Below are 57671 nucleotides of genomic sequence, written 5' to 3'. Positions count from 1 at the left end.
GATGGTTTTTATTTTTGCTTCAGAAAAGTTTGGCTGCACTTTTGTTATTAAAGCTACAATTTCTTCACCTGGTAATGCTCCTGGGACGAAGACGACTTTCTTTTTAAAGTAGCCGACTCCCTCTCCGTTTATGCCAAGCCGTTTAATGGTTAATGGAAGGGTTTGATTTACTTCTAGTGTTGTATCTTGCATGTTTGTCATTTCTTTTCACTCCGTTTTTCGATGCTTCTCCACAAATAGAGGGAAGCGTAGCTTAGATATGGAGCCCATTTTGCACTGTAGGTTTCCATTTCTTCTTGGGTTGGCTTCTGCGGTAAGCCGTATAAAAGTTTTATGGCGTTTTGAATGCCAATATCGGCTTTTGGAAAAAGGTTCGGCCTTCCAAGTCCAAAAAGTAGGAAGTTTTCAGCCGTCCATCTACCGATTCCGCGTATTTTTATTAGTATATCCATAACCTCTTGATCGGATAGCTCTGCCAACAGATCAAGATTAAGATGGCCATGAGTGATTTGCTGGGATAGTCCGATGACGTATTCAGCTTTTCGGCCACTGAATTGAATGGCTCTTAACTGTTCCACCTGAAGTTGTGAGGTCGCTTCCGGTGTTGGATAAAACCACACACCATCTATCTGGTAGCCAAATGTTTTCACGAACCGTTCCGTGAGTATATGCGCAAAAGACAAGTTTAATTGCTGATGTATGATGCATTTGACGAGGCAACTGTAATAATCGAAGTCCAAGACTATGGCTGTACCGCGGTGCTCTTCAAAGATTCCCCTCAAATCAGATTCTCGAAAATGCTGGGAAACGCCTTCTAATGGCTGATGCCAATGAAAAACCTTTTTTAACCGTTCAATTGCTTTAGACTTGTATTCCTCTGATTGACCTTTAATGATAAAGGTCGGTTCTTCGATGTTTCCTATTGCCTGAACATGCAAAACGACTGGTTCTTTTTCTATATAAAGCGGAACTTTTACCGTTCTGTTAGTAAAATCAACTACTTGAAGTGGGTCTAACGATAATCGTTCGAGAACAAGGTCGAAATTATATGGTCCCTGGACCTGTAATTTTTCCGTCCACACAAGCGATCCATCCTTTAGCAGTTTTCCACGTATTATAGCATGTTTCCTGAAATATTACTTAAAAATGAGGAGAATGGAAAAAAGCGGGACCTGTAATTTCACTTCAGGTTCCGCTTTTTATTTTAATAAAGCATTCGATTTGGCAGGTGTTTTTCAATCATTAATTCATCCAGGCTGCTGAATGTGTATCCTTGTTTTTCAAGATCAGTCAAAATCGAGTCAAGCGCCTCTGCATTATCTTTTGAAACAGTATGCAGTAATAAAATCGCCCCTGGATGAATCTGTTTAAGCACTTCATCATGAGCGTAAGCTGCACCTTTTTGTTGGTCAACGACCCAGTCTTTATAAGCAAGCGACCAGAAAATGTGGTAATATCCTTCTTTTTGTGCGACTTTCATTGTTCTCTCATTGAATACACCACGCGGCGGCCTTAGGTAGTTCATCCCCTGTTGGCCCGTTAATTTTTCAGTTGCTTTTTTAACCCGTTGCAGTTCTGTGCGAATGACTTCATCCGTCACACTGGTCATATCAGGGTGATTCCAGGAATGGTTTCCGACGATATGACCTTCATTCGCCATACGGACAACAAGCTCCGGTGCGGTTTTTAAATAATGACCAGTGACGAAAAATGTTCCTGGGGCCTTATGTTTTTTTAACACATCTAAGATCTGTGCCGTATATCCATTTTCATAACCATTATCAAAGGTTAAATATATGTTTTTTTTCGTTGTGTCACCTTTATAAATTGCTTCATATTTAGGCAGCATTTCATTGAAGTTTTTTCCTGCATCGGCAGGAGTTCCGTTTTTCCCTTTATTGAAGCCCCAATTATAGGACTCCGCAAAAGCCGGACTTGCTAAAGAGCAGATCAAGCATATAAAAACGGATAGAATCGCCATTTTTTTCATTGGATTATCCCCCATGTTCTTTTTTTCTTAGTGTTTGGAACATGAAGATTTATATGCATGATATTGTCGTAGGTCGAATTTTTCGTGGTGACGGTCGAAATATTGTTCTGTAGGACGAATTATTGCCGGTTACGGTCGAATTTTTGTTCTGTAGGACGAATTTTCCCCGGTTACGGTCGAATTATCTTTCTGTAGGTCGAATTGTTGCCGGTTACGGTCGATTTTTCATCATGTAGGTCGAATTTTTTCCGATGACGGTCGAATTATACCCGATGACGGTCGAATTATTGTTCTGTAGGTCGAATTATCCCCGGTTACGGACGAATTTTATCCACAACGAACGAATTCCACGCAAAAAAGGCCTATCCTCCTAAAAGGATAGGCCCCCTATCTATTTACCCTTTAAATAACGCCTGTACCGCCTTCCAAATGATGACGATGGCAAAAACGATAACGGTTACAATTCCAATTACGTCTAAAGTTGGTTCAAGTCCGGAGAAAATCGTGCCTGCCACAGGAAGATGGATGAAAGCAAAACCTGTTAACATTGCGACAAAGAACAATAAGATGCTATTTTGCATTTTACTCCCCCCTTTCTCTTCTAATGTATGAGCAAAGGTGCAAAAAGATTGTACTTTTTTAAGGCAATAATAGCCTTTTTTTTCATATACATTAGCAAGGGGGCGTATACAATGCTGGAATGGGTGATTACGTTAGGTTTTATTGGTTGTCTGGGATTAGGTGCGGGACTGTTTGTTTATTTTGTGAAAAGTGGATTGAATTTAGGGGATTCAAAAAGGATTGATCCATTGCCGAAAATAGAAGAGTAAGGTAAAAAGACGCTCAACCGAATTGGTGAGCGTCTTTTGCATACATCTTATTTAAATACAGGTTCTTTGAATTGTGACAGTTTTTCTAATGAAGATTGCTGTACGTCTTTATGCAGGCTGTTTCCATGTGAATCCATGGTAACAACTGCGGTAAATCCTTCAACGTTCAAGTGCCACATTGCTTCAGGAATACCAAATTCAGTGAAGTTCACACCTTCGACTGATTTAATGCAGTCTGCATAATATTGAGCTGCGCCGCCGATCGCGTTTAAATAAACACCACCGTGTTCGCTTAGTGCTTCTAGTGTTTTTGGACCCATTCCGCCTTTACCGATAACAGCACGAATGCCAAATCTTTTCATGATATCCCCTTGGTATGGTTCTTCACGAATACTAGTTGTCGGACCTGCAGCTTTCACGTGCCATTTACCTTCTTCGTCCTTAAGCATAACCGGCCCACAATGATAGATAATCTGTCCATCAAGGTCAATTGGTGCAGGGTTTTCAGACAAGTGCTTGTGTATCGCGTCACGGCCAGTATACATTCTTCCGTTAATCCGGACTACGTCACCAACTTTCAGCTCACGGATTTGTTCTTCCGTAATTGGTGCCTGAAGGATGATTTCACGCGGTGCTTCAACTTCAGCTTCTATTGCTGCGGCTACTTCTTCTTTCGCTGCTTTTTCTGCTTCTAGAGCAAAGTCAATTTTCTCGCCATCTTGATATAGCCATTCATTGATTTCTCCTGTTTCTGGGCTCACTTTCACACCTAAGCGACGGAAAGCCCAACAGTTGTAAGCAACCGATACGAAAAAGCTTGCCGGAATACGGTGCATGACACCAATTTTACAGCCAAGCAGTGTTGTTTCGCCGCCAAAGCCCATCGTGCCGATTCCCAATTCATTAGCCGTCTCCATGATATACTCTTCTAGTTTACGAAGATCCTCATTCGGATTCACATCTTCGTTACTGCGGAAAAGTTGAGCCTTAGCCAAATCATATCCGGATGAACGGTCTCCCCCGATACCAACGCCGATGAACCCTGCGCTACAGCCTTGTCCTTGCGCTTGGTATACAGAATGAAGAACACATTTACGGATTCCGTCTAAATCACGGCCGGCTTTACCTAATCCTTCAATCTCCATCGGAAGACTGTATTGAATATTTTTATTTTCACAGCCGCCGCCTTTTAATATAAGACGCACATCAATGTAATCTTTTTCCCATTGATCGAATTTCATGACAGGAAGACCTTCCCCAAGGTTATCCCCGCTGTTTTCACCTGACAAAGAGTCAACTGCGTTTGGACGAAGCTTTCCGCCTTTTGTTGCTAAAATGATTGCATTTCGAATTGCTTCTTTTATTTCAAGTTGGTTCACACCAACTGGAGTTTTAATTTTAAATGTCGGCAGACCTGTATCCTGACAAATCGGTGATACATTGTCGTCAGCCATTGTAATATTATTCGTGATTGTTGTTAGGCTCAACGCTGAACGCGTACCTGCATTTTCACGTTGTTTCGCACTTTTGACCGCACGACGAACATCCTTTGGAAGATTCGTTGAAGTTTCAACGATAAGACTGTACATACTTTCTTGGAATTTTTGAATATCCAAATTTCTCTTCCCCCTCTTATTTCCCCTAGATTTAATCATTCACCGCTTCTCTATATAAGAGCAAATGATACAACACCCGTTTTATTATACATCTAACATAATCTTTCGAAAACAAGTAATTAGTTTTCTTAATGAAAATCGGTGTGAAGAGAAATAATCATGGCGTTAAGAATAGCATAAAGCAAAAAAAATTACCGATAATTACCTAATTTAAAATAACCATTTTTCTTCCTTACATATTAAAAGGGATGACGAGTAAATAGCGTCATCCCTTTATGAATATTAATTATAAAAAAATCATACTATCGTACAGATATTATCCTTCTTTGCGCGTTTTAAATTGTTCTACTTTAACTTCCAAATCATCAAGCATGCCGATTAAGCGATCAATATCTTCTAATTCTGTATTTTCTGGTTCAATATGGTCAAGAACCTCCATGAACATCGTGAGGCGTTCTTTTAAGTATGTTAATTGTTCGTTTTTACCTGTAATGGTTTTTCCCATGAGGCACTCTCCTTCCGTTCTTCTTCCATCGTAACGAAATCCTCTTGAAAGTGCAATGGCAAGCTAAAATGAAGCTCTCCGCCATTTGACAATTTTTGTGCCCATTGTTCATAATGGGTTAGTGCATTATTACGTAAGGAGTTTTAAACATGTCTATAATCAAGCAAGATCTTTTAACACCAATCACACCCAAGTATGATCCTTGGGAAGCATATATGGACGTTGAACAATACGGAAAGCTCAGTCTTACCAATGTCGAATTCACAACCACTACCCTTTGCAATATGCGTTGCGAACATTGTGCTGTCGGTTACACACTTCAGCCAAAAGACCCGGATGCTCTTCCTTTAGAATTAATAATTCAGCGCCTCGATGAGATACCATTGCTTCGCTCGCTAAGTATAACTGGCGGTGAACCAATGCTTTCTAAAAAACAAGTGAAAAATTATGTTTTACCTTTATTAAAATATGCTCGTAACCGTGGAGTTCGTACCCAAATCAATTCTAACTTGACCCTTGACTTGGAACGGTATGAGGAAATCATACCCTATTTGGATGTTCTTCATATTTCCCATAACTGGGGAACGATCGATGAATTCATCGATATCGGTTTTGCCATGATGGACCGTAAACCTTCGCGCGAGCAACGAAAAAAGTTATTTGATAAAATGATTGAAAATTCCCGTGCCCTGACAAAAGCAGGTGTACTAGTTTCTGCAGAAACGATGCTTAATAAACGCACCTTGCCGCATCTTGAGCATATCCACAGACAGATTGTCGATGAAATGGGATGTCAGCGCCATGAAATACATCCGATGTACCCAAGTGATTTCGCCTCAGCACTTGAAACGTTATCATTGGAGAACATGCGCGAGGCGATTCATCATCTACTTGATATTCGGGATGAAAATGTATGGATGCTTTTCGGAACGCTCCCATTCTATCCATGTAACAACAGCAAAGAAGATTTAGAGCTGCTTCAGCGGCTTTACAGTGCTAAAAAAGTGACAGTTCGGAATGACCCTGATGGACGCTCTCGTTTGAATGTCAATATTTTTACCGGAGAAGTCATTGTTACCGATTTTGGGGATGCACCTACTTTGGGAAATATCATTGATCAGCCGTTAACCGAATCCTATGAAACATGGATGAATTCGAAGCTGGCCAACGAATTAAACTGCCACTGTTCGTCGGTTAAATGTCTCGGTCCGAATGTTCTTGTCAAAAATGCATATTACCCTAAAGAAGACTTCAGCGTAAGAAAGTCTAATATATGAGAAAAAAACTCGCCAATCAGGCGAGTTTTTTTACTTCACCCTCATTACCGTGGCTGTTGCGAAACAGTAAAGCTGAAGGAAACATGGTCCTGAACTGGTATCCAAGCGCCGATGCCTTGCGAGGTAATATTTTTAATCGTAATCGAGCGTTTATTTCCTTTAAGGTTCAAATATACTTCCCCATAGGTGACCTTACCTTTTTCATTGACGGCAGAAGCATAGCTAGATAAATAACCAATCCGATTTGAAGCAACATTGTATACTTCATCTTTTTTCGTACCAGCTCCAACAATCGTTTCAAAAGCGAGTGGCAAATGGGTCTTTTCCGTAGCTTTTAATAGCATCATCTTTTTAACATCCTCGGCCTTAGGAATTTTCGCTGTTAGTCCACCACTCACTGCCTTTTGGTTTTCTTGGACATAACGGATTCTGTATGGAACATCACCGCCGCGATTATCATAGTAATTCATATTGATCTTTTGATATTCCCAATTGGGGGCCGTCTCGGAAGACTCGTAATTCAACGCCCAATGGCCAAGGTAAATGGTCGCCCTGTAACCAAAAGCAAGCGGTGCTTTTGCAATTGCTGATTCATTCAACATATGAATGAGTTCTGGATTTTCAATCTTAATATCCGATGAATCAATCAACTGTTTAGCAAACTCACTCGGCTGCAGCATTGGAAGATCCTGAGTCGAGTTCGGATACGTATTCTCCTTCGCAATATTTAATACGGAAGGTGGGATATTCACCTTGTTCGGAGTTGTTTTATCTCCGGCTGATATAGGGGCTGCAAAACTTACATTCGCCTGAATAAAGGCAGTTAGGGCAAACACTGTAATAAGAATAAGTCGTCTCATGCTGTAGCACTCCTTTAAAAGGTTCAATCATTTTGTTTATAGATTTTGTTTTTACTCAACATTCTATACATTTCAATAACATGTTGATTTTGTAACAAATTTGTAAAGTTCAGAATATTTACTTTTTTATATAAATCGGTTATACTTAACTTACATTATAAAAAGGAGGCGAAATCGTTCATACCTAATAAACGTTCAGGAGGTATGCTTATCGATCTAAGACACCCTTTTCAAGGATGACAGAAAAACGAATTCGCCACTTACTTAAATTTGATGTAAAAGGATGGTGTAACACTCTAGAATTATTTCTCAACTTTAACAGAAGCATGATGAAAAATTTTGGATTAATTTATGAATGGTAATTTACTAATATAGAAATGACTCTGCTAAAACAACCTGGGCAGAGTCATTTTTATTTATATCCGCATTTCTCATAAAGAAAGACCTCCCGATTAGGAAGGCCTGACACTCTTATAATAAGTAAAATCCAATCCCCATAATAAAGTAAGCAGCCAACAGGGTAAGCCCTTCAAACCAGTTCGTTTCCCCGTCATTCGAAATCATAATCATTAGAAAGACAGCCGTAACCATAGAAATCAACTCAGGCAATGTGAAAACAAGCGGCATATGTGTTGGATACATTAATGATATCAACACTAGGACAGGAGCAACGAACATCGCTACTTGCAGCGTAGAACCGACTGCAATCTCAACAGCGACATCCATTTTATTTTTATATGCCATAATAACGGCTGATGCATGTTCAGCCGCGTTACCTACGATGGCAACGATAATGACCCCGATAAATAACTCTGTCCACCCGAACGTCTCCCCGACTTCACTGAAAGTATGAACAAGTTTTTCCGATACGTAAGCAACAGCCAATGTAGCAACAGCTAGGATAGTAATGGCCTTTTTCTTGCTCCATTCCGGTATTTCCTCTTCATGTTCCTCATGGGCTTCTCTTTTTTCCGCATGCTGATAAACCCCGCGATGAGTAACTAATTTAAAGAATAATGCCGCTAAGTATAATAAGATTAAAATAACGGAAATTCCGACACTTAACGACATAGTACTTGATTCGCTCATGTTTTGAGTGAACACTTCCGGTATCACGAAAGCAACAATAACGGCGAAGATTAGCAGACCAGCGTTATGCCTTGCATCGAACACATTAAATTTCTGCCGTTTGTACCTCGTCCCCCCAATAAAAAAGGAAAGTCCTGCCACCAACAATAAGTTTCCTAATACCGATCCAGTTAAGGAGGCTAATACGACGCCCACTAGCCCTGCCTTTAATGAAAAAATGGAAATAATCAGTTCCACTGCATTACCAAAGGTTGCGTTCAACAGTCCACCAATCCTTGGGCCCATCACAATCGCTAGACTTTCCGTTGCCCGGCCCATAAAACCTGCGAGCGCTATAATTGTTAAACAATACACGATAAACATGATTACACTCGGCCAATGCATCAAAGAACCTATAACTGATAAAGGGACACCTAAGAGGACGAGCCCCAAAAATATTTTATCCACGATCTTTCTCCTCACAATCCTATATGCAATTTAATATGTAACAAAAATTATCATACATAATTTTCCCGAAATGAAAAAGGGGATTTTTAACGATATTCTCTTCTTGTCAACATTTACCCAAATTTCTATTGCTTAACCCTCTCCCCTGGATGTAACATCAACAAGGTATACATATCTTAGGAGACGAAAACTTATGAATCAAAAGCTGCTTATTAGTGTTCTAATTTGTATGGTCGGCATATCTGGATTTTCTCAAGGAATGCTTCTGCCAATTATCGCAATCATTTTCGAAAATGACGGAATTAGCTCTTCCTTAAATGGATTTCATGCTGCGTCACTTTATATTGGGATTCTTTTAATTTCTCCTTTTATGGAAGCACCTCTCCGCAAATATGGCTATAAGCCATTAATATTATTTGGCGGAATAACGGTAATTCTTTCACTTGCCTTATTTCCGGTCTGGAAATCATTCTGGTTTTGGTTTGCTCTGCGTTTTTTCATCGGAATCGGTGATCATACCCTTCACTTTGCTACCCAGACATGGATTACCGCTATTTCCCCTTCAGCAAAGCGCGGAAGGAATATCGCTATTTATGGACTATTTTTCAGTCTTGGTTTCATGGTTGGCCCGCTAATGACGAAGCTTCTAGAGATTAATCAGTCTTTGCCATTCATCATTACATCCATACTAAGCCTACTTACGTGGATGACTGTATTCCTGATTAAAAACGAGCTTCCTGAACAGGATGAGTCAGAAAGCACATCATTCTTCGGTACACTCAAACGGTTTACGAAAGTGAGTCGCATTGCTTGGGTCGCCTTTTTACTTCCATTCACCTTTGGCGTGCTTGAATCTTCATTGAATAGCAACTTTCCAGTATTCGCATTGCGCTCTGGAATTGATTTAACCGCAGTATCGCTTATCATTCCAGCATTTTCAGGTGGTACTTTGCTTTCACAGATTCCGCTTGGAATGCTCAGTGACCGATTTGGCCGACGAAAAATCTTGCTGATCATTCTTTTTTCAGGCTTTACCGTATTTACTCTAGCTGGGATTGTTTCATATTCCGTAATCGGTCTGTTCATTTGCTTCCTGCTTGGCGGGATGATGGTGGGTTCGACTTTCTCTTTAGGAATCAGTTATATGGCAGACCTTTTGCCTCGCAACCTATTACCTGCAGGAAATCTGTTATGCAGCATCTTCTACAGTCTCGGCAGCATTGGTGGTCCGTTTTTCGGTGGTTTAGTCATCGAATACTTACAAGGAGGTAATTTTTTCTATTTAATTAGTATAATGCTTCTTCTTGTCTTTATTTCACTGGTTCTATTTAAGGAAAAAATGCCTGCTCCAAGCTTGTAGTATAGTTTATTATCTGAACTACTCCATTTATTATTCAATTTGTATTGTTTTTATCATATAGTGGTCAAATGATATAATTTATGGTTCTTTATATTTTCTCCTACATTAGAATCATTATTCTTTATTTTTGAATAGGATATGTGTTAATATAATATTAATAAAAAGAACATCACGTTAATAAACCTTTGAAATCGTTGCTGTCATCGCAATTTTGATGACAGCTTTCATATTTTATTCAGAGAAATGACGTTGATTATCTTTCTCAATTAGATATTATACAAATGATAATCTATATCATTTACACAAAAATAGAAAAGAATATGGGAGGGAATCTTATGACCACTGATACTAAACAATTAACACAACCGACTGCATGCGAAACCTCTTGGTTGGAAAAAGTAAAACCCCATCTAGAACTTATTGCCGCATTGTTTAGCGGTGTATTGATATTATTGGGCTGGGCGCTTTCTAAGAATGGACTTGAAACTCCTTCTATCGTTATATATTTAGCTTCCTTCCTAATCGGCGGTTATGCCAAAGCAAAAGAAGGAATTGAAGATACGTTTGCCGATAAGGAATTGAATGTTGAGATGCTAATGATTTTCGCGGCCATCGGTTCTGCGATTATCGGATACTGGACGGAAGGCGCGATTTTAATTTTCATCTTTGCTTTGAGCGGGGCGCTTGAAACATACACAATGAATAAAAGTCATAAAGAAATTTCAGCACTTATGGATTTACAGCCGGAAGAAGCGCTGCGAATCACAAATGGATATGAAGAAACCGTATCCGTTTCCCTGCTACAAGTCGGGGACCTAATTTTGGTAAAACCAGGTGAAAGAATACCCTCTGATGGAAAAATCACGGACGGACGTACCAATATTGATGAAGCGGCGATCACTGGCGAATCTATTCCAGTTAGTAAGTCATTTGATGATGAAGTATTTGCGGGAACAGTGAATCTGCGTGGAACGATTACCGTAGAAATTACAAAACCAGCAAACGAAACATTATTTCAAAAAATTATTACTCTCGTTCAATCTGCACAAAGTGAAAAGTCTCCTTCTCAGCTGTTCATTGAACGTTTTGAAGGAACCTATGTAAAAATCGTATTAACCGTTGTCGCTTTGATGTTGTTCGTACCGCATTTTGTATTAGGGTGGAGTTGGACCGAAACATTTTACCGGGCAATGATTTTGCTTGTTGTTGCTTCACCTTGTGCCCTCGTAGCTTCTATTATGCCAGCTACGCTATCTGCCATCTCTAATGGTGCTCGTCATGGAATTCTATTTAAAGGCGGTATCCATCTTGAGAATCTTGGTAACTTGAGGGCAATTGCCTTAGATAAAACCGGAACATTAACAAAAGGAAAACCAGAGGTAACGGATGTCATTATCCGTGAAGATTTAAACGAAGAAGATTTCCTATTCCATATTGCATCTGTTGAAAATTATTCGAACCATCCTTTGGCAACATCAATTGTGCGCTACGCTAAAACTAAATTAGCAAAAGACATCATTAAACCGGATAATATGGAAGATATCTCAGGTAATGGGGTTCAAGCATATTTCAGCGGAGTACTTTGGCAAGTAGGAAAAGCTGATTTCGTCGGAAGAAGTGAAGCCGAACAATTTCAAAACGGTATTGCACTAACACTAGCTGAACAAGGCAAGACGATAGTTTATGCAAGAGACAATCAAGGTATTGCCGGCATTCTTACATTGAAAGACGTGGTGCGTGAAGAAACGATTACTGCTATCGAAGCATTGAAAAATGAAGGCATTCATACCGTTATGCTGACAGGCGATGGTGAAAAGACCGCTAAAGCGATTGCGTCTGAGAGCCATATCGATGCATATATTGCTGAATGCTTACCTGAAACTAAGGTTACTGAAGTGAAAAAGTTGAAAGAACAATACGGTACTGTAGCAATGGTTGGAGATGGAATTAATGATGCACCTGCACTTGCAACTGCTTCTGTCGGGATTGCAATGGGCGAGGGCACAGATGTTGCGTTGGAAACAGCGGATGTTGTCCTAATGAAGAATGACCTACCGCGTATTGCCGAAGCAGTAAGGTTATCTAAGAAAATGAACCGAATCATCAAACAAAACGTCGTTTTCTCGATTTCTGTCATTATGGTTCTGATTGCATCTAACTTCCTTCAATTCCTCGACCTTCCATATGGCGTAATTGGCCATGAAGGAAGCACCATTCTAGTTATTCTGAACAGTTTAAGATTATTGAAAAACTAAACAAAAAAGGGAGCCTATAAGGCCCCTTTTTTTGTGTGTTCATTCTACTTAGTGATAGCCGTTTTTCCCATTAGCAGAACCTGACGTTTTATGGTTCGAACCTTTTTTTCCTTTTTGCTTTTTGTTGCTTTTACCCATAAAAGAATTCCTCCCTATTACTAAGTCGTCATTTCTTGATTAGCATTAGCTGCAGGACTTATAGCTATTACGGGAACTTTAGGAAGCTCATTCACATTTTGGCTGTTCTTTATTACTTATGAGGGCATTAATTTCCCCGCCTAGAATTATGATTAGCCCTGATAAGTAAAACCAGATCATTAACACGATTATCCCACCAAGGCTCCCATATGTTGCAGAATAATTTGCGAAGTACTCTACATAAAAAGAAAATAAAAAGGAAACGAGACTCCAGCCAGCCGTGGCAAAAATAGCACCCGGAATCACTGTCAGGCATTTCAACTTTTTGTTGGGCGCTATCAAATAGAGGATCGTAAACACGATAAATAATACAATTGTGCTAATCACCCAGCGCATCTGATTCCAAATCGACAAAAACTCGTCAGATAGCCCAAATTCGGCAAATAAAAATATACCTATCTGCTTTCCGAATACAGGAAGCAACAAAGCGACAATAAAAACAAAAATCATCGCTAATGTGAGAATAATCGACATTCCCCGGGAAATAAAGTAAGTTCGACTTTCTTTTACACCATATGCGTGATTAAAGGCTTTAATAATTGCATTCATTCCATTAGATGCTGACCATATTGTTCCGATGACACCAAACGACAATAAGGTACTATTCCCTTCCATAACTTCTGCTAGATTTCCCTCAATGATTGCCATAGAACCATCTGGTGCATATGAACGGACTATACGTAAAATATCTTCCTGTGAAAATGGAAGGTAGGCCAGTAAAGTAAATAGGAAAATAAGTAACGGAAACAGGGAAAGTAAAAAGAAATAGGACAGCTGTGCGGCAAGTCCCGACACATCATCCACTTGTAACCGTCTTATGAAAGTTTTGAAGAATGACCCTTTCAACCATTCTTTTTTATCGGCCATACCTCCACCTCATTATCTAATTTAAGGAAATACGCTCTTCTAAATCATGGTTTGAAGACGATTCTTGCTGTCCTTCCGCAGAGAAGACCTCTTTCGTCTCCATCACAACATGCGCAACTTGCGATGGAATATCTTTCATCTCCTCTACTCTTTGGGAAATGAAGGATACATCATCGGAAATTTTTTCAACTGTGGCACGAACTTTTGAAGATGTTTCACGTACTTGAGTTAGGATTCCATTGGGGTTTTTCACTAGTTCTTTCAAATTATTCATGCAACTTTTGCTGTTTGCCAATACGGAACTTCGCGTGTTTTTATCAAAAAGACTAACAGCAGCCCCAGCTAGAGCCCCTATTAAAACCGCCTGCATAAATTTACTTTTCTTTGCACACTTATATTCTTCACGAATGTTGCTCATATATTCTCCTCCTCGTCATATATTAGTTGATGGGTAATGGTGGTTATCTCCATTATACAGTGTTTAAAAAAGTTTTTTCCTATCTTTTCCCAAACATGCTCACATTAAAACGCGAGACAATCAAGTAAATCGGAGATAATGCGTCGTTTTCCTACTGAATATTCATTGACTTATAGGGGTAATCATGCAAAGATGAAAATAATTTAGAAACGTGTGAAAGGATGAGGGAAATGGATTTAACACAAAATACAGCCGAAAGTGTCGAGTTTATGGTAGAAGCAATCAAGGATAAACTAAAAGTAATGAACTTCGGAGCAATCAAATCCACCCATTTCGATATCGAAATGTATGAAGAACTTCATGATATTTATAAAATGGTGATGAAAAAAACAAACTTCAGTGTCCGTGAAATGGAAGCAATCGCTGAAGAACTTGGAAGACTCCGCAATAAATAACATCCAAATCCTCCCATAATGGTGAGGGTTTTTTATTTATTAAAGAATTCTGCTAAATTTGTTATAGTGAATATTATTGGACAATCAGACAGGAGTTGTAGGTATGGTAGAAAGAAGAACGCCCATTAGTCTCGCAGATGCAGTAGAAAAAGTGATGAAACATAAATTAGAAGGACAGGTGGAATTAGTTGCTCTTGAGAAAAGTCATTATCGTTTTTTAGCTCAAGATATTATAGCTACAAATGATGTTCCACATTTCAACCGTTCACCGTACGATGGTTTTGCCCTCAGGTCTGAAGATACGGCTGAAGGTTCCCTTAATAATCCGCTCGAATTCGAAGTGATAGAAGAGTTGGCTGCAGGGATGGTTTCTACTCTTCCTGTGCAACAAAACCAGGTAGCAAGAATCATGACTGGAGCCCAAATGCCAGACGAATGTGATGCAGTTATTATGTTCGAGCTCACCAAGGAATTTGAAAAGGACGGGAAGAAATACATATCCTTTAAACGCTCACTTAACGCAGGCGAAAATGTGTCTTTCAAAGGAGAGGATGCAAAAAAAGGTGATATTCTTGTCAAAAAAGGCACAATGATTAATCCAGGCATCATAGGCTTGCTTGCTACATTCGGTTACGCTGAAGTTCCAGTTGCCAAAAAGCCTGTCGTCGGCTTATTTGCTACAGGGTCAGAACTTCTAGATGTCAGTGAACCATTGCAACCGGGAAAAATTCGCAACAGCAACTCTCATGCCATCTCCGCCCAAATTCAGAGAGCAGGAGGAGAAGTTCGTTTTTATGGAAAACTTAAGGATGAATTTGACTTAAGCTATGAGGCAATTTCCTCTGCCTTGGAGGAAGTTGACCTTCTCATTACAACGGGGGGCGTCTCCGTCGGTGATTTCGACCTTCTCCCTGATATTTACCGGAAAATAGGAGCCGATGTTTTATTCAATAAAGTAGCTATGCGCCCAGGCAGTGTAACAACAGTTGCTGTATTTAATAATAAATTTCTATTCGGCTTATCTGGTAATCCATCTGCCAGTTATGTCGGCTTTGAGTTATTTGCAAGACCGATTATTCGAACCATGCTGTTTTCTGAGCTTCCTCATTTACGAAAAGAAAACGCGCAATTGGCTGAGGATTTCTTAAAGCCCAATCCCTTCTCACGGCTTTTGCGAACGCGTTTATTTTTCGAATCTGGCCAGCTGAAGGTTATCCCTAGTGGTGTAGATAAATCCAATATAACAACAAGCCTTGCAGGAGCAAATTCACTAACCGTATTACCTGGAGGCACTCGTGGATTCAAAACTGGCGATATCGTGGACGCCCTTCTTCTTGATGACCAAGAAGGATGCGAATGGCCTTGGTGAAACCATTTATATTTCAAGTGGTCGGCTACCAAAATAGAGGAAAAACGACTTTCATTACGAATATAATTGAGAAGCTTCGCGCAGTAAACTTGGAAACAGCCGTATTAAAGCATCATGGGCATGGCGGAAAACCCGATCATACAAGTATAAAGGATTCCACCAAACACTTTCAGGCTGGGGCAGCTGCATCACTTGTTGAAGGAGACGGGACGATTGAATTACTTGGCAATTTTAGAAATGGAACCTCTATAGCAGAGCTGATTCAATTGCTGGGTCTTTTTCATCCCGACGTGATTTTAATCGAAGGATACAAACAGGAAGACTTTCCTAAGATAATTCTAATCAAAGAGGAAAATGACCTTCTATTACTAAAACAGCTTAATAATATCAAAGCAGTTATTGCTTGGCCTGACTGTCTGGAGCAAACAATGAGCCATGCTTCAGTACCCGTCTTCCCTCTAAATTCGGATCATTTCATTTCATGGTTTTTAGAACAGATATGAAGGAGGTTTTTTATGTTTATTCAATTTCCCTTAGAAAAGCGACGCGTGATGATTGAACGCATTCAAGAGTATGTCTACCAGGAAAATGGTGAAAGAATTGGCGAAATTGCTGCTGAAAACCACTTACAATTCATTCTCGACAACATTGCTCCCTTTATATATAACGAGGGCATTAAAGATGCTAAAACAGTGATTGAGGACCGAATTGGGAACATCGAAGAAGATTTATATTCATTGGAACGGCCAATTAAATGAGATGAAAAAAAACAGCATCAATTTTCGATGCTGTTTTTTTCGCTTTTTAGGAGATAAGAAAACCAAATCATTATTGTTCCGTTAAAATAAGTGGACCGTTCTTTGTGATGGCAATCGTATGCTCATATTGAGCCGAGTATTTCCCATCTGCAGTAGAGGCGGTCCAACCATTCGCATCCCTGCTGGCTTTATATGTACCTACGTTCACCATCGGTTCAATTGTGAATACCATGCCCTCTTTTAGGCGCGGCCCTTTATTTGGCAATCCATAATGCGGAACTTGAGGCTCTTCATGAATAACATTTCCAATCCCGTGGCCGATAAAATCACGGACGACAGAGAAGCCTTCCGCTTCTACATATGATTGAATAGCATGACCAATGTCGCCAATACGATTGCCTTCTACAGATACTTCAATCGCCTTATATAAAGATTCCTTTGTCACATGCAGTAAGTGTTCCGTTTCCTTTGAAACCTTACCGACCGGGTACGTCCAGGCAGAGTCTGAAAGCGCGCCGTTATAATTAACGACCATATCAATTGTTACGATATCGCCATTTTTCAAAGGTGTCTTTCGAGGAAAACCATGACAGATTTCTTCGTTGATGCTTGCGCATGTCGCATATTCATACCCTTTGTAACCCTTTTGTTCCGGCTTCGCCCCATGTTTCTTTAAAAACCCTTCAACAAATTCTTCAATTTCCCATGTTGTCACACCGGGTACAATTAATTTTGCGATTTCCCTATGACAAGCTGCCAAAATTTTACCTGAGTCATGCATCGCTTGAATCTCACGTGCAGATTTTAATACGATCAATCGTTACACTTCCTTTTTTTTCGTCTCTCCTTTTATTTTACTGCAAAGATGGAAGTATATGAATCCTTTAAACCTTATTAAAGAAAAAATCCCGACGGCGTCGGGATTTTTTTATTTCAATAATCTAAGTGACTCTCGATTAAAGGCTGGGATATCTTCTGGTGTCCTGCTGGTGACAAGCTGATCGCCGCAAACAACGACCTCTTTGTCTAAATATGTAGCACCTGCATACTCCATATCTACCTTAATAGATTTATACCCTGTTGCATGACGTCCTTCAAGTGTTTTGGCAGAAATCAGCAACTGTGGTCCATGACAGATTGCAAATACAGGTTTTTTTTCATCCATGAACGATTTTGCGAACGTTACGAATCGTGCATCTACACGTAGCTGGTCTGGGGAAAAACCTCCAGGAATGAACAAAGCATCAAAGTCCTCTGGTTTTACTGAATCGATGCTTTCATCTATTGTGACTTCGACTTCACCTTGTTTGCCTTTAACAGTTTTCCCTTGTTCCATTTCAATCGTAGTTACCGTATGGCCGGCTTCCTCAAATACTTTTGCCGGTTCACTGTACTCCGAGTCTTCAAACATATTCGTTACTACACATGCGATTTTTTTACTCATAAAAAATTCATCTCCTCCATTTTTAGATCGAATGAACTTACTCCATTTATGTTCCCTCGTGTAGAATAAATAAACACTTGAACTACCCACCACTTATCGACCTTACGGTCCGATTGAAGTGGGGGATTCCTAAGAACATTAGCCTATCGGCCAATTTTTAATTAGGCTACTCCCGTAGTTCCTACGGTTAGAAGCCTTATGGCTTCATTCATTAGATTGAGTCCTGCGTTAATATCTCGATCGTGGTGAGTAGAACAAAAAGGACAATCCCATTCACGAAGATTCAGATGTTTAACGTCTTTATTTTGGTAACCGCAGCTAGAACACAATTGGCTAGAAGCAAACGTTTTAGATACGGTCACGATTTGTTTACCATACCATTTTGCTTTGTATTCCAACATTTTTTTGAATTGGTACCAAGATACTTCACTAATAGCTTTAGCTAGTTTGTGATTTTTCATCATATTCGACACTTGCAAGTCTTCCATTCCAATAACATCGTGGTTTTTGATGATTTCGGTAGAAACTTTATGTAAGTAATCCATTCGGGCATTTGAAATTTTTTCGTGTAGGATAGCCACTTTTCGTTTTTGTTTTTGATAGTTTTTGGCTTCAGCCAATGGTTTATTTTGATTCAAGGCTATTTCTTGTCGCCTTGAAAGAATCCGTTGTGCTTTGGACAATTTCTTTTCGACCGTCCGGAAGAATTTTGGGTTTTGATAGACCGTACCATCTGAAAGAATAGCAAAGTTCTTCAAACCAACATCTACACCGCACGAACGATTCGTTTTAGGAAGTACTTGTACATTGGTTTCGGCTAAAACGGAAATGAAATATTTACCCGAAGGGTTCCGCCTGATTGTGGCATTGATGATTCGCCCTTCGACTTCGCGGCTTTTAGCAAAACGAACTAGACCGAGTTTTGGCAATTTGATTTTGTTTCCAACAATTCCAATATTCCCATTCGTATGTTTAGTCGTATAGGACTGGATAGGATTCTTTTTCGATTTGAAGCGTGGTGACTTGTTTTGCTTTTTATAATATCGACTATAGGAATCTGCTAAATTTCCCACCGATTTCTGTAAGGCAATACTGTCTACTTCTTTCAGGAAAGAGTACTCTTTCTTTAAAGCTGGAAGTTCTTTGATTGTTTCGTATTTATTCAGAAAAGAACCTTTCCGTTCATTAGAGGGTAATTGGCCGTTCTGCTTCATTTCTTCACAAATATACCAGTAGGCATCTTTCTCCTTTTGTTTGCCTAAAAAAAAGTTATAGACAAAACGGGAGCAGCCGATCGTTTTATTGATTAGAACTAGTTGTTCTTTAGTTGGATAGATTCGAAATTTATAAGCTTTGTTTACGACCATTGGTTTCACCCCCTTATAGTTATTATTAATCACCGAACATACGTTTGTCAAAAGATTACTTTGGCTTATGCCAACCGCCATTCATCTCCCCCTTACCGTTGGGCTCTCGCCCTTCACACGCTTGAAGAGGGAGTCTTCTGGCGGGAAATGATAAAAAATAATAATGTCCTCCATATATACCAATAACTCTCGTTAACGTACAACCAACCCACTGAACCCGACATTTCTTCAGAGAGATTACTTAATAGCTGTGTCATAAGGTTATTAAATTTATAGATGATTTTTGATCCAAGACTCTGAACTCTTATCATGGTCTATTCTGATTATGTTTGGGGAATTTACCTACCACATGTATGGCACTAATAAGTCTTTTGTTAATCCACTTTCGGTTTTCATCCGTATTCAAGTTTTCAAATATCCGCTTCCGCCCTTCTTCCGTTGTTACATAATAATTGGGCAGGGCATTCAAAGATAATGTGATAATGTCATTCTTACATTTGTTGCACGAGCAAAACGTTTGATATTCCATTCCAGCCATTAAAATCTGCACCCAAGTCACAACAATCTCTTCCATCACATTTGTATATTCTCTTTCCATATATACTCCTTTAAAAAAGAAAAACCCGTCCATACCAGACAGGTTTTCACTCAATTATTGCCGTCCGCGGAACAATCAGTATTTCAACACGCCGGTTTTCCGCTCTTCCATTTTTTGTTTTATTAGAAGCAACTGGCTTAAATTCCCCATGACCTTTTGCGCTGAACATTTCGGGATCCAAGTCTTTATTTCCGAGGAGAAGTTTCATGAAATTAACCGCACGCATAACGCTTAAATCCCAGTTCGAATCATACCGGTAAGTCTGAATCGGTATATTATCGGTATGTCCGCTTATTATAATGTTTCTGGGTAAGTCCATAACTAGAAGATTTGAAATTTCCTTAGCCATTTTTCGATCTTCACTTCTAACCTCTGCCACGCCTGATTCGAACAGCACATTATCCCTAATTGATATCAGCATGCCTTCATCCGTGAGGTTCGTACCCAATTTATCTGTTAAACCATTCTCTTTAATATATGCATTTACACGTTCCTGAACCTCTGTTAGCTGTTTCTTTTCGCTTTTCCCTAACCTCTTAAGTTCTTCTGCCTCTGTACTTTGTTCCGGTGATGTTGGTTTATTGCTGGGAGAATCGCTGGGGAAATCCATAAATCCCGTCCCGCTCGTAAACACTTGATTAAACACATTAGATAATTGTTGGAATCGAACTCCATCAACCGAACTCGAAGCGAAAAGGACGATAAAAAGTGCAAGAAGCAAAGTTAAGATATCGGCATAAGGTACTAACCATGACTCATCAATATGCTCTTCATGCCGCTGTTTTTTTTTCCGCCTAGCCATCTTCTCTCACATCGCCTTCTAACCACTTTTTACGATCTTCAGCAGGTAAATAGGATGTTAGTTTTTGTTCTATCGTTCTTGGCGCTTCCCCTTCGATGATCGATAAAATTCCTTCTATCATCATTTCTTTTATCCGGACTTCTTGTTGCGATTTCCGCTTAAGCTTATTCGCAAATGGATGCCATAACACATACCCTGTGTAAATGCCCATCAAGGTTGCAACGAACGCTGCAGAAATGGCATGTCCTAATGCCTCGGTATCAGCCATGTTACCTAATGCAGCGATCAGCCCGATTACCGCACCCAATACTCCAAGTGTCGGTGCATATGTGCCAGCCTGACTAAAAATTGCAGCCCCGCTTAGATGACGTTCTTCCATTGCGTCTATTTCTTCTGCTAAAATATCACGAATATAATCGGCACTCTGACCCTCGACCGCAAGATTCAACCCATTTTTCAAAAAGGTATTGTCGACTTGATCCGAAATAATTTCTAAAGCCAATAAGCCTTCTTTTCTGGCAATGACCGCCCATTCAGAAAAGGTTTTAATTAGTTCTTCAGGCTTTGTTAATTGTTGTTCTAAGAATAAAACTTTTAATATTTTTGGCAATCTTTTTAATTCTGAAAAAGGGAAAGCCGTTACAACAGAAGCTATTGTCCCTACAATAATGATCAAGATAGCTGCCGGGTTAATCAGCGCTGTAATGCTTACGCCTTTCAATACCATTCCCACTAAAATAGCCACAATCCCTAGAACTACTCCCAAAACCGATGTTATATCCATAATACTCACCCATTCATTAAAAGTCTTATCTGCTCTTTATATCGGATGAAGTTTGAAAAAAATGAGTATTATTTTACTATTCCATTAGATAGAATTTAAAATTTCATTCTATTATCACAAAATCTACCTGCTTTACTCCTTATAAAGGACTGATTCCATCAGCATATTTCAGTTCAGACAAAGTTTCCGTCAAAAGGGAATTTCAAGCCGTTCTGTTCGTATATGCTAATTTTTTCCATACGAACCTTATTTATAAAAGGAATTTGACGATATCTTCTCTATTGTTCCAATGTGCCCTCCGCTCTATCTCATTCACCCTTTTCTTATTAATCTATTAAAATGAAAAATATTTAGACAAAAAAAAGACGAAGCATATCAGCCTCGTTCTTTTTTCTGGTACCATATATTTCTACCATCCAGCCATTTGATGATGGGTGAGAGTAAAAATAAAATGAATAAAATTCTGAATAAGTGGAAACTAGTGACCACAGATAAATCCACATGAACAGACATAGCTGTTACTGCCATTTCTGCCACACCGCCTGGTGCCATACTTAAAAACAATTCGTTAGCCGGTATAGATAGGATGGGAGCAAACTGAATCGAAAGATAATAACAAAATCCAATTAACAGGACATTACTAACGAATACTGCTCCGAACATCTTTCTGAAAAGTCGAGGATTGTCGACCTTCAATGTATACCCTAAATGCGTGCCAATCAGCAATTGTGAAAAGTTCAACCAAAAATCAGGAATTTGCGGTGCCCCAGGTCCTGCCAAATTAAATAGGGCTGCCGCCATGAGAGGCCCAAGTAAAAATGGCAGCGGGAAGTTTACCCTTTTTGTGATGAAAATGAATAATATAAAGGTTACAATCATCAGAAGGGCTAATTTCCCATCATAATCAAACATGAAAAAGGGCCGATCCGAAACACTTACTACCGCAACCGAATCAACTGTCATAACGTGAGTCACAAGCCAGGGAACAATGGATATAACAAGGATGACTCGAAGCGTCTGCATGAAGCCAACAATTGTTTCATCACTATCCTTCATTTCCTCACTTAGGACCACCATCTGAGACAGACCGCCAGGAAAACTGCCAAGCATGGACGTACTCAAAGATAAATTCATTCGCTTTCCAACAAACCAACCAGTTAATACCGTAAATAAAATGATAGCAACCGTCGTAAAAAGCATGATGGGCAAATATTCAATCATTTCATTTAACGATTGTTTCGTGAATGAACTTCCTAGTTGTAAACCAAGAATAACCAATCCAGTGCTTCTAAAGGGTTTAGACCATAACATGTACTTTCCTAATTTGATTTTAGCAATCATCACCACAAATAATGGTCCGAGCATCCACGGTAAATATATTCCAAGACGATTGAACACGAACCCACCTATGAAAGCTAGAAAAGCGGTGAAAATAACTCTAAAAATCTTACTCTCAACTAAATATGTTTTCATATTATTACCCTTCTTTATTTACCATAATTTCATCTTTCATCTTAACATAAAATAACTTGTTTCAAGTCTACTACCCTTTCTTGTTTTCGCCTGGGGCATGAAGTATGATGGTGGGGAATATACCAGAAAGTGAGAATTTAATTATGCGTTTACGAGATTGGGATAATAATTTAAAAATTCGCCTTGCTGGAGAATCTGTTGTAAATATATCATTTTGGATGTTCTTCCCATTTCTCGCCATTTATTTTTCCGAGTCGTTTGGGAAAACAGCTGCTGGATTACTGCTGATTTTTTCGCAGTTTTTTGCCGTTTTGGCCAATTTATTTGGCGGTTATTGTGCAGATCGATTTGGAAGAAAACGCATGATGGTTATTTCAACATTCGGGCAGGGCTTCGCCTACATCTTCTTTGCTTGGTCCAGCTCTCCTTGGCTTGATTCTCCGATTATAGGATTTGTTAGTTTCACGGCGGTAAGTATATTCAGCGCCTTTTATAATCCAGCGAGCCAGGCGATGGTCGCCGACGTGATTCCGGAAAAAGATCGCAGCAAGGTTTTTGCTGTTTTTTATACCTCCATCAACATTGCAGTGGTCATAGGTCCAATTTTAGGAGGCATTTTTTATGCTAAACACCGATTCGAGCTGTTAGGGATTGCCGCCATCATTAATATCCTTCTTGGTTTCATTCTGCAAAGATGGGTAACCGAAACAGCTTTTCTAACAAAAACCCCCGAAAAAGAGCAAAATGGATTTTCTTTTTTACTGAACCAGATACGGGACTATCAGGTGATTATCCGCGATAAGGTCTTTCTGCTCTTTATCATCGCTGGTGTATTGATCTATCAGACATTCATGCAGCTTGATTTATTGTTTCCCGTGTATATTATAGAAATGGTCGACCCGCAATCGGTATTTTCGTTCAACTTAAAAGCAGAGCAGACTTTTGGACTCTTGCTTGCAGAAAATGGATTATTCGTTGCGCTCTTAACAATTTCTGTCACAAAGTGGACGTCCGTCTATAAAGAAAGAAACGTATTCATTGCCTCTTCAATTACCTACTGCTTCTCGATAATTTTATTTGGATCGACACAATGGATATGGGGGTTATTTATCGCCATTGCTTTGTTTTCATTAGCTGAGCTTTTGACAGCAGGCATTCAGCAGGGATTTGTATCCAAGCTTGCTCCGGCACATATGCGGGGGCAATATTTTGCTGCAGCAAGCTTGCGTTTTACAATTGGTAGAATGTTAGCACCATTGGCCATTCCCATGACAGGATGGATTGGTTACAATTGGACATTTGGCATTCTTAGTGCGCTGGCAATCGCAAGCGCCGTTTTATATTTCATCATGTTTTCCCTTTATGAAAAAGAACAGCGCAGCAATTCCACTATTTACTAGATTTCCCACCCCCACAAACTCACAGTTCAAGGTAGAATGAGTATATAGGGGTCAAACTCTTATGGAGGGGTGACTAAATGTTATCAAATACAGAAATAGGCATTGACTTAGGAACTGCAAATACGCTAGTTTACAGTAAAAATAAAGGAATCGTATTTAATGAGCCATCGGTTGTGGCCATTGATATAGAGACTAATAAAGTATTAGCAGTCGGTGTGGATGCAAAAAACATGATTGGAAAAACACCTGGAAATATTGTTGCGATCCGGCCACTAAAGGACGGGGTCATTGCGGATTTTGAGGTTACCGCACAAATGCTACGGGAAATCATGAAAAAAGCAAGCAAGGCTTTAGGCTTATCAATTCGAAAGCCAAGTGTAGTGGTCTGTACACCATCAGGCTCAACATCTGTGGAAAGAAGAGCCATTCAGGATGCAGTCAAAAGCTGTGGAGCCAAGCAGGTCCACCTTATTGAGGAACCAGTAGCAGCAGCAATCGGGGCAGGTCTGCCTGTAGAAGAGCCAGTTGCTAATGTCATCGTTGATATCGGCGGTGGTACAACTGAGGTGGCAATTATTTCTTACGGCGGCGTAGTTTCTTGTAATTCCATCAGAATTGGCGGAGATCAATTGGATGAAGATATCTCCCAATTCGTAAGAAAAAAACATAATGTGTTAATCGGGGAACGAACGGCTGAACAAATAAAAATGGAAATCGGCTACGCCCTCGTTAAACATTCCGTTGTGACCATGGAAGTCAGAGGTCGCGACCTTGTAACTGGTCTTCCAAAACCGATTACGATATCATCCACTGACGTCCAGGAAGCAATTCAGGAATCGCTTCTTCATATTTTAGAGGCAATCAGAGCCACTTTGGAAGACTGTCCTCCTGAATTAAGTGGTGATATTGTTGATCAAGGTGTCATCTTATCTGGTGGAGGTGCACTCCTTAATGGAATACAAGATTGGCTAACGAATGAAATTGTAGTACCAGTCCAACTTGCTGATAACCCGCTTGAATCAGTTGCCATAGGAACTGGCCTTTCACTTGAGGTCATTCATAAATTACAAAAAGCAGTCTATTAAAAAAAGAAATTTAGAGAGGGAATTCCAACTTAGGGATTCCCTCTTTTTTTATGTTTTATGCTGCCAAACTACATTTTTTTTAGAAATGCTTTACATCCCCTCATTTTAGTAAGATATAACACACTAAACTGATATATTTTTTCTTGTTTGGGTAGAGAATAAGTAAAAGAAGGTTTACTTTTGGACACCACTTCTTTATTTTCTCTTTTAATGATATATGAGTTGCTTTTTTTGGGGGAATCTTTCTTATAGGACTTATTACATGCAATGTAACATAATTTGTGATATAATATAATTATGTTACATTGGTAAGAGGAGAAGATCTATGGAATATGTGGAAGCCTTTAAGGATATCAATCAAATCAGCAAAATAAAAACGTACTTACGAGCTCACTCCAGTCGGGATTATTTATTATTTGTACTCGGAATCAATACGGGTATGAAGATAAATGAAATGCTGGAAATCACTGTTTCCAACGTTCTCGATGAAACAGGAAAAATCAAAGAGTTTTATGAGCAACGAATGGAGAATGAAGAAGTCACTCAAATTTATTTGAACTTGAAAGTTCGTACCGCCTTACAAGAATACCTAAAAGGCTCGAAGGTTATCGAAGGTCAATTTTTATTTCTATCCCCTAAAACAAAAAAGCCGATTACGCGCCAACAGGCTCACCGAATCATTCATGATGCTGTGGAAGGTGCAGGTCTGACAGGTAAATTCGGAGCAAGTTCGATGCGCAAAACATTTGGCTATCATGCCTATAAACAAGGAGTGTCTCTTTCTTTGATACAAAAGCATTACCATCATTCAAGTCCATCAGAGACACTAAAATACATCGGCATTTCTAAGGAGAAGAAATTTAAAACGATTATTGATGTTAATTTATAAACATATTTCTATCTTCTAAAACTCTAACCAACTATCTTAAGGAGGAATTCCAGTGAAAATTAGAGAAAGCGAACTTCCTGGTATTGGCCAAAAATTTGAAATCATAACGAGAAATGATGAAAAGTTAGTGATTGTCATTCACGATGATGGCCGTCGGGAATTGTACCACTTTGATAATGAACATGAAGAAGTTATATCGAGCATCACCCTTAACGATCAGGAATCGCGACAAATGGCTTCCATCATAGGCGGTATGGTTTACAAACCACAAGCGCTTGAAACGATTGAGATGTCATTAGGCGACTTGGTTATTGAATGGTTCAAGGTGGAACCAGGTTCAAGAGCAATCAATCAAACAATAGGTTCGATTGATATTCGGAGCAATTACAACGTAACCGTTATTGCCCATTCGAAAAAAGGAAAAAAACAACTAAACAATCCTGGTCCAGACTCTATCATCGAAACAGGCGATACGCTAGTAATATCTGGTGAAAGAAAAGATATCCGTAACCTGACAAGAGAACTTTTGACCGACGAAAGGAGTGACTAAGCACATATGGACCATTTAGTCTTTGAAGTAGGAACTGCCCTGCTTCTAGTAGCATTAGCTGCTCTCGTTGCAGGTAAATTTAAAATATCAAATGTTCCATTATTAATTATCATCGGCATGCTCGTTGGCCCCCATGCTCCAAACTTCGGATTGATTGATCTGCGCTTCATCGAAAGTGATGAAATCATAGCGTTCCTCGGAAGAATCGGGATATTGTTCCTTTTATTTTACTTAGGTCTTGAGTTTTCCGTTAAAAAGCTAATGAAGTCAGGGAAAAATATAGTAACAGGCGGAACGTATTACATTTTAATCAACGCTGGAATGGCCTTACTATATGGTTTCCTACTCGGACTACCTTTAAGAGAAGTTCTAATATTAACAGGGATTATCAGCTTTTCATCAAGTGCCATTGTAGCAAAAGTCCTTGTCGATCTTAAAAGAACAGGTAATAACGAAACAGAGCTCATTCTTGGTATCATCATGTTTGAAGATATCTTCCTTGCTGTTTATTTATCAGTCGTATCTGGATTGGTATTAAGCGATTCTGGTTCCATTTGGGGAACGCTACTTTCTACCTTCATCGCCATCGGATATATGCTGATATTTTTCGTTATAGCTCGGAAAGCCTCTGGTTTACTCAACAAATTATTTAATATATCCTCTGATGAGATATTTATTATTGTTGTGTTTTCATTGCTATTCTTTGTCGCAGGTTTCTCGGAAACAATTCACGTTGCAGAAGCCATTGGTGCATTACTGCTTGGTCTAGTCTTTTCTGAAACGGAACACAGCGACAGGATAGAAAAACTTGTCATTCCCTTTAGAGACTTCTTTGGCGCCATATTCTTCTTCAGCTTTGGCTTGAGCATTGATCCAACTACCCTTGGTGGAGCTGTCTGGATGGTCCTTGGAGCCGTAATCATCACTATAATCGGTAACTTTGTCGCTGGTATGATAGCCGGACGAAAATCTGGTTTATCTCACAAAGCCTCAGCCAATATCGGTTTAACTATTGTTTCACGTGGTGAATTCTCCATTATTCTCGCCAACCTAGGTATTGCAGGTGGTTTAATGCCAATACTAACCCCGTTTGCGGCACTATATGTTTTGACCTTAGCGATTCTTGGACCAATCCTTACAAAAGAATCCAAACATATCTATAATATCCTCAATAAAATCTTCAAATGGACGCCGCCAAAGGTCCAAAAGGAACAACAAAAAGAAGAAGTGTAATAGAGGAAGGTCGGACAAAATGTTCGGCCTTTCTTTACACTTCTTCTTTAAAGCTCTGCAAATGTAAACCGCCGAAACTTTTTCCTTATTTTTCCGTATAATAGTAAAAAGACGGAGGGGGAAACATTTTATGAGCCATTCTTGGAAAAGAACAATTAGTTATTTATCCTACTTAATTCTATTATTAAGTGTATTATTATATGGTTTAAAGTACCAACATCATCTAGAAATAATTAGTCGCGAAACATATGAGATTAAGGGATATTTTTTGTTTCAATCTTTCTTCCCAATTTTCATTGGGGGCATATTCGCGATACCTAGTATCGTGAAAAACTTTTTAACAAAAGGTCACTGGAAAATTAATTGGCTAAGGTTACTCATCCTTGGATTACCGTTCATTTACATGTCCATTATTCCAATTTTGTATTTCACTGAAATAATTGAATTCGAATTACCTTTCTCCACATTGGTTTGGGGAGGATACTTCGGAGCAGATGGATCAACCACGTTTAATTCAATTACAGGAATAATTGCGGGTTATATTGTTCTTACAAGTATAAGAAAACCAACAGATATACAAAGAAAGACAACCTGAAGGGTTATCAAGACCTTTTTTAAAAAAGTACCTTTCATTTTCTTTTCTTTAGATAGGAGGATTAACTTACCTGAACAGAGGGAAAAGAAGCAGATAACCTTAGTAACTATTCAGGAGTGATGCCCGGATGAATAAGTCGATAAAATTCACCAAGCAGCTTATCAAAGAAATAAAAGAAGATCGTGTAACAGGGTTGGCAGCAGAACAGGCCTATTATTATTTACTCGCACTATTCCCTTTGCTCATTTTACTACTTTCGATTTTACCTTATTTGAATATCGACATTCAGACAGCCATGGATACTATAAAAACCTTCATGCCAACGGAAACGGTGGAAGTCATCGAGGAAAATATTATCAACATATTAAGTGAGCGGAACGGCGGCTTACTTACTTTCGGTTTCCTAGGCACCATATGGTCAGCCTCAAACGGTATGAATGCGTTTATTCATTCAATGAACATCGCTTATGATGTGAAAGAAACAAGGAACTTCATTAAAGCCCGCTTTATTTCTATTATCTTAACCTTAGGATTGGTTGTAGCTTTTATCGTTATGTTAGGTCTGCCCGTTTTCGGGAAAGTGATCATCGATTTATTACAACAAGTCATCTCGCTTCCTGAAGAAATGCAAAGTCTATTCAGCTTATTACGGTGGATCATTGCAGTTGTCGTTATCTCACTAGTATTGACCTTTTTATATCGCTTTGCACCGAATAAGAGTTTTCCAATTAAACACGTTATCCCCGGGGCTGTGACCGCAACCGTACTGTGGCTCGGAATATCACTTGGATTCTCATTCTATGTCAGCAACTTTGCTAACTATTCGTCCACTTACGGCAGTTTAGGGGGCGTTATCATCTTAATGTTATGGTTGTATTTGAGTGGTCTGATCTTTGTAATCGGTGGCGAAATCAACGCAATTCTTCATCGCCAAAATTCTATACCAAAAAAACAATCCCGTACCATCGTACATCCTGTCCCACTTAAAAGGTAAAATAGCTTAAACAGGCTCAAAAGGCATCCCTTTTGAGCCTGATTTTTATGAAAGTTCAGTCCAATCCTACGTAAATGAGTAGGAACAACAACTTTTATCAACAAATCTTTCTTTTTATCTACGAAATTTCAGTTTTATCTACGCAAAGTCTCCATTTATCTTCGTTTCCTTCGATTTATGGATGATTCTACACAAAGTGTCAGGTTTCCGTCTTAGAGACACAACAAAAAGCGACTGCCCACATTCGGACAGCCGTTTTCCTATTCACCCTCTATTGACAAACTCTTCGTATCTTTCATCATGGGCCAGCCATGCAGCGTATTTCCGCTTTATATATTTATCCGCTTCCCCAAATGTATCAAATGTTTTTTTCTGTTGTTTTCCGTTGATCTCCACAATCCATTCTTCTTCTTCATCTTCATAGATGAAAATGTCTTGTTTTTCTCTCGTTGAATACAGGCAACCCTCTGGGGATTCCTTGATATTCAATTGGTTTTTATGAGCATCGCGTTTAATAGGCTCGGCAAAAAAGGTCTTTTCTACGTATTGACTGTATGCCTTTTCGGACATTGTGCAACCTGCGGCTTTTTGATGACCGCCCCCATCGTATTTACCTGCAACCTCAGAAACGTCTATGTCATCATGGATTGTCCGAAAGCTGATTCTTTTACTTCCGACCATTAGAATTGCAATATAATCCAGGTGGGAAAACTCTTTGGACAGTTCATTTCCCAATTCCGAATGATAGGACTCAGCATGGACCACACCTGCTGTATGGGGACCAACCGTAGCCTGATAGACTTCTCTTTTTTTCCTGTTTATGTACCGATCAACCCGGCTTTCCTCAACATCCAAAAGTGTTTGCTCAACTTCGTCAAAAGTAAAGCTTTCAGCCGTTGATAATTTATGGGCGATTTTCATCTCAAATTCCTCAATCGGAATCATAAAGAACAAATCATTTAACCGTTTTGCCGTTAAATTTTTGTTTACTTCCCATTCCCAAGTATCGTATTGACGAACTAATTCAACAAATTCAGCAACAATCCGCGAAGGTTCCAATAATTTTTTTTCAACTGCATACTGATAGAATAATGAAGTCGCTGCTGTTTGTTTACCGTCTTCCTGCTCGACTGTTACAGATGCCCAATCATGTTCGTTCAAATGCAGCGCTGATTTATGATGATCAATCAGAAGCGCTTTGCCTCCATCTTCAACAAACTGTGAAATCGCTTTTTCATTATCTTCATCAACTGAAAGATCAGTAACCAGCAACGTATCCTCAATTTTGGCCTGCTCAAGAAATGCTGCTACATTCTGATTAAGTCGCCCGATTGAATTATAACTAACCACTACTTCTTCCCCGAATGCCAGCTTCGCTACAATACCGCATCCGACTCCATCTAAATCATTATGTGTAAAGAGATGGTACACACAAACCCCTCCTAAATACTAATATAATTACTTTTCCCTAAGATATGAATTTCAATTGCAATCTTTACAATTGTAGCATAATCATATCCGCATATTTTAACATGCTTCATTTACGAACAGCTTTTGTAATAAAATATTTTCATATCCTACCTATAAAATTCTTTATTTCCCAGTATTTACACCTATTTATAAAGGTAAGATATTACTTTTAAATCGAGATATTTTTATGTATTCATTAAGGGAATCCAGCACGCCACTGTCGCTTAAGAGAAAATGAAGTCTTTACTACGGAAAGTGGAACGAGGACTAGTATAGAAGCAAGGAAATGGTCACCCTTGCTAAGAACATCATACCCTTGGTGAAAAGGCTAAACAGAAGCAGTACTAATGGATGAATGGATCAGCAAAATAAAGACATCCAAGCGGTTTTAGCAAAGATTGAAGACATATAAAACAAACGAATTTATTTTCTCTGAATGCCTCAATTGAAGCTGCTAGAGCAGGTGAACACGCTTCTTCATTGAAGAAGTGGCGGCAAGCTTCAAATATCAGGATACCCTCATCAATAAAATAGCAAGAAATTTCTCGAACTTTGAAGAACTGCTTAATGGGTTGAAAAAGCTAGCTCAATCTGACAGGTAATTGTACATTCGCTACATTAAAAAGCCGCAGAAAAGAATTTTCTTCTCTGCGGCTTTTTTAATGTGTACCATTTACTGTTCAATCAATTTTCCAAGGTTCGCCATTTCAATAGCACTAACGGCTGCTTCATAGCCTTTGTTACCTGATTTTGTTCCTGCACGTTCAATAGCCTGCTCGATATTTTCAGTAGTCAACAAACCGAAGATAACAGGTACACCTGTGTCCAGAGAAACTGCTGCCATGCCTTTAGCTGCTTCATTACACACATAATCATAATGAGAAGTGGCCCCCCTAATTACTGTTCCAAGGCCGATAACTGCATCATATTTGCCTGTGTTCACTAGTTTTTTCGCAATTAGTGGAAGTTCAAAAGCCCCTGGTACCCACGCTATGTCAACATCATTCTCATCAACACCATGACGCTTAAGGCCATCCAATGCACCGCCTAAAAGCTTGCTTGTAATAAACTCATTAAATCTTCCTACCACGATGCCTACTTTCAACCCTGATCCGATTAATTGTGCTTCAATAATTTTCCCCATGTCCATATCCTCCTAATTTAAAAACAAATGTCAATTTTTTTTCGTATTTTTATTTTTCAACCACTTATATCCTTCAAGCATTCGGAATATTTAATTCAAGTTCCTGTTTCTCAAATATTTTTCTTTGTTGGAGATAACGAGTTAGCTCGGCAATCGTAATAAATTTAAGATCGAATTTTTCGGCGATAACTTCTAAATCAGATACTCTTGCCATTGACCCGTCTTCATTCATGATTTCACAAATAACGCCTGCAGGAGCAGCCCCACATAACTTTGCCAAATCTACGGATGCCTCCGTATGCCCTGCCCGTATTAACACGCCACCTTCTTTAGCGACAATCGGAAAAGTGTGACCAGGCCGTTGGAAGTCCCCAGCAACTGAATCTTCTTTAAGAAGTTCCAGAATGGTCAAGGATCTTTCAAATGCACTTATTCCTGTAGAAGTACTTTTATGATCGACACTAACTGTAAAAGCAGTTCCATGATGATCGGTATTTTCACCGACCATAGGATGCAAATTCAATTTTGCCGCCAGTTCTTCGGTAATGGTTGTACAAATCAAACCGCGTCCATGGGTCGCCATAAAATTAATCGCTTCTGGCGTTGCCTTTTCTGCCAATACAACAAAATCACCTTCATTTTCACGGTCTTCATCATCGGATACGATTACTACTTTACCAGCTTTTAAGTCTTCGATCGCCTCTTCTATTGTATGGAACATCTTTTACACCGCCCTTTAATTAAAATCCGTGTTCTGCCAAAAACTCTAAATTCAGTCCTGGTTTTGAATCACTTTTTTTTATTTGATGTATGATATATTTCCCTATCATGTCATTTTCGATGTTAACGATATCTCCAGCTGCTTTCCGCCCCAATATTGTGTCCTGATGAGTCAGGGGAATCAGAGATACAGTAAGCAGGTTTCCCTCTATCCCGAAAATTGTCAAGCTCGTACCATCAATGGCAACTGACCCCTTTGGGATGCAAAATGTACTGAGTCCTTCTTCCAATTTGATCACATAATACACAGCATTTTCTTTTCGCTCTTTTTTTATTATCGTTCCCGTACCATCAATATGGCCTGAAACAAAATGGCCGCCAAACCTGCCCTGTGCACTCATGGCACGTTCCAGATTCACAGGTGATCCCAGTTTTAACGTCCGGATTGAAGAAGCTTTGACCGTCTCTGGCATCACGTCGACAGTAAACAGACTTTGCGTGAAGGACGTTACCGTTAAGCAAACTCCGTTGACAGAAATACTGTCCCCCAGATGAACATCTTCGAGGATTTTCTCAGAACGAATCGCCAACTCCATGCTGCTTTTGCCTTTTTTCAAGGAATGGACGGTACCGATATCCTCAATGATTCCCGTAAACATGTTTTTCCCCCTTTTATAGAATATAAAAAACCCCTTAGATTGACCTAAGGAGTTAGCAGGAGAAATGAGTGAAAAATTGTATACCTAAAAAGCCTAAAATTTTCATTATTGAAAAATTAGGCGCACGTATACACTTGGGTTCCACACGTCCTTCTCCCATCCAGACTATACTGTCGGCTTTGGAATCTCACCAAATCCTGCCTTTATCAGGCTCGCGGGCTTAGAATTTCTTCATCACCGCCGGTTGGGATTTTCACCCGACCCCGAAGGACTAAATTATTATGAATCTCTGAATATTTTATCACCTTAAAGTAAAGATGTAAAATTTCTAATCTTAAATGAACCATTAGTAACAAGAACTTACTATGTATAAGAAAGAATGTATATATTTTTCTTCAAGGCCCCCTATGTGCTCAAAATGGTTAACTAAGTAAAATTTATTATTATTGCGCTTTTGATTAACTTAATTATCATTTATACAAACATTAAAGAAGTGGAGCATGCCTCTTTCGACCTATTCCCTTTTTCCATTTATTTAGGTTGGGTAAGCGTCGCAGCCATCGCTGACATTTCTTACTATCTCACCTATATTAGCTGGAAAGGATTTGAGATATCTAATGTAACCTGGACGATTGTCATGATGATTGCAGCAACAATCCTGGCCTTTGTCTTCGCAGTTAAAAACCGGGATTGGTGCTATCCGCTTGTCTTAGTCTGGGCGTTCAATCGGCATTGGTGTACGGAACAGCACTCTCTACCCGACAATCACCCCTTTATCCTACATGCTGGCTGTTCTAATCCTTATCTTATCCTTCACCATTTTCATCAAAAAAACCGGGAAATAATCCGGGAAATGGGGTCTGACCCCAGCTAAAAGGCTTGCTGAAGATCGTGCCAGATGTCCTGCCAAGCTTCGAGGCCTACTGAGAGGCGGATAAGCTGGTCGCTGATACCCATTTGATGTCTGGATTCTTCAGGAACTGCCGAGTGAGTCATGGTAGCTGGATGCTGAATCAATGTTTCGGCATCTCCTAGGCTGACAGCTATTTTGATAAGTCTCAAGTTATTCAGGAATTTCTGGGCATCCTGCTTCGTACCTTGCAATTCAAAGGAGATAAGGCCCCCACCATGTTTCATCTGTTTTTCCATTATATAATGGTCCGGAGAACTAGTATCCCCTGGATAATATACATTCTTCACCTGGGGGTGCTGTTTCAACTCCCGAAAGATTTCCCACGCATTGGCAGAGTGCCGGTCCATCCTAACTGGTAAAGTCTTTAACCCCCGCAGTAGTAGCCACGCATCAAACGGCGAAATAATTCCTCCGATATCTTTCTGAGTCGTTACCGCTACCTGATTGATAAACTCTTTCTTTCCAACTACAAGACCTGCAACAACGTCTCCATGTCCACAAAGATACTTCGTCGCACTATGAAGGACGACATCACAGCCATAGTCAAGAGGCTTCTGTAAATAAGGGGTCGAAAAAGTATTATCGACTACAACCGGCACATTGCATTCTTTCGCGACTTTCATGACCATTTGTAAATCAATCATTTTCATTGTCGGATTAATAGGGGTTTCCACATAGATGCAGGCTGTTTCTGGGCGGATCATCTTTCTTAACTGTTCCTCTGTACTCATATCACAAAAATCATGATTAATACGATATTTACTTTTCATCAACTGAAGGAGGCCAAACGTACAACCATATAATCCTTGTGAACACAAGATGTGGTCATCTGTTTTAGTTAATGCAAAAAGCACAGCCGATACCGCAGCCATCCCTGAGCTGAAAGCAAGCCCTGCTTCCCCGCCCTCCAATGCCGCAATCTTGTCTTCAAGCACCTGTACCGTTGGATTTCCAAGACGCGAATAAATATATCCATCTTCTAAACCGGCAAAACGTCTTTCTCCTTGCTCGGCCGTTTCGAAAGTAAATGTTGAGGTTTGAAACAGTGGTGTTGTTAAGCTTCCTAAATGCTCCTTCGAGTCATATCCTTCATGAATTACTGCCGTTTCAATATGCTTATATTTCTCTGCCATACCGTCTCCTCCTCACCAATGTCTATTTCTATCATATGTCAATACCCCTTATAAAGGAAGCGTTTTCATTTGTGTTTTCCACTCATTATTAAACTCCTATCTTCAGCAATATGCTATAATTTTACAATCATTCAATGCTAATTTTGACTATTCATAGATAAGGATTTTTGGAGGGGAAACAATGAACAAAGTCATTTTTGGTTTACTTGTCATTTTAACGACTGCTTTAATGGGTTCGTCATTCGCTATCGGAAAAATAGGATTAGCTTATACTTCTCCCATGTTGCTTGCAGCCATAAGATTTATCCTTGCAGGTTTGATCATGGCCATAATTGTTAAACTCATCAAACGACCTCATCCAAGCAAGACCATAGACTGGGCTAAATTGGCTATCATCGGTTTATTCCAGACAGCTGGTGTCATGGGCTGCATCTTTGTAGGCCTTAGGACCATTTCAGCAGGGGAACTTTCGATTTTAACGTTTATGAATCCTTTATTAGTTATCATTTTTGGAACGCTCTTTTGTAAAACAAGATACGCCCCACAGCAATGGGCGGGGGTTTTCCTAGGATTTATCGGTGTCTTTATCACAATGGGGGCACATCTTGATTTAAAAACAGGAACCCTTCTCGGATTGATGTCAGCCATTTCCTGGTCCCTCGCCACCCTGTTGATGAAAAACTGGGGACACGCAATCGACACTTGGGTCATGTCAGCCTATCAAATGCTTTGCGGAGGGGTACTGCTGCTCATTGGCTCTTATCTTTTTGAGCAGCCCTTTTTCATAATCACAACGGCATCCATGCTTATTTTATTATGGCTAGCCATTATGGCTTCTATTGTACAATTTTCAATTTGGTTTTTCCTACTACAAAAAGGAGATTCCGCCAAAACGAGTGCCTTTCTATTTCTAGCTCCCTTTTTTGGCGTCTTATCTGGTTTCATCTTGCTAGATGAACCGGTCCACTGGTACGTTGCGTTAGGTGGTTCACTCATCTTCGTAGGGATCTTTCTGGTTAACTGGACATCCCATCAAGTTGCAACAATAGAAAAGTCCATGTAGAGTGTTCTTCAAAAAAAATTCTCACTGTAGGAGGGAACAAGAAAATGAGTGGAGATGATACGCTATTGTTTATACACTTGTTCGTTATCCCATCAATAAGTGTTATGTGTTTTCTTAATTTGGTTTCACTTTTGAAAAATCTAAAAGCAGGTAAAAGTATTCATAACCAAACGATTTTGGGAGCTGTTCTTTGTTATATTTTATTCATGGCGTTAATGATTGGTTTAGAGGGTATGTATTAATACATCTGCCTAGTCTTGATAAAAAAGTAGAGACAGCCTACATGGCCATCTCTACATTCAAAAATTATTCTTCGACTACGATGTTTCCACCATAGAATGTTACTTTCGTTAACGGGATCTCAAGTTCACGTGCCATTTTTTTCAATTCTCGCTCTTCTCTTTCCGTTACAATTGAGATAACCGTGCCATTTGCACCCGCACGCCCTGTTCTCCCGGATCGATGAATATATTGGTCAATGTTTTCAGCCATATCAATATGAACGACGGCTGTCAGTCCTTTAATATCAAGTCCGCGAGCCGCCACATCTGTTGCCATCAACATCGGAGATTTACCTGAACGAAGCTTGCGCAGCGCTTTCTCACGGTCTACTTTATTAGATTCACCGTGAAGGACACCCATCTCAACGCCTTTATAACTCAACTTTTCATGTAAGACGCTCAGCTCTGCGATATCGTTTAAAAAGGCAAGAGCTTTCACATCTTTCAGCCTCGTGATTTTCTCAAGAATCTTGGACTTTTCCCGTCTCTCAACAACAAAGTAAAGATGGTCTACTTTTGACTCCATTTTTTCATGCTTATCGACCTTGATCATTTCTGGTTCGTTCATGAATCCACGAGCCACCTTTTCCGTTTCCTCTGGTAGAGTTGCAGAAAACACCATGATTTGGCGGTCTTTAAGAGTAGTTTTGATAATATTATTAATCGTTCCCATATGCTCGGGAATAATTAATTGGTCACCTTCATCGAGGACAATTGTTTTTACTTCGTGCATCTTCAATTTCTTTTGGGCAATCAATTCATAAATCCGTCCTGGTGTTCCAGCAATGACCTGTGGATGCTTCTTCAGTTTGTCCAACTGACGTTTTACATTAGCTCCACCGATGAATGCTGCACCTGAAATACCGCTTCCTTCTGACCAAATCCGAATTTCTTCATTAATCTGCATGACCAATTCACGTGATGACGCTAAAATTAATGCTTGGGGAGATTTTTTATCAGGATCTATTTTTTCAAGCAATGGCAGTAAATAAGCAAGTGTCTTTCCTGTTCCCGTGGGTGATTCAGCCATGATGTCTTTTCCTTCTACAATTACAGGAATCGCTTTCGTTTGAATCGGAGTAAGTTGGCCGAAGCCAGATTTTATCCAGGCCTCCTGAATAAATGGCTTTCTATCGTTCACTAATGCTGGTAATTCGCTCATATCGTTCTCCTTTAATAAAAAAACTTTTCATATACTCTATAGTACCATTTGTTAAAGCGTAGTAGCCAACGGAATCCGAATTGTAACCGTGGTTCCCTTATTTTTCTCACTTTCAAAATGCATCTCTCCGTCGAGGCGGAGAATAATCTTCTGGCAGATTGCAAGTCCGATTCCTGTGCCCCTTTCCTTCGTCGAATAAAAAGGTTCACCGATTCGTTTCAAGCGCTCAGGCACCATACCTATTCCATTATCACTCACACTGATTACAGCATGATCATCAATGACATCCAAGGATATGTCTATATTCCCATTATCACTAACCGCTTCAATGCTATTCTTGACAATATTAATGACCATCTGTTTAAGTTCGATGGAATCAGCCATAATATAAACCGGCTCGGCTTTTTTTACCTGATACCCCATCTCAATATTATTCAAATTCGTCTCTGCTTTCATTAACGTATATACTTGTTGTAAACAGTCACCAAGATCAATTTTACATAAAGCAACATCCTGTTTTTTCCCGAGAACCAGCAGCTCACTCGAAATAATATTAATTCGATCAATTTCCTTTAACATGATATCAGAATGCATCGGGTTGACTTCTTTCGTCATATCCATTAACTGCACGAACCCTTTTAGCGATGTCAGCGGATTCCTTATCTCATGTGCGACGGCAGCAGCCAGATGTCCGATTACAGATAACTTTTCAGACATGATCATCAATTCCTCTTCTCGCCGCAATTCGGTAATATCCCTGACGATTGCATATACTCCAAGCATTTCCGTTTGAACAATAATTGGCAAAAAAGTTACACGAATTATCCGATTTTCATCACTCATATTCTGGATGGTCGTTTCGAATTTAACAGCCTCTCCTTGAAGGGATTGTGTAAAGAAAACAGATACTTTTTCACTTTCATTCCAGTTGATGAAATGATTGGCATTCTTGCCCTTCAAGTTGTCACTTTGGTGACCTAACAGCTTTTCAGCCTCCGGGTTAATTGAAACGACATTTCCTTCGAGGTTCAATTCAAGGACACAATCCGGATTATGCTTGAACAGCGACTGATATTGCTCATCCTTCAGATTAAATTCCTGTTGGGAGCGCAACATTTTCCCAGTCCAATATCGGATTATAATATATAAAAAAATCCCGGTAATGAAAATGAACATCCACCCTTTGGAATGCTGAAACATCGCATATGTCTGGACATCTTCTTTTGCCTGGGTCATCGAGAAGGAATCTGTAATGATAATCCATAAGACCCCAATGATTATATATATAATAGCTACTTTAATTGCAATTTTATGAGACTGGTTCATTTTATATCCTTTGTAGTTATTTTTGGTTTATTATACCCAAACCACTCAAAAAAAGTCCTCATGTTTTACACATAAGGACTTTACGGATATTGTACCATATATTTTGGTTATTTATCATATAAAAAACGCCGCCCATTTGATAGAGCAGCGTCAATAATCAAGAGAGATTTTTTACAGCTTGATTGAAATCCTCTTCTATCTCTTTAGAAGGTTTGGCTGATAACAGGCTAAAAAACACGACTGCTATTGTACCAGCAATAAATCCAGGGATGATTTCATAGACTTCAGCAAATTTATCAATCATTTCCCAGACGATCACGGTTGCGGTACCCACAATCATTCCTGCTAGCGCGCCCCATTTCGTCATCCGTTTCCAGTAAAGACTTAACAGAATGACCGGTCCAAATGCTGCTCCAAACCCAGCCCAGGCATAACCGACCAATTTAAGAATCGTACCACTAGGGTTGAAAGCTAAAATAAGGGCAATAGCAGCTATCGCTAATACACCAAATCGTCCAACCAGCACTAATTCCTTATCCGATGCATTCGGGCGAATAAACTGCTTATAGAAATCATCAGTCAGCGCACTCGCCGATACTAACAGTTGAGATGCAATCGTACTCATGACCGCTGCTAAAATCGCTGCTAATAAGAAGCCTGTAATTAAAGAAGGAAATAGTTCTTTAGCCAGAATGATGAAGACAGACTCGGCATTTTTTTCCCCTAGAGGTCCGCTTGTCAGATTAAAATAAGCGATTCCGACCAATCCCGTAAACATCGCTCCTACGATAGCGAAAATCATCCAGCCCATACCGATTCGTCGTGCGCTTTTCAATTCTTTTACAGATGAAATCGCCATGAATCGAACGATGATATGAGGCTGACCAAAATAACCAAGACCCCATGCTAACAACGATATAATACCAATGGTTGAAGTTCCTTCAAAAGCATGTAATAAATTCGGATTAATCGATTTTATTTCATTAATGGTAGGATCCCAGCCGCCAATATTTACAATCGTGACAACAGGGACTAAAATTAAGGCAATGAACATGATCGTACCTTGTACAAAATCCGTCCAGCTAACCGCAAGGAAACCGCCAAATAATGTATAAAGAATAACAACACTCGCTGTCAGCCAGATGCCCCAGCGGTAATCCATATTAAAAGCAGTTCGGAAAAGCTCCCCACCTGCTACCATACCTGAAGAGGTGTAAAAGGTGAAAAAGATTAAGATGACTAAGGCTGATACCACTTTTAATATTCGGGAACTATCTTTAAACCGATTTCCCAAAAAGTCCGGTATCGTAATCGAATTGTCGGCCACTTCCGTATATGTCCGAAGTCGCGGCGCTACAAATAACCAATTTAAATAAGACCCTGCACACAGGCCGACAACAATCCACCCGGCACTTAAGCCGCTTATGTACATCGCACCAGGAAGACCCATTAACAGCCATCCGCTCATATCGGAAGCCCCTGCACTTAATGCGGTTACAGCCGGGCCCAAGTTGCGGCCTCCAAGCATATAATCGGTTAAGTTGGCAGTTTTCCGATAAGCTAAATAACCAATTAATAGCATGCCTGCCATATATATTCCAATAGATATTATTACTCCATAATCCAAAAATATATCCTCCTATTACTTATTCATTTTGTGATAAAAAAGGTTCATTTTTATCTTGTAAGCTTATCAGAAAAAAAATCATATGTTAAGAAGTTCTTGCAACTATCTACTATTTCACATTCAATAATAATTAAGATATAAATAGATTATCGATGCAAGATATAAGATTAGATAATAAGGAGGAATAACGCCATGCAACCCTATATCAATCAACCAGATGGAGTCTTTCCCTCAGTTTGCTCTCTTGATTGTCCTGATCAATGCGGCTTACTTTTGCACAAAAAAGATGGGAAAATCATTAAGGTGCAAGGAGACCCTAACCATCCTGTTACTAAAGGAAATATTTGCAACAAAGTCCGAAACATGACAGCTCGCATATATGACCCCAAACGTCTTCAGCAGCCATTAAAGCGGATCGGCTCAAAAGGAGAAGGGAATTTTGTTCCTATCAGCTGGGAGGAAGCCATTGACACAATCACTTCAAAATGGAAAAACTTAATTGAACAGCATGGCCCAGAAAGCATCCTTCCTTACAGCTTTTATGGAAACATGGGAAACCTCAGTGCAGAAGGAATGGATCGTCGGTTCTTTCATAAGCTCGGGGCAAGCAGACTTGAACGTTCCATTTGTAACGCGGCCGGTTCTGTTGGCTATAACTATACGATGGGTGGTTCGTTCGGCATCGACCCGGAAGAAACGATTCAAACAAAGCTTTTTATCCTGTGGGGTATTAACGCTGTGAGCACAAATATGCACCAAGTAACAATTGCCCAGCAGGCCCGAAAAAACGGGGCAAAAGTTGTGGTCATTGACGTACATAAAAACCAAACTGGAAAGTGGGCCGATTGGTTCATTCCTATTCTGCCCGGAACAGATAGTGCTCTCGCTCTCGGTTTAATGCATATTTTATATGCCGAAAATCTAGTCGACCAACCTTTCTTAGATGAATACACTGTGGGCTCCGCTGAATTGTGCGAGCATGTCCGCCAATATGACCCTGCCACCGTCTCAGCGATTACTGGTGTTCCGATTGATGACCTATATGAGTTAGCACGAATGTACGGTAGCACGACTCCTTCATTCATTCGAATAGGCAACGGTCTGCAGCACCATGATAATGGCGGCATGGCCGTACGGACCATCGCCTGCCTTCCTGCACTTACCGGTCAATGGCTTTTGAAGGGCGGTGGCGCGATAAAGGGGAATTCAGGATACCTGGCTTTTAATACCAATGCCCTAAGACGTCCTGACCTTTTGAAGGATAAAACAACACGTATCATTAATATGAACCAAATCGGTCAAGCCCTTTTGGAAAAAGAAAACCCGATTCTTTCCTTATTTATATACAGTTCCAATCCAGCCCTTGTCGCTCCGAATGCGAATAAAGTGCAGGAAGGTCTGATGAGAGAAAATCTATTTACTGTGGTCCATGATTTATTCTTAACCGAAACGGCAATGTATGCTGACATCGTCCTGCCTGCTGCTTCATCTTATGAAACGGAGGATTTTTATAATTCATACTGGCATAATTACGTCCAAATACAAAAACCTGTAGTGGAAAAGTATGGAGAGTCGAAATCAAATGTCGAATTATTCAAACTGTTAGCCCGGGGTATGAGCTTTGAAGAACCAGCTTTTAGAGATTCAGAGGATGATATGATACGCCAGGCACTCAATTTTCCAGATAACCCGTATTTAGAAGGAATCACTTATGAATCCCTTTCAGAAAGTCAATTTGTCAAAGCCAAGATGAGTCCGCTGTTCCCGGGTAAACTGCAGACACCGAGCGGCAAAATCGAACTCTATTCTGAACAGATGAAGAAGCATGGATACGAACCGCTACCAACGTATATGCCAATCGTCAAAGACAGTGACCTGCCATTTTTATTCATACCAGCACCTAATCACAATTTCTTGAATTCAACTTTTTCCAATAACGAAAAACATATCTCTATGGAAAAAGAACCGAAACTACACATGAATACGGTAGATGCCCTAAAATTAGGAATAGATACAGGAGATATGGTCCGTATCTGGAACGAGCGCGGTGAATGTGTGCTAACTGCTGCTCCCGGGGAAAATGTGTTAGCCGGTGTTCTTGTCAGCCAAGGCTTATGGCAGAACACACCTGAAACAAAGCAACATATCAATGCCCTTACTCCAGACAGGGTGGCAGATATGGGAAATGGCGCCGTTTTCTTTTCAGGCCGGGTTGACCTTTTAAAACTGTGAAATTATAGTCGTATCTTATTTGATTGATTATCATGATTTATACTCATTACTGAAAAGTGTCTATTATTCATTTTATTTTGAGTGCATTTTTTAAAATATGTTCGATTTCTGGAGTTTATCTACGATTCTGGAGTTATATTTACGTTTCTAGAATTTCATTTCCACAAAAAGGCTGTTCCTTAAGGAACAGCCTTTTCATCTAGCTATTTACTCTTCATCAAACCATCCTGTTGGTTGAATATCCAAGTTGTTATTAATTTGCTTCACTTCTGTGTAAGCCTCGTATCCGAAAGTACCTAGCTCACGGCCATTTCCGCTTTGTTTGAAGCCGCCCCAAGGAGCTTCGTTATATGTTGGGTGATAAGAATTTATCCACGTGATACCAGCACGTACTTTTTTGATTACACGGTACGCCTTAGCGATATCATTCGTAAACACCGCTCCAGCTAAACCATATTTCGTGTCATTGGCCAGTCGAAGAGCTTCTGCCTCGTCCTTGAACTTTTGAACAACAAGTACTGGTCCAAAAATTTCTTCCTGCACGATACGCATTTCAGGTGTTGTATCAACAAAAATCGTTGGTTCAACAAAGTACCCATTTTCCAAGCCCTCTCCTTTAATCCGGTTCCCACCAACGATTAATTTGGCTCCTTCTTCTTTTCCAATTTCGATATACGATAAAATTTTGTTCATATGGGCTTCAGAAACGACTGGTCCCATATGAGTTTTTTCATCAGAACCTGACCCCACTTTAATTTGTTTCGCTTTCGCGGTAAGACTTGCAATAAATTGATCATAAATGGACTCTTCCAAAAGTAATCGAGAGCCCGCTGAACATACTTGTCCTTGGTTACAGAAGATCCCGAATAAAGCGTAATCAACAGCAGTCTCAAAGTCAGAGTCTGCAAATACGATATTAGGGGATTTCCCACCAAGCTCCAAAGTCACTTTTTTCAAATTCCCTAACGATGCTTCCATGATTTTACGGCCTGTTGCTGTTCCGCCTGTAAAGGCTACTTTATCGATTTCCTCATGTTCAGCAATGGCCTGTCCGACAACTGGTCCTGCCCCTAATACTAGGTTTGCGACACCTTTGGGTACTCCGACCTCTTCCAAGATTTCGAATAGTTTAACAGCCGTTACTGGTGTTACTTCTGATGGTTTGAAAACGACGGAATTTCCTGCAGCTAGCGCCGGAGCCAATTTCCAGGCTGACATCAACAAAGGGAAGTTCCAAGGAATAATTTGCCCGCAAACACCGATTGGCTCCCGGACGACCATTGCTTGCTGACCGTCAGGCACCTCATACGTCTGTCCTGTCGGTTTAGTAGCCAATCCTGCATAATATCTAAAACAGGCTGCTGCATCATCTATATCAAAACGAGCTTCGCGCAATGGCTTTCCATTATCCAACGTTTCCAAAGCAGCTAGTTCTTCAGCTTTTTCTTCTAATTTATCGGCAATTTTGAATAAAAGTCTGGCTCGCTCCACTGCCGGAGTTCCCCACCATCCGCCTTCATAGAAAGCATATTTTGCTGCCTCAACCGCTGCATCGACATCCTTCTGTGTTCCTTCTGCAGCTGTAGCAATAACTTCTCCCGTAGCCGGATTCAATACATCCCTTTTTTCACCCGAAGTCGAACTCACCCATTCCCCATTGATAAACATCTTTAAGTCTAGTGCTTCCGTTCCTTCTTTTTGTGTGTTATTTTGTAAAGTTTCCTGCATTTTAATTCCTCCTCGGTTTTAAGTTATCTACCTATATACAAGATATAAGCAAGATTCATGCCAGTTTGAAGTATTAGGTAAATCGCATTTTCTTTCTCTTCCCTGTCCCATATAAATTCAATCGTGAATTTTCTATTCATTTTTGCATAATAACTTTAGTCAATCTTCTCTACTTTCGCCACAACCTCTTTATTTCTATTAAAAGAATCATAAAATATATATTTAGAAGAAATATATTTTCTCAAAAATAAAGAGATGAGCAGCTGCTCATCTCCATACTTTTTCATTATTAATTCCGATTAAAAATGACCAGCTTCATTTCCGTCATTTCTTCAATCGCATACTTTAACCCTTCACGGCCCATCCCGCTTTTTTTGACTCCGCCATATGGCATGTTGTCGACGCGATATGTTGGGATATCATTTATGATAACGCCACCGACTTCCAGTTTTTCAGCTGCAGTAAGGGCCAAATTGATATTGTCTGTATAAACCCCTGCCTGCAAGCCAAATTCGGAATCATTGACCAAATCAATTGCTTCTTCAACCGACGACACCTTATTGATCAAAACAATAGGAGCAAAGACTTCCTGACAGGATACCTTAAGCTTCGCATCCACTTCCAGTAAGACAGTAGGATGCAGGATATTCCCTTCAGATTTACCTCCTGCTGCAACAACGGCACCGTACTGTTTTGCTTCACTGATCCAGTCCAGACTGCGTTCTACATCACCAGCGCTTATTAACGCTGAGACATCCACAGCCGGGTCCAAAGAATCGCCGAGTATTAGTCCCTTCGTTGCCTCAGAGAATTTTTCTACAAACTCGTCATACACCTCTTCATGAACATATGCTCGCTGTAAGGAAATACAGACTTGCCCTTGAAAAGCAAATGCTGCCGTTACACAGCGTGGGATAATTTTATCAATATCAATCCCTTTATCCACAATAACCGCTGCATTGGAACCAAGTTCAAGACTCACTTTCTTCAAGCCCGCCTTGTTACGGATACCGATTCCTACAGCAGGGCTTCCGGTGAATGAAATGCTCTTCACCCGTGAATCAGTCACTAATTTATCACCAATTACCGAACCGCTTCCCGTAATCAGATTAAACGCTCCATCAGGAAGATCTGTTTCTGCTAATAGCTCAGCTAGCAATAGCGATGATAGTGGCGTTTGGCTCGCAGGTTTCAAGACAATCGGGTTTCCAGCAGCAATGGCCGGTCCGACTTTATGAGCTACCAGGTTCATCGGGAAATTAAAAGGAGTAATTGCACCCACTACGCCAATTGGCTCGCGAACGGTGTAACCAATTCTACCTTCCCCGTCAGCTGTCGCATCCATCGTTAATGTTTCTCCATGAATCCTCTTTGCTTCTTCTGCTGCAAATTTATATGTGGCAATCGTCCGGGAGACTTCTCCTATCGCTGTTTTAATCGGCTTCGCTGCCTCTTTAGCAATAATTTCAGCTGCCTCATCTTTACGGCTTTCCAAAAGAGTTGCAAGCTTTTCAAGAATGGCAGCCCGTTTATGACTTGGCAGAGCAGCCATTGCTTTTCTAGCTTGATAAGCTGAGTCTATCGCCAACTCAACCTCTTCAGGGGTAGCAGCCGGAATCTCCGCTAAAACCTCCCCGCTATAGGGAGACTTTAGTGTCGTGAACTTTTGGGCTTCTTGCCATTTTCCATTAATAAATAGTTTCTTTTTCAGAGTTTCCGTCATTACCATCCTTATCACCTCTTATAAAATTTCTTTTTCGACAGCTGTAAATGTTTCATCCAGGATTTCAATTATTCTTTCGACTTCTGATTTAGTTATGATTAAAGGTGGTGCAAACACGAGTGTATCTTGATCAAACGTAACGGACCGGCAAATTAAACCATTCTTCGCAGCTTCAGCCACAAGTCTTGGTGCTAGCTGTGTTTCAAAGCCTTCCCCGGTTTGTTTATCTTTGACAATAGAAATGCCTCCAATAAGACCAAGTGCTCTAACATCCCCAATAATCGGGTGTTTGCTTTGTAGCTTTTTAAAGCCCTCAAGCAATTCTAAGCCACGCTGTTTCGAGTTTTCTATTAAGTTTTCGCGTTCAATAATTTCAATATTTTTCAAGGCGACAGCACAAGCCATTGGGTGCCCACTGTATGTGTATCCATGTAAAAGCGTGCCTTTAGACAGGGCTATAAAATCCTGATGCATCTTATCATTAAGGACCACGCCACCTAACTGGGCATATCCGCTCGACACACCTTTTGCAAAGCACATCATGTCTGGCACAACACCGAAGTGCTCAATTCCAAAATACGTACCTGTTCTTCCGAAGCCTGTAATGACTTCATCCGTTACCATTAAAATGCCGTATTCATTACAAATCTCTCTTACTTCCTTAAAATAGCCTTCAGGAGGTAGATTCACGCCGCCAGCTCCTTGAATCGGTTCCGCGATAAATGCAGCAATCGTTTCTGGCCCTTCTTGTTCAATGACCTTACGCAACTCTTCAATGGAAGAACCATCTACATAACAAAAATCCGGAGCAATGGAATTCGTGAAGTCACGGAATGGTTTCAAGCCAGTTGCACTTGTCGCTCCCATAGCCACCCCATGATAAGATTTCGAGCGGGAAATAATCTTTTGACGATTAGGCTGGCCTTTTAAAATCCAGTAGTGACGGGCAAGTTTAATTGCCGTATCATTCGATTCCGATCCACCTGAAGTGAAGAAAACTGCATTCAAATCCCCAGGCGCAATAGAAGCAATTTTAGCCGCTAAACGAATAGCCGGCTCATTGCTGAAGGTAGCAAAACTTGAAGTAAACGCCAACTTTGCCATCTGTTCTTTCGCCACTTCAGCCAACTCTTCTTGTCCATGCCCAATATTCACATTCCAAAGTGAGGCCATGCCATCAATGACAGTTCTACCCGTGATGTCCGTAAGATATATTCCTTTACCTTCTGTAAAAATGAAACTTGGCCCATCCGCCTGCTGTTGTGCAATTGCTGTAGTCGGATGAATAAAATGCTTTTTATCCAAATCGATTAATTCCTGAATCCCCGTCTTCTCTTTAATCATCTAAAAAACACCCTTCTCACTTAATAGATTTTTTTATCATTTGCTATACGTATTTATATAGCAAGATGCATGCCAAAGTATATGAGCTTTATATAATAGTATTCAAAGAGAAAATGATTCATAAATAAATCAAAAATAGCGCGTATTGATTCGAATATAAATCAATCGATTCATATTCGAATCAAACATATTTAAATTTCCATTTATCAACAAAAATCAATACTTATTTACTAAAATTATCGTTTTTTGTATTTAATTTCTTAATGATGTTACATAACCTAACATAAATTATTGAATTTTTAAAAAATTTGTATTATTATCATGATAATAACATTTCCATTTCTCTTCTGAGCCCTCGGTTAATCTAAAATGAAAGAAGTTGATATAAATGCAGGTAGGCTTTGAACTGTATCAAAAGCAAACTTTGAAGTTAGCTTTGACCCCTGAATTACAGCAATCGATCAATATTCTACAATATTCTGCACATGAACTTATAGATTTTTTACACCAACAGGCTAACGAAAATCCTGTTCTCGAAATAACCGAAACATTTAAAGACCCTCTCGCCTCTCTCTCTGAATCTGGTATACGTACTAATAAAATAAACACTCAGGCAGGAGGATCTTCGGCTATAAGTAAAGGATTCAATGGAGACAGTGATTATAACCCTATCAATAATTATTCAGTAAACACAGAAACACTAGAAAATCATTTACTAGAACAAGTGAGTATGCTTAAATTCTTGAAACCTCTTGAAAGAAAGATCCTCGCATTTTTAATTGGAAACTTAAGCGAATATGGATTTCTTGAAGTGGATGCAGATTGGGCAGCCTCTCTTTTTTCCGTGTCTATGGAAGAAATTGAAGACATGATTCAAGTTCTGCAATCCCTTGACCCCATCGGAGTGGGTGCCAGAGATTTGACTGATTGTTTACTCATTCAGCTGCGTGAGCATGAGCATTATAATGAATTGGCGTACACTATTATAGATAATCACTTAACAGATTTAGCTGAAAAGCGCTACAAGAAAATAGCCAACCTTTACAAAGTAACTATTCAGGAAGTCCAAGAGGCATCAGATTTTATCCGCACGTTAAATCCCCGTCCCGTCAGTCATTTTTCTAACGATATGACCCATTACATCGTTCCGGACGTATTCGTAGAAAAAGAAAAGGATGGCTATCTGATTACGGTTAACGACAGTTTCGCACCTAAACTATCAATCAATCATTACTATACGAATATATTAGCGACTAAGCCGGGCGACCCAGCTAAAGATTACGTCAAAAATCACTTAAATGATGCTCAATTACTGATTAAAGGTCTTGAACAAAGGCAAATGACCCTTTACAAAGTGACAGCAACAATTGTAGAGGAACAACAGGATTTTTTCTTGAAAGGGATTGCTGGATTAAAACCTATGACACTGAAAGATATATCCGAAAAACTCCAGCTTCATGAATCAACAATCAGCAGGGCCACGAGCAATAAATATATCCAAACGCCGCAAGGCCTCTTCAAATTAAGGAACTTCTTTACTAGAGGCTTAAACCGAGTGAACAGCCAAGAAACCGAATCCACTATTACCATCAAAGAAAAAATAAAAGTCTTGATCGCCGATGAAGATAAAATAAAGCCTTTTTCTGACCAAAAACTTTGTCAAATATTCGAAAATGAAGGAACCAAAATATCCCGTCGGACCATCGCAAAATACCGTGAAGACCTCGGTATACCTGGATCTTCTAAACGCCGGAGATTTTGAAACAAAAAAACTAGCTGTGTAAAAGTACAGCTAGTTTTTTTCTCTTTATAGTTAAACTTTAACATCGGGAAACGGCATCACTAGTTTGAACGACTTCCCATTTATCGTCTTCTCCTCTGACTTTACCCTGACCGATACAATCAAAAACGACAGCCCGATGATACCCTATCACAACATTCCTCTCCACATGCCTACACTCAATATGCGTAGTGGATTGTAATTCGTGAGAGGATAAGATTGGAGTCAAATTTGTTCACTGTTTTTCCTGTTTTTATTATTAAAAGTATAAAGCTTCATCACCAAATTTTCTCCTCACTAGCAAGAATGAAGGTACAAAGAGTTTTATTTTTTACCCCACTTATCTTCAAAAATAAGATCATCCTTAGACCGTCTCTTTTCCCAGTTGGCTAATTCAAGAATAGGTTTATCCGGGTATTGATCAGTATAGCCAACCGACATAAGTGCGATAGGCTCGATGTGTGGCGGTATATCCAAAATATCACGGATATCATTTTTCTTGTAAAAGCTGACCCACCCCATTGCTAATCCCTCGGCACAGGCAGCTAGCCACATATTCTGAATCGCACAGGCAGTGGATAGAATATCGGTTTCTGGAATCGAGTTCCGCCCCAACACATGGGAACCTCCCCGTGTCGGGTCACAGGTTACACAGATGGTATATGGTGCTTCTTTTAACCCTTCAACTTTCAAACTAAGAAATTTATTTTCTTTTCCGCCTTCATAATGAATTGCGAGCGCTCTTCTCTCTTTATCGGCTGCCCAGGCCAAGCGGTTTTTGATTTCCTGAGATGAAACAACAATAAAACTCCAAGGCTGCATAAATCCTACAGACGGGGCATGGTGTGCCGCATCCAAAATTCTTTGCAGTATTTCCTTTGAAATGGGATCGGGTAAAAAACTCCTGATATCCCTTCGGTTATAAATAGCTTTATATACGGCTGCTTGTTCGTCATTAGTAAACATAGTTCTCCCCCAATATTTCCGGCTTCTCAGAAATTTATCTAAAAATTCAATATAAATGTTACAGGTAAACCATTACAATTAAAAGTAACTTCGACACAGAAAAGGAATGATGGGAACAAAGCTGAAAAAGAATGTCCTGCTTATCCGTTGTCGATATCCAAAAGGCATATACTGTACTTATCTGAATCAAAGGATCCCCTCTTTTATCTCGAGAATGAAACAAGCCGGTTTAAAGCGTTCAGTCAACCAAAGTCAGCTGAATGGATTCTCACAAAATATGTGAATAGTGCGTTTATCGGTACCAATCTTGAGAAGATTGGATTTTAAGAGAAGAAGCTTGTCCCCAGGTTATCATTACTGGATTAACGACCAATCATAACGTAGAGACCACCACCCGGATGTCCGGTAACCTCGGATTCATTCCTATCTTAATATAAGATGCGACCGCTACATTTGAGGGGATAGGCCCTGATAGAGTGTGCTATAGCGCAGAATTGATTACCAGATTTCCTTGGCAAATCTGCATAATGAAATTCACTGAAATTATGCTGACATAGAGCCTTATTCATAGTCTATGATGATTGGAGATGAGAAGTACCTGTGAAACATGTACAACGGGGAACAACACAGGCACTCGCCTATATTCTTGAGTCCATGAATATACCTTTTGCGATGAGCGTACTGAAAAACAAATTACATCTGCCCCAATTGCAATGGGGCATCAGTGAAAGGCAGGACAAAGAGTCTGAATTCATCTGGTTCCGTCCACCACAAGATTCACTCTTTCTTGTGGCCTATGTGTGTCAACATAGAGATCTTCATACACCATCCAGTTGTCCTCCCACATCGGACGCGCTTCTTCACCATCACGCTCAAGTCCCCGTTCCAAACGCTGATTTCGGGGACATTCTACCCAGATTGTGAAATCATAAAGTTCAGCTAGTTCTTTACGAGTGGAATACGTTCCTTCAATAATAACAAGGCCTTCAGCAGGAATAGTATGCCATTCGCCCATTGCGTCCGTTTCCCAATCATACCGTTGATATTTCGCTTCACCCCTCCAGTTAAGCGGTTGCAGAACCTGACCAAAAACCCGTTGCCAATCATAGTCCGCACCAATTTGCTTTTTGGAGGGAGGCTGTTGGATTCTCTGTGATGACGGCAAATAGAAATCATCCATATGAACAACCCTGCTACCCGGGCATTCTGATTGAATACGGGCCGCGAGCGTACTTTTTCCAGATCCTCCGCGACCATCTATGGCGATTAAATATGGAGATTGTTTTTTGGATAACGTATGAATGTTAGCTATAAGACTCTGAATCGTATAAGGTCCTTGAAGTGTTGGGAAGTTCATAAAACATTCCTCCTATACTACTTATTTCTATCCTCCCTCCCTTATATTCCTTCCTTGAGAGGATAAAAAATCTAAGAAGAAGGTGCAACTATTGAATAAAATCCAATTTGCCGCCATTTTCGATATGGACGGCACCTTGTTTCAAACAAATAAGATATTAGGTCCTTCACTTGAACGAACGTTTGAAATCCTTCGATCAGAAGGGAGCTGGACAGGAGATACCCCGCTTGCCACGTACCAAAGGATTATGGGCGTCCCATTAACTGTCGTTTGGGAAACCTTAATGCCAAAGCATCCCGAGCATATTCGCCGTCAAGCGGACCAACTTTTTTTAGAATGTTTGAATCAAGAAATCAAAGAAGGAAAAGGTCAGCTTTTTCCTCACGTCTTGGAGACCTTGTCAACGATCAAACAGCTTGGAATTTCCATTTTCATTGCTAGCAACGGTCTTGAAAAATACTTGGAAGAAATCTGTTCATATTTTGGTCTAAATGAATATGTTACGGACATATACAGTGTGGAAAGGTCTTCGAAAGGCTCGAAGACCGACTTAGTGCGAATGCTATTGAAAGACTATCAAATTGAGAAAGCCATCCTGATTGGTGACCGAAAATCCGACATCGAAGCAGCAAAGGAAAATGGCTTAGTGGCTGTAGGCTGTCAATTCGGATTTGCCGCTGAAAATGAATTGAAAGATGCAGATATACTCATCGCTAATTTTCTAGAACTACAAACTTACATTTCTAAGGGATACTAAAGACCACTTTCTAACAAGTTTTCCTGATCTGCCAGCATCACGGCTATTTTATCCTGTATGGCCGTGATGCCTTTTTCTTCTACAAAGTTATTCAAGAGAATGGAAAAGATGATTTTTTCCCCTCTTTTGGTCGTCACATAACCAGATAAGGAGCTCGTCCCTGAAATTGTCCCTGTTTTTGCGCGAACGTTCCCAGTTGCATTAGTCTTTTTCATCCTCTTTCTTAGCGTTCCGCCAACCATTCGTTCTTCAACCCCTGCAACTGGCAATGCATTTAAGTATGCAGGAAACCATGTTTTTTCCTGAACGGCATATAGTAAACTCGTGATTTCATTTGCAGGGATCATATTGACTTGGGAAATGCCGGATCCATCACGCATCTTAATCGTATGCATATCGAGGCCCATTAACGCCAACTGGCTTTTTGCCACTTTCAATCCATCTTCCCAGCTTCCATCTCCATTTGCCGCTTTACCCATTTCTTTTACCAAAACCTCGGCATGGCTGTTATTACTCAACTTCATGAAAGGAATAAGAAGTTGTGAAAGCGGCATTGATTCATGAGTGGCAATCATCCTTGCATCTACTGGCGTTTTACCTTGCTTCTTTTCACCGACCACTTTGATTCCTTGTTTCTTCATTGATTTTTCAAATAGGTTTAGTGCATACTCTGTAGGATCTGTCACCGAAAACCACTCTTTCGTCTGCCCAGCATGTTCCGGAATGGTCCCGGATACCGTTATAACATTTTTGCCATGAAACCTTTCGACATCGATTTTCTTCTTTCCATCCGCTTCTACGGTTTTTACTTTGTTTATGATTTCCACATACTCCGTTTCCGGTTTCATCTTCACTGTTGCCTTTTTACCAGCTTTATTACCGGGAGATACCTCCATGAGAATTGTCCCGGTATCATAGTCTTCATTCGGGGAAGCGGTTAATGCTGAAACAGCCGCTCCGTAGTATTCGTACTCATCACTCCAAACTAAGTCCTTGGAATAACGAACATCATCATACCAGGTGTCATCCCCAATGAGATTTCCATGGACGATTTGGACTTGATTTTGCTTCAGTGAAGCTGCCAACTCATCAAAGTCCTTTTCTAATAAAGTAGGATCTCCTTTTCCTTTCAGATACACATCCCCCTGCAGAACATGGTCGACCTGCAATCCTTTTATGTACAGTTCTGTTTGAAAAACATAATCATCACCTAATGTTTCAAGTGCTGCCGCAGCAGTCAAAAGCTTTAGATTCGAGGCAGGCCGCAGTCTAGTTTGCGAACCGCGTTCATAAATCACTTCTCCCGTTTCTGCTGAACGAATGGAAATTCCCACTAAGGCACCTGCCAATGCTGGTGACTCATTCAAAATCCGCTGAATTTCCTGACCTAGAATTCCCTCTTCATTCGACGCCTGCATCGATTCTCCATTAAAAAAGCAAATCAAAAACAGGAAGAATATAAAACTCAACTTCCTTTTATATGACAAACATACCACTCCTACTCTGAAAAAAACTCATCCCTACTATCTTGTCCATTTTATGGTCAGATAAAAAGTGAAGATTCACTTGAAAGTTTCCCCTAATACATACACAAGAAATTCCCCAATTATTCAAGCGGTGTTTCAGCTAATCATTTAACAAATCTAGACTTTTATCAATAAACAGCCACCATACCTAATAGGGCTCTTTTTCATCCCTTTAGATGATATTTAGGGAACTTTTCTGAAAGTTTATTCGTATTAGTATTAAGACACAGTAAGGAGTGAACATATGTATTCAATGATTCAACCGCCCACGAAGAAAATTTCCAAAGAATCCGTTAAAGTTTGGCGGATGACTGAAACCATTACCAATCTTGTAATCCTCGCCGTCCTTAGCATTCTATTGTATGTCGATAATTATTTTGCTTGGAAAGAATGGATTGGATGGACTTTAACCGGCCTTATCGTATTACTATTTTTTCATGCAATATGGTCCATCTTTATTGAACCAATCCTTTTGCAAAAGTATTGGCGTTACGACGTGAGCGAAGAATTCATTCAAACAAAACAAGGAGCATGGAAGGAAACTCACGAACTCATTCCGATGACGAAAGTACAATCAGTCAAGTTGAACCAAGGTCCGCTTTTGCGGAAATATAATCTTTATTCGATAAGTATCGGGACAATGGGTGCTTCCCATGACATACCTGCCATTTCAGAGAAAGAAGCGTATGAACTACGAGATAAAATTGCCCATTTCGCAAAAATTAAGGAAGTGGATTAACAATGGAAGAACATGCAAAACGGTTACACCCGTTCAAAATCCCTTTCGAATTAGGGAAAGTAATGAAAGGGAACTTGTTTTTTATTATCATGCTTTATGTACTAAACTTCGGTACTGAAAAGACATATATGAAGGTGCTCCAAATCGGGTTTCTAGTTTACTTGGTATGGCGAGTTATTTCAGTTATCCTTCAATGGTATACATATAAATACCAAATTAAAGAAGGAACCGTTCAAATTACATCAGGGCTTATCTCCAAGTCGTTTCGAACAGTTCCGTTTCTTAAAGTACAAAACGTTCAGCGACGTACAACTCTATTCCACAAACTTTTCAACTTAACTTCATTAACATTTGAAACCGGGATGACTGATGATCAAGGTTCTGTACCATTTGAGGTTATTTCTCAAAAAGAGGCCAAACGACTTGAACAGGAATTATCGTTAATACAAGAACTTTCTGTTATCGAAGTCGATGGTACTGAAGAGGATATCCTGGAAATTGTTGAATCAGTTTCTGAAAAGACGATTCATTTTACACCTACCAAACAGGATGTGCTGAAAGCCTCCTTTACATCACTCAGCTTCCTGGCGCTTATTCCGATTGTCGCTACTATTTATAATACACTCGATGATTTTTTCAATATGAAAAATGCCGAAGGGTTGCTTGCAACGTTATTAGATACATGGTGGATTGTAACCATAGCCCTCATCGGCATTATTTGTATAGCCGTTGCATTCGGAATTATTTCCACGTTCGTTAAATATGGAAAGTATGAAATATCATCAGACCATGAACGCGTGTATATTAAGAAAGGCGTACTTGACGAATCTGCTTTTTCGATTCAGAAAGAAAAAGTACAAGCAGTCGAGATCACCCAATCACTCATTAAAAGAATGCTTGGTTTAGCGGAAGTAAAACTGATAAGCGCAGGAAGTACAGGCGATAAAGAACTAGAAACAAATACTCTCTATCCGTTTTTATCGGTTGACCGTGCGTATGCGATGATAGAAGAGATTTTACCTACTTACAAAGTGGAACGTTCGATGGAACGCTTATCGAAACAAGCGTTCAAAGTACGAATGATGCGGCCCAGCTTTTTCTGGATCCTTACGACCGTGGCAATCTATTATTTTAAACCGGCCATATGGTATGTATCAGTGATCTTACTCGTCCTTATTTACACATTGCGAATATTAGATTACAAAAATAGTCGTTATTTGTTAAATAACGAGATTATTCAGTTCAAATCAGGAAGTTTAGAAACGTCACTGTTTATTACAAAAAGAAGCAAAGTCATTCAAATTGAAGTAGAACGTTCGAAATTACAAAAACTCTTCGGGCTTGCCTCAATTGAAACTGTTAACCGCTCCAAACCAGTGCATCATACAAAGCTTCAAGACGTATCAGTTGAATATGCTGACGAGTTTTACACATGGTATACTTGCCGAACGCAAAATATTCAAGTCGAATAAGGTTAAAGAACGGAAGAGTTGACTATGACAGTCAGCTCTTTTTTTATTTCATCTATATCCCCCCCTCTCTTCCATCTGTAATCTGCTCTGATAAAGATACCTAACAACATTATTAATAGTTACAAGAATATTCCAACTAAAAGCTTCAAAGAAGTAAAAACATGTCGAAATATCTATTGAAACCATTTTAAAAATTTGAAGTACTTAAGGAGCAACGAACACACTTGTCATTACCGCAGCCAAAGCCGTTTATGATGGAGATAAATTGATCGGTGTGCTCGGTGTCGACATTTCTAACAAAAAAGGGACGGACCCTAAGGATCCGTCCCTTTTTATCCAAATCTATTAAAGCGGTCTACTTTTAGTAAGCGTTTCATCCGTTTCTGTAATACCTGAGTAGGAAGAATGGGCTTTTCTCGCATCTGTATCAACTAACACAAGTAGCTTGCCATTCTTCACATCTGTTTCATATCGATTTGCCTCTTCCTCAGGTATACCTAGACCAATTAATGTGCCGGCCAGGCCGCCTGTACCAGCTCCCACGGCTGCACCAGCCAATGTAGCAGCGAGTGGTCCAGCCGCTAATACAGGTCCAATTCCAGGAATCGCTAACGCTCCTACTCCTGCTAATAAACCAGCTGCACCGCCCAAGATGCCTCCGGTCGCTGCACCAGCAGCAAGCCCTCCTTCAACTTTTGTACCCGTTTCTTCATTCACTGTCCTTAATTCTTCTTTATCTTTCGCTACGACTGAAATATCTACACGATTATATCCTTGAGCTTGCAAAGCCTCAACTGCCTTAATGGCCTCTTCTCCAGTTTCATATACACCAATTATACGTTTATCCATATCTATCATCCTCCTTAAAGAATGTAAATTGTCGCTCCCCCTTTACATACCCTGAGAAATGAAAAGAATAAACGTTTTTTAATAGGAAAATATTTTTGATTTAACCCTTTCTTAATAAGGGTATATATAATTATAGTATGCATATTTTTAGGAGGTTTTCTATTTGCTCATCGAGTTACTTAAAGATTTAGT

55 protein-coding genes, 1 pseudogene and 1 riboswitch (2 of these 57 only partly in view) are annotated in these 57671 nt (G+C 39.8%); of the genes and pseudogenes, 24 read left to right on the top strand and 32 right to left on the bottom strand.

All coding sequences use genetic code 11. The annotated features are described in order from the left end of the window. The 4 genes from rlmD to NST21_RS02965 all read right to left on the bottom strand — a co-directional run. A protein-coding gene (rlmD, locus tag NST21_RS02980; RefSeq protein ID WP_053344378.1) for a 23S rRNA (uracil(1939)-C(5))-methyltransferase RlmD crosses the window boundary here: on the bottom strand, nt 1-201 show its 5' portion. Its footprint begins 1182 nt before the window's first position; 201 of the gene's 1383 nt are visible here — the first part of the coding sequence; its start codon is at nt 199-201; its stop codon lies beyond the left edge, outside the window. Beyond that, entirely contained in the window at nt 198-1082 is an 885-nt protein-coding gene (locus NST21_RS02975) for a DNA-3-methyladenine glycosylase family protein (protein ID WP_340887634.1), read from the bottom strand. Before NST21_RS02975 ends, rlmD begins: the two co-directional genes overlap by 4 nt. Nucleotides 1083-1204: 122 nt before the next feature. Beyond that, entirely contained in the window at nt 1205-1990 is a 786-nt protein-coding gene (gene pdaA, locus NST21_RS02970) for a delta-lactam-biosynthetic de-N-acetylase (protein WP_053344376.1), read from the bottom strand. 395 nt (nt 1991-2385) lie between these two features. Beyond that, nucleotides 2386-2571 carry a hypothetical protein gene (locus NST21_RS02965; protein WP_201183013.1) on the bottom strand — a complete coding sequence of 62 codons (186 nt, stop codon included), beginning with the start codon at nt 2569-2571 and terminating at the stop codon, nt 2386-2388. 111 nt (nt 2572-2682) lie between these two features. Between NST21_RS02965 and NST21_RS02960 the strand changes: the two genes are divergently transcribed. Further along, nucleotides 2683-2820: a hypothetical protein gene (locus NST21_RS02960; RefSeq protein ID WP_162878737.1), complete on the top strand. Its 138-nt coding sequence runs from the start codon at nt 2683-2685 to the stop codon at nt 2818-2820. A 47-nt stretch (nt 2821-2867) separates the two neighbouring features. Here NST21_RS02960 and NST21_RS02955 read toward each other — a convergent pair whose 3' ends face one another. Both NST21_RS02955 and NST21_RS02950 read right to left on the bottom strand, forming a co-directional pair. After that, nucleotides 2868-4436, bottom strand: a complete 1569-nt coding sequence (locus NST21_RS02955; protein WP_053344374.1) for a fumarate hydratase — start codon at nt 4434-4436, stop codon at nt 2868-2870. Nucleotides 4437-4752: 316 nt separating this feature from the next. Beyond that, nucleotides 4753-4941, bottom strand: a complete 189-nt coding sequence (locus tag NST21_RS02950) for an SE1561 family protein (RefSeq protein ID WP_053344373.1) — start codon at nt 4939-4941, stop codon at nt 4753-4755. Between the two features lie 155 nt (nt 4942-5096). Between NST21_RS02950 and yfkAB the strand changes: the two genes are divergently transcribed. After that, nucleotides 5097-6218, top strand: a complete 1122-nt coding sequence (yfkAB, locus tag NST21_RS02945) for a radical SAM/CxCxxxxC motif protein YfkAB (RefSeq protein WP_377376603.1) — start codon at nt 5097-5099, stop codon at nt 6216-6218. 44 nt (nt 6219-6262) lie between these two features. On the opposite strand, the gene NST21_RS02940 is transcribed toward yfkAB, so the two are convergent. Together NST21_RS02940 and cax are read right to left on the bottom strand one after the other, a co-directional pair. Continuing rightward, nucleotides 6263-7078, bottom strand: a complete 816-nt coding sequence (locus NST21_RS02940) for a YfkD famly protein (protein ID WP_053344371.1) — start codon at nt 7076-7078, stop codon at nt 6263-6265. Between the two features lie 471 nt (nt 7079-7549). Then, nucleotides 7550-8617 (bottom strand): calcium/proton exchanger, encoded by a 1068-nt coding sequence (gene cax, locus NST21_RS02935; protein WP_057218309.1) that lies wholly within the window; start codon nt 8615-8617, stop codon nt 7550-7552. Nucleotides 8618-8807: 190 nt separating this feature from the next. On the opposite strand from cax, the gene NST21_RS02930 reads away from it, so the two are divergent. Further along, nucleotides 8808-9974 carry an MFS transporter gene (locus tag NST21_RS02930; protein WP_056522482.1) on the top strand — a complete coding sequence of 389 codons (1167 nt, stop codon included), beginning with the start codon at nt 8808-8810 and terminating at the stop codon, nt 9972-9974. Between the two features lie 335 nt (nt 9975-10309). Beyond that, the gene (locus NST21_RS02925; RefSeq protein WP_340887631.1) at nt 10310-12229 is read left to right on the top strand and encodes a heavy metal translocating P-type ATPase; all 1920 of its coding nucleotides are present in this window, start codon (nt 10310-10312) and stop codon (nt 12227-12229) included. Between the two features lie 225 nt (nt 12230-12454). Here NST21_RS02925 and NST21_RS02920 read toward each other — a convergent pair whose 3' ends face one another. Next, a complete protein-coding gene (locus NST21_RS02920; RefSeq protein ID WP_340887630.1) occupies nt 12455-13294 on the bottom strand; it encodes a YihY/virulence factor BrkB family protein in 840 nt (279 codons plus the stop codon). A gap of 16 nt (nt 13295-13310) precedes the next feature. Beyond that, nucleotides 13311-13712: a YtxH domain-containing protein gene (locus NST21_RS02915; RefSeq protein ID WP_340887629.1), complete on the bottom strand. Its 402-nt coding sequence runs from the start codon at nt 13710-13712 to the stop codon at nt 13311-13313. Nucleotides 13713-13942: 230 nt separating this feature from the next. Here NST21_RS02915 and NST21_RS02910 point away from each other — a divergent pair, with 230 nt between their 5' ends. The 4 genes from NST21_RS02910 to NST21_RS02895 all read left to right on the top strand — a co-directional run bounded on the left by NST21_RS02910 (nt 13943) and on the right by NST21_RS02895 (nt 16294). Continuing rightward, the gene (locus NST21_RS02910; protein ID WP_053344366.1) at nt 13943-14167 is read left to right on the top strand and encodes a DUF1128 domain-containing protein; all 225 of its coding nucleotides are present in this window, start codon (nt 13943-13945) and stop codon (nt 14165-14167) included. A gap of 103 nt (nt 14168-14270) precedes the next feature. Continuing rightward, a complete protein-coding gene (locus NST21_RS02905; protein WP_340887628.1) occupies nt 14271-15536 on the top strand; it encodes a molybdopterin molybdotransferase MoeA in 1266 nt (421 codons plus the stop codon). Next, on the top strand, nt 15524-16039 hold the full coding sequence (gene mobB, locus NST21_RS02900) for a molybdopterin-guanine dinucleotide biosynthesis protein B (protein ID WP_340887627.1): 516 nt from the start codon (nt 15524-15526) through the stop codon (nt 16037-16039). Before NST21_RS02905 ends, mobB begins: the two co-directional genes overlap by 13 nt. A gap of 12 nt (nt 16040-16051) precedes the next feature. Then, nucleotides 16052-16294, top strand: coding sequence for a DUF2164 domain-containing protein (locus NST21_RS02895; protein ID WP_053344364.1), 243 nt, complete (start codon nt 16052-16054; stop codon nt 16292-16294). A gap of 70 nt (nt 16295-16364) precedes the next feature. Here NST21_RS02895 and map read toward each other — a convergent pair whose 3' ends face one another. The 7 genes from map to NST21_RS02860 all read right to left on the bottom strand — a co-directional run bounded on the left by map (nt 16365) and on the right by NST21_RS02860 (nt 22762). Further along, nucleotides 16365-17111, bottom strand: a complete 747-nt coding sequence (gene map, locus NST21_RS02890) for a type I methionyl aminopeptidase (RefSeq protein WP_201183028.1) — start codon at nt 17109-17111, stop codon at nt 16365-16367. 111 nt (nt 17112-17222) lie between these two features. Continuing rightward, a complete protein-coding gene (locus NST21_RS02885) occupies nt 17223-17738 on the bottom strand; it encodes a type 1 glutamine amidotransferase domain-containing protein (RefSeq protein WP_340887624.1) in 516 nt (171 codons plus the stop codon). A 161-nt stretch (nt 17739-17899) separates the two neighbouring features. Then, a complete protein-coding gene (gene tnpB, locus NST21_RS02880) occupies nt 17900-19105 on the bottom strand; it encodes an IS200/IS605 family element RNA-guided endonuclease TnpB (protein WP_340887620.1) in 1206 nt (401 codons plus the stop codon). 307 nt (nt 19106-19412) lie between these two features. After that, nucleotides 19413-19703, bottom strand: coding sequence for a late competence development ComFB family protein (locus NST21_RS02875; protein ID WP_244923403.1), 291 nt, complete (start codon nt 19701-19703; stop codon nt 19413-19415). A 46-nt stretch (nt 19704-19749) separates the two neighbouring features. Further along, a complete protein-coding gene (motB, locus tag NST21_RS02870; RefSeq protein WP_340887617.1) occupies nt 19750-20505 on the bottom strand; it encodes a flagellar motor protein MotB in 756 nt (251 codons plus the stop codon). Then, nucleotides 20498-21289, bottom strand: a complete 792-nt coding sequence (motA, locus tag NST21_RS02865; RefSeq protein WP_057218176.1) for a flagellar motor stator protein MotA — start codon at nt 21287-21289, stop codon at nt 20498-20500. Before motA ends, motB begins: the two co-directional genes overlap by 8 nt. Before the next feature lie 375 nt (nt 21290-21664). Continuing rightward, the gene (locus NST21_RS02860; RefSeq protein WP_340887614.1) at nt 21665-22762 is read right to left on the bottom strand and encodes an AbrB family transcriptional regulator; all 1098 of its coding nucleotides are present in this window, start codon (nt 22760-22762) and stop codon (nt 21665-21667) included. A gap of 143 nt (nt 22763-22905) precedes the next feature. Here NST21_RS02860 and NST21_RS02855 point away from each other — a divergent pair, with 143 nt between their 5' ends. The 7 genes from NST21_RS02855 to NST21_RS02825 all read left to right on the top strand — a co-directional run bounded on the left by NST21_RS02855 (nt 22906) and on the right by NST21_RS02825 (nt 29508). Beyond that, complete coding sequence (locus NST21_RS02855; RefSeq protein ID WP_340892443.1) at nt 22906-24162, top strand: MDR family MFS transporter; 1257 nt, start codon at nt 22906-22908, stop codon at nt 24160-24162. A gap of 77 nt (nt 24163-24239) precedes the next feature. Next, entirely contained in the window at nt 24240-25247 is a 1008-nt protein-coding gene (gene mreBH, locus NST21_RS02850) for a rod-share determining protein MreBH (RefSeq protein ID WP_340887613.1), read from the top strand. A 325-nt stretch (nt 25248-25572) separates the two neighbouring features. Next, a complete protein-coding gene (locus tag NST21_RS02845; RefSeq protein ID WP_053344356.1) occupies nt 25573-26136 on the top strand; it encodes a tyrosine-type recombinase/integrase in 564 nt (187 codons plus the stop codon). Nucleotides 26137-26188: 52 nt separating this feature from the next. Then, the gene (locus NST21_RS02840) at nt 26189-26686 is read left to right on the top strand and encodes a cation:proton antiporter regulatory subunit (protein ID WP_053344355.1); all 498 of its coding nucleotides are present in this window, start codon (nt 26189-26191) and stop codon (nt 26684-26686) included. A 6-nt stretch (nt 26687-26692) separates the two neighbouring features. Then, nucleotides 26693-27919: a cation:proton antiporter gene (locus NST21_RS02835; RefSeq protein WP_340887611.1), complete on the top strand. Its 1227-nt coding sequence runs from the start codon at nt 26693-26695 to the stop codon at nt 27917-27919. Nucleotides 27920-28049: 130 nt separating this feature from the next. Next, on the top strand, nt 28050-28514 hold the full coding sequence (locus tag NST21_RS02830) for a hypothetical protein (RefSeq protein ID WP_340887609.1): 465 nt from the start codon (nt 28050-28052) through the stop codon (nt 28512-28514). 127 nt (nt 28515-28641) lie between these two features. Beyond that, nucleotides 28642-29508, top strand: coding sequence for a YihY/virulence factor BrkB family protein (locus NST21_RS02825; RefSeq protein ID WP_340887608.1), 867 nt, complete (start codon nt 28642-28644; stop codon nt 29506-29508). A 264-nt stretch (nt 29509-29772) separates the two neighbouring features. Here NST21_RS02825 and NST21_RS02820 read toward each other — a convergent pair whose 3' ends face one another. The 4 genes and pseudogenes from NST21_RS02820 to ribE form a co-directional block, all read right to left on the bottom strand. Then, nucleotides 29773-30939: a DHH family phosphoesterase gene (locus tag NST21_RS02820; RefSeq protein ID WP_056522520.1), complete on the bottom strand. Its 1167-nt coding sequence runs from the start codon at nt 30937-30939 to the stop codon at nt 29773-29775. A 712-nt stretch (nt 30940-31651) separates the two neighbouring features. Beyond that, nucleotides 31652-32122, bottom strand: a complete 471-nt coding sequence (gene ribH / locus NST21_RS02815) for a 6,7-dimethyl-8-ribityllumazine synthase (protein WP_056522523.1) — start codon at nt 32120-32122, stop codon at nt 31652-31654. 82 nt (nt 32123-32204) lie between these two features. Beyond that, nucleotides 32205-32843 (bottom strand): annotated as a pseudogene (ribB, locus tag NST21_RS02810) (3,4-dihydroxy-2-butanone-4-phosphate synthase); the annotation flags it as partial. Between the two features lie 19 nt (nt 32844-32862). Further along, complete coding sequence (gene ribE, locus NST21_RS02805; RefSeq protein WP_053344344.1) at nt 32863-33501, bottom strand: riboflavin synthase; 639 nt, start codon at nt 33499-33501, stop codon at nt 32863-32865. Between the two features lie 144 nt (nt 33502-33645). Beyond that, a riboswitch (FMN riboswitch) is annotated at nt 33646-33776 on the bottom strand. A gap of 179 nt (nt 33777-33955) precedes the next feature. On the opposite strand from ribE, the gene NST21_RS02800 reads away from it, so the two are divergent. Next, the gene (locus NST21_RS02800; RefSeq protein ID WP_340887605.1) at nt 33956-34375 is read left to right on the top strand and encodes a hypothetical protein; all 420 of its coding nucleotides are present in this window, start codon (nt 33956-33958) and stop codon (nt 34373-34375) included. Here the strand turns inward: NST21_RS02800 and megL are convergent. Further along, nucleotides 34372-35547, bottom strand: coding sequence for a methionine gamma-lyase (megL, locus tag NST21_RS02795; RefSeq protein ID WP_340887604.1), 1176 nt, complete (start codon nt 35545-35547; stop codon nt 34372-34374). The genes NST21_RS02800 and megL overlap by 4 nt on opposite strands. A 181-nt stretch (nt 35548-35728) precedes the next feature. Here megL and NST21_RS02790 point away from each other — a divergent pair, with 181 nt between their 5' ends. Together NST21_RS02790 and NST21_RS02785 are read left to right on the top strand one after the other, a co-directional pair. After that, on the top strand, nt 35729-36610 hold the full coding sequence (locus NST21_RS02790; protein WP_053344341.1) for a DMT family transporter: 882 nt from the start codon (nt 35729-35731) through the stop codon (nt 36608-36610). A 44-nt stretch (nt 36611-36654) separates the two neighbouring features. Beyond that, nucleotides 36655-36852 (top strand): hypothetical protein, encoded by a 198-nt coding sequence (locus NST21_RS02785; protein WP_340887602.1) that lies wholly within the window; start codon nt 36655-36657, stop codon nt 36850-36852. Between the two features lie 64 nt (nt 36853-36916). Here the strand turns inward: NST21_RS02785 and NST21_RS02780 are convergent, their stop codons facing one another. The 3 genes from NST21_RS02780 to putP all read right to left on the bottom strand — a co-directional run bounded on the left by NST21_RS02780 (nt 36917) and on the right by putP (nt 41006). After that, complete coding sequence (locus tag NST21_RS02780; RefSeq protein ID WP_056522536.1) at nt 36917-38053, bottom strand: DEAD/DEAH box helicase; 1137 nt, start codon at nt 38051-38053, stop codon at nt 36917-36919. Between the two features lie 51 nt (nt 38054-38104). Further along, complete coding sequence (locus NST21_RS02775) at nt 38105-39379, bottom strand: ATP-binding protein (RefSeq protein ID WP_340887599.1); 1275 nt, start codon at nt 39377-39379, stop codon at nt 38105-38107. A 157-nt stretch (nt 39380-39536) separates the two neighbouring features. Beyond that, entirely contained in the window at nt 39537-41006 is a 1470-nt protein-coding gene (gene putP / locus NST21_RS02770) for a sodium/proline symporter PutP (protein WP_053344337.1), read from the bottom strand. Between the two features lie 192 nt (nt 41007-41198). Here putP and NST21_RS02765 point away from each other — a divergent pair, with 192 nt between their 5' ends. Then, nucleotides 41199-43238 carry a molybdopterin oxidoreductase family protein gene (locus NST21_RS02765; RefSeq protein ID WP_340887596.1) on the top strand — a complete coding sequence of 680 codons (2040 nt, stop codon included), beginning with the start codon at nt 41199-41201 and terminating at the stop codon, nt 43236-43238. Nucleotides 43239-43445: 207 nt separating this feature from the next. On the opposite strand, the gene NST21_RS02760 is transcribed toward NST21_RS02765, so the two are convergent. The 3 genes from NST21_RS02760 to NST21_RS02750 form a co-directional block, all read right to left on the bottom strand. Continuing rightward, nucleotides 43446-44966, bottom strand: coding sequence for an aldehyde dehydrogenase family protein (locus tag NST21_RS02760; RefSeq protein ID WP_056522546.1), 1521 nt, complete (start codon nt 44964-44966; stop codon nt 43446-43448). Nucleotides 44967-45255: 289 nt separating this feature from the next. Then, nucleotides 45256-46689 (bottom strand): aldehyde dehydrogenase family protein, encoded by a 1434-nt coding sequence (locus NST21_RS02755; RefSeq protein WP_056522808.1) that lies wholly within the window; start codon nt 46687-46689, stop codon nt 45256-45258. Nucleotides 46690-46707: 18 nt separating this feature from the next. Then, nucleotides 46708-48033: an aminotransferase family protein gene (locus NST21_RS02750; protein WP_328113635.1), complete on the bottom strand. Its 1326-nt coding sequence runs from the start codon at nt 48031-48033 to the stop codon at nt 46708-46710. 388 nt (nt 48034-48421) lie between these two features. Here NST21_RS02750 and rpoN point away from each other — a divergent pair, with 388 nt between their 5' ends. Next, on the top strand, nt 48422-49795 hold the full coding sequence (rpoN, locus tag NST21_RS02745) for an RNA polymerase factor sigma-54 (protein WP_340887593.1): 1374 nt from the start codon (nt 48422-48424) through the stop codon (nt 49793-49795). Between the two features lie 342 nt (nt 49796-50137). On the opposite strand, the gene bluB is transcribed toward rpoN, so the two are convergent. Both bluB and NST21_RS02735 read right to left on the bottom strand, forming a co-directional pair. Further along, nucleotides 50138-50779, bottom strand: a complete 642-nt coding sequence (gene bluB / locus NST21_RS02740; protein ID WP_340887592.1) for a 5,6-dimethylbenzimidazole synthase — start codon at nt 50777-50779, stop codon at nt 50138-50140. A 751-nt stretch (nt 50780-51530) separates the two neighbouring features. Beyond that, nucleotides 51531-52136, bottom strand: coding sequence for a uridine kinase family protein (locus tag NST21_RS02735; protein ID WP_340887590.1), 606 nt, complete (start codon nt 52134-52136; stop codon nt 51531-51533). 91 nt (nt 52137-52227) lie between these two features. Here NST21_RS02735 and NST21_RS02730 point away from each other — a divergent pair, with 91 nt between their 5' ends. Next, a complete protein-coding gene (locus NST21_RS02730) occupies nt 52228-52893 on the top strand; it encodes an HAD hydrolase-like protein (protein ID WP_377376743.1) in 666 nt (221 codons plus the stop codon). On the opposite strand, the gene dacB is transcribed toward NST21_RS02730, so the two are convergent. Further along, nucleotides 52890-54311 (bottom strand): D-alanyl-D-alanine carboxypeptidase/D-alanyl-D-alanine endopeptidase, encoded by a 1422-nt coding sequence (gene dacB, locus NST21_RS02725; RefSeq protein ID WP_445670582.1) that lies wholly within the window; start codon nt 54309-54311, stop codon nt 52890-52892. The genes NST21_RS02730 and dacB overlap by 4 nt on opposite strands. 352 nt (nt 54312-54663) lie before the next feature. On the opposite strand from dacB, the gene NST21_RS02720 reads away from it, so the two are divergent. Both NST21_RS02720 and NST21_RS02715 read left to right on the top strand, forming a co-directional pair. Continuing rightward, nucleotides 54664-55158, top strand: coding sequence for a PH domain-containing protein (locus tag NST21_RS02720; RefSeq protein WP_053344330.1), 495 nt, complete (start codon nt 54664-54666; stop codon nt 55156-55158). Nucleotides 55159-55160: 2 nt separating this feature from the next. Then, the gene (locus NST21_RS02715; RefSeq protein ID WP_340887587.1) at nt 55161-56630 is read left to right on the top strand and encodes a PH domain-containing protein; all 1470 of its coding nucleotides are present in this window, start codon (nt 55161-55163) and stop codon (nt 56628-56630) included. Between the two features lie 345 nt (nt 56631-56975). Here the strand turns inward: NST21_RS02715 and NST21_RS02710 are convergent, their stop codons facing one another. Continuing rightward, nucleotides 56976-57479 (bottom strand): general stress protein, encoded by a 504-nt coding sequence (locus NST21_RS02710; RefSeq protein ID WP_340887586.1) that lies wholly within the window; start codon nt 57477-57479, stop codon nt 56976-56978. A gap of 163 nt (nt 57480-57642) precedes the next feature. Here NST21_RS02710 and NST21_RS02705 point away from each other — a divergent pair, with 163 nt between their 5' ends. Further along, nucleotides 57643-57671 carry the 5' portion of a M20 family metallopeptidase gene (locus NST21_RS02705; protein ID WP_340887584.1) on the top strand. Its footprint extends 1036 nt past the window's final position, so the window shows 29 of its 1065 coding nt (coding positions 1-29); its start codon is at nt 57643-57645; its stop codon lies beyond the right edge, outside the window.

The sequence above is a fragment of the Peribacillus sp. FSL K6-1552 genome, assembly GCF_038005205.1.
Classification (GTDB): Bacteria; Bacillota; Bacilli; order Bacillales; family DSM-1321; genus Peribacillus; species Peribacillus butanolivorans.
Note: the sequence above shows the minus strand (reverse complement) of the source record. Positions and strands in the feature narration are given on the sequence as shown.

Bases quoted from the DNA above. Each gene is read 5' to 3' on its own strand.
- pdaA (WP_053344376.1), bottom strand. From the start codon at position 1,990: ATGAAAAAAATGGCGATTCTATCCGTTTTTATATGCTTGATCTGCTCT.
- NST21_RS02965 (WP_201183013.1), bottom strand. From the start codon at position 2,571: ATGCAAAATAGCATCTTATTGTTCTTTGTCGCAATGTTAACAGGTTTT.
- NST21_RS02960 (WP_162878737.1), top strand. From the start codon at position 2,683: ATGCTGGAATGGGTGATTACGTTAGGTTTTATTGGTTGTCTGGGATTA.
- NST21_RS02950 (WP_053344373.1), bottom strand. From the start codon at position 4,941: ATGGGAAAAACCATTACAGGTAAAAACGAACAATTAACATACTTAAAA.
- NST21_RS02940 (WP_053344371.1), bottom strand. From the start codon at position 7,078: ATGAGACGACTTATTCTTATTACAGTGTTTGCCCTAACTGCCTTTATT.
- NST21_RS02930 (WP_056522482.1), top strand. From the start codon at position 8,808: ATGAATCAAAAGCTGCTTATTAGTGTTCTAATTTGTATGGTCGGCATA.
- NST21_RS02925 (WP_340887631.1), top strand. From the start codon at position 10,310: ATGACCACTGATACTAAACAATTAACACAACCGACTGCATGCGAAACC.
- NST21_RS02920 (WP_340887630.1), bottom strand. From the start codon at position 13,294: ATGGCCGATAAAAAAGAATGGTTGAAAGGGTCATTCTTCAAAACTTTC.
- NST21_RS02915 (WP_340887629.1), bottom strand. From the start codon at position 13,712: ATGAGCAACATTCGTGAAGAATATAAGTGTGCAAAGAAAAGTAAATTT.
- NST21_RS02910 (WP_053344366.1), top strand. From the start codon at position 13,943: ATGGATTTAACACAAAATACAGCCGAAAGTGTCGAGTTTATGGTAGAA.
- NST21_RS02905 (WP_340887628.1), top strand. From the start codon at position 14,271: ATGGTAGAAAGAAGAACGCCCATTAGTCTCGCAGATGCAGTAGAAAAA.
- mobB (WP_340887627.1), top strand. From the start codon at position 15,524: ATGGCCTTGGTGAAACCATTTATATTTCAAGTGGTCGGCTACCAAAAT.
- NST21_RS02895 (WP_053344364.1), top strand. From the start codon at position 16,052: ATGTTTATTCAATTTCCCTTAGAAAAGCGACGCGTGATGATTGAACGC.
- NST21_RS02885 (WP_340887624.1), bottom strand. From the start codon at position 17,738: ATGAGTAAAAAAATCGCATGTGTAGTAACGAATATGTTTGAAGACTCG.
- tnpB (WP_340887620.1), bottom strand. From the start codon at position 19,105: ATGGTCGTAAACAAAGCTTATAAATTTCGAATCTATCCAACTAAAGAA.
- NST21_RS02875 (WP_244923403.1), bottom strand. From the start codon at position 19,703: ATGGAAAGAGAATATACAAATGTGATGGAAGAGATTGTTGTGACTTGG.
- motB (WP_340887617.1), bottom strand. From the start codon at position 20,505: ATGGCTAGGCGGAAAAAAAAACAGCGGCATGAAGAGCATATTGATGAG.
- motA (WP_057218176.1), bottom strand. From the start codon at position 21,289: ATGGATATAACATCGGTTTTGGGAGTAGTTCTAGGGATTGTGGCTATT.
- NST21_RS02860 (WP_340887614.1), bottom strand. From the start codon at position 22,762: ATGAAAACATATTTAGTTGAGAGTAAGATTTTTAGAGTTATTTTCACC.
- NST21_RS02855 (WP_340892443.1), top strand. From the start codon at position 22,906: ATGCGTTTACGAGATTGGGATAATAATTTAAAAATTCGCCTTGCTGGA.
- mreBH (WP_340887613.1), top strand. From the start codon at position 24,240: ATGTTATCAAATACAGAAATAGGCATTGACTTAGGAACTGCAAATACG.
- NST21_RS02845 (WP_053344356.1), top strand. From the start codon at position 25,573: ATGGAATATGTGGAAGCCTTTAAGGATATCAATCAAATCAGCAAAATA.
- NST21_RS02835 (WP_340887611.1), top strand. From the start codon at position 26,693: ATGGACCATTTAGTCTTTGAAGTAGGAACTGCCCTGCTTCTAGTAGCA.
- NST21_RS02830 (WP_340887609.1), top strand. From the start codon at position 28,050: ATGAGCCATTCTTGGAAAAGAACAATTAGTTATTTATCCTACTTAATT.
- NST21_RS02825 (WP_340887608.1), top strand. From the start codon at position 28,642: ATGAATAAGTCGATAAAATTCACCAAGCAGCTTATCAAAGAAATAAAA.
- ribH (WP_056522523.1), bottom strand. From the start codon at position 32,122: ATGGGGAAAATTATTGAAGCACAATTAATCGGATCAGGGTTGAAAGTA.
- ribE (WP_053344344.1), bottom strand. From the start codon at position 33,501: ATGTTTACGGGAATCATTGAGGATATCGGTACCGTCCATTCCTTGAAA.
- megL (WP_340887604.1), bottom strand. From the start codon at position 35,547: ATGGCAGAGAAATATAAGCATATTGAAACGGCAGTAATTCATGAAGGA.
- NST21_RS02790 (WP_053344341.1), top strand. From the start codon at position 35,729: ATGAACAAAGTCATTTTTGGTTTACTTGTCATTTTAACGACTGCTTTA.
- NST21_RS02785 (WP_340887602.1), top strand. From the start codon at position 36,655: ATGAGTGGAGATGATACGCTATTGTTTATACACTTGTTCGTTATCCCA.
- NST21_RS02780 (WP_056522536.1), bottom strand. From the start codon at position 38,053: ATGAGCGAATTACCAGCATTAGTGAACGATAGAAAGCCATTTATTCAG.
- NST21_RS02775 (WP_340887599.1), bottom strand. From the start codon at position 39,379: ATGAACCAGTCTCATAAAATTGCAATTAAAGTAGCTATTATATATATA.
- NST21_RS02765 (WP_340887596.1), top strand. From the start codon at position 41,199: ATGCAACCCTATATCAATCAACCAGATGGAGTCTTTCCCTCAGTTTGC.
- NST21_RS02760 (WP_056522546.1), bottom strand. From the start codon at position 44,966: ATGCAGGAAACTTTACAAAATAACACACAAAAAGAAGGAACGGAAGCA.
- NST21_RS02755 (WP_056522808.1), bottom strand. From the start codon at position 46,689: ATGACGGAAACTCTGAAAAAGAAACTATTTATTAATGGAAAATGGCAA.
- NST21_RS02750 (WP_328113635.1), bottom strand. From the start codon at position 48,033: ATGATTAAAGAGAAGACGGGGATTCAGGAATTAATCGATTTGGATAAA.
- rpoN (WP_340887593.1), top strand. From the start codon at position 48,422: ATGCAGGTAGGCTTTGAACTGTATCAAAAGCAAACTTTGAAGTTAGCT.
- bluB (WP_340887592.1), bottom strand. From the start codon at position 50,779: ATGTTTACTAATGACGAACAAGCAGCCGTATATAAAGCTATTTATAAC.
- NST21_RS02735 (WP_340887590.1), bottom strand. From the start codon at position 52,136: ATGAACTTCCCAACACTTCAAGGACCTTATACGATTCAGAGTCTTATA.
- dacB (WP_445670582.1), bottom strand. From the start codon at position 54,311: ATGCAGGCGTCGAATGAAGAGGGAATTCTAGGTCAGGAAATTCAGCGG.
- NST21_RS02720 (WP_053344330.1), top strand. From the start codon at position 54,664: ATGTATTCAATGATTCAACCGCCCACGAAGAAAATTTCCAAAGAATCC.
- NST21_RS02715 (WP_340887587.1), top strand. From the start codon at position 55,161: ATGGAAGAACATGCAAAACGGTTACACCCGTTCAAAATCCCTTTCGAA.
- NST21_RS02710 (WP_340887586.1), bottom strand. From the start codon at position 57,479: ATGGATAAACGTATAATTGGTGTATATGAAACTGGAGAAGAGGCCATT.